The sequence below is a fragment of the Xylanibacillus composti genome (assembly GCF_018403685.1).
Taxonomy (GTDB): domain Bacteria; phylum Bacillota; class Bacilli; order Paenibacillales; family K13; genus Xylanibacillus; species Xylanibacillus composti.
Map to the genome: position 1 here is coordinate 57,672 of NZ_BOVK01000016.1, position 56,653 is coordinate 114,324.

At 53.4% G+C, this 56,653-nt stretch carries 59 protein-coding genes (2 of these 59 only partly in view); 1 reads left to right on the plus strand and 58 read right to left on the minus strand.

The window, feature by feature from the left end; all coding sequences use genetic code 11:
- The 38 genes from XYCOK13_RS07190 to XYCOK13_RS07375 form a co-directional block, all read right to left on the minus strand.
- Window positions 1-1,215, minus strand: partial view of a chemotaxis protein CheA gene (locus tag XYCOK13_RS07190; RefSeq protein WP_213411216.1) — the 5' portion only. Its footprint begins 831 nt before the window's first position; only the first 1,215 of its 2,046 coding nucleotides appear in the window; the start codon lies at window positions 1,213-1,215; its stop codon lies beyond the left edge, outside the window.
- Between the two features lie 54 nt (window positions 1,216-1,269).
- Window positions 1,270-2,352, minus strand: coding sequence for a protein-glutamate methylesterase/protein-glutamine glutaminase (locus tag XYCOK13_RS07195; protein ID WP_213411218.1), 1,083 nt, complete (start codon window positions 2,350-2,352; stop codon window positions 1,270-1,272).
- Window positions 2,353-2,410: 58 nt separating this feature from the next.
- Window positions 2,411-3,286: a MinD/ParA family protein gene (locus XYCOK13_RS07200; RefSeq protein ID WP_213411220.1), complete on the minus strand. Its 876-nt coding sequence runs from the start codon at window positions 3,284-3,286 to the stop codon at window positions 2,411-2,413.
- Entirely contained in the window at window positions 3,279-4,589 is a 1,311-nt protein-coding gene (flhF, locus tag XYCOK13_RS07205; RefSeq protein ID WP_213411222.1) for a flagellar biosynthesis GTPase FlhF, read from the minus strand. The genes XYCOK13_RS07200 and flhF overlap by 8 nt, the downstream gene beginning before the upstream one ends.
- Window positions 4,586-6,619 carry a flagellar biosynthesis protein FlhA gene (gene flhA, locus XYCOK13_RS07210; RefSeq protein WP_213411224.1) on the minus strand — a complete coding sequence of 678 codons (2,034 nt, stop codon included), beginning with the start codon at window positions 6,617-6,619 and terminating at the stop codon, window positions 4,586-4,588. The genes flhF and flhA overlap by 4 nt, the downstream gene beginning before the upstream one ends.
- Window positions 6,620-6,648: 29 nt before the next feature.
- Entirely contained in the window at window positions 6,649-7,740 is a 1,092-nt protein-coding gene (gene flhB / locus XYCOK13_RS07215; protein ID WP_213411226.1) for a flagellar biosynthesis protein FlhB, read from the minus strand.
- A 22-nt stretch (window positions 7,741-7,762) separates the two neighbouring features.
- Window positions 7,763-8,569 carry a flagellar biosynthetic protein FliR gene (fliR, locus tag XYCOK13_RS07220; RefSeq protein WP_244865052.1) on the minus strand — a complete coding sequence of 269 codons (807 nt, stop codon included), beginning with the start codon at window positions 8,567-8,569 and terminating at the stop codon, window positions 7,763-7,765.
- A 12-nt stretch (window positions 8,570-8,581) separates the two neighbouring features.
- The gene (gene fliQ / locus XYCOK13_RS07225; RefSeq protein ID WP_213411228.1) at window positions 8,582-8,851 is read right to left on the minus strand and encodes a flagellar biosynthesis protein FliQ; all 270 of its coding nucleotides are present in this window, start codon (window positions 8,849-8,851) and stop codon (window positions 8,582-8,584) included.
- A gap of 14 nt (window positions 8,852-8,865) precedes the next feature.
- The gene (fliP, locus tag XYCOK13_RS07230) at window positions 8,866-9,537 is read right to left on the minus strand and encodes a flagellar type III secretion system pore protein FliP (protein ID WP_213411230.1); all 672 of its coding nucleotides are present in this window, start codon (window positions 9,535-9,537) and stop codon (window positions 8,866-8,868) included.
- A complete protein-coding gene (locus XYCOK13_RS07235; RefSeq protein WP_213411232.1) occupies window positions 9,530-10,015 on the minus strand; it encodes a flagellar biosynthetic protein FliO in 486 nt (161 codons plus the stop codon). The genes fliP and XYCOK13_RS07235 overlap by 8 nt, the downstream gene beginning before the upstream one ends.
- A 34-nt stretch (window positions 10,016-10,049) precedes the next feature.
- Window positions 10,050-10,412 (minus strand): response regulator, encoded by a 363-nt coding sequence (locus XYCOK13_RS07240; RefSeq protein ID WP_213411234.1) that lies wholly within the window; start codon window positions 10,410-10,412, stop codon window positions 10,050-10,052.
- Between the two features lie 27 nt (window positions 10,413-10,439).
- Complete coding sequence (gene fliY / locus XYCOK13_RS07245) at window positions 10,440-11,660, minus strand: flagellar motor switch phosphatase FliY (protein WP_213411236.1); 1,221 nt, start codon at window positions 11,658-11,660, stop codon at window positions 10,440-10,442.
- Entirely contained in the window at window positions 11,650-12,648 is a 999-nt protein-coding gene (fliM, locus tag XYCOK13_RS07250; RefSeq protein WP_213411238.1) for a flagellar motor switch protein FliM, read from the minus strand. The genes fliY and fliM overlap by 11 nt, the downstream gene beginning before the upstream one ends.
- A gap of 40 nt (window positions 12,649-12,688) precedes the next feature.
- The gene (locus XYCOK13_RS07255; protein ID WP_213411240.1) at window positions 12,689-13,168 is read right to left on the minus strand and encodes a flagellar basal body-associated FliL family protein; all 480 of its coding nucleotides are present in this window, start codon (window positions 13,166-13,168) and stop codon (window positions 12,689-12,691) included.
- Complete coding sequence (locus tag XYCOK13_RS07260; protein WP_213411242.1) at window positions 13,161-13,388, minus strand: flagellar FlbD family protein; 228 nt, start codon at window positions 13,386-13,388, stop codon at window positions 13,161-13,163. Before XYCOK13_RS07260 ends, XYCOK13_RS07255 begins: the two co-directional genes overlap by 8 nt.
- Window positions 13,389-13,459: 71 nt before the next feature.
- A complete protein-coding gene (gene flgG / locus XYCOK13_RS07265) occupies window positions 13,460-14,281 on the minus strand; it encodes a flagellar basal body rod protein FlgG (RefSeq protein WP_213411244.1) in 822 nt (273 codons plus the stop codon).
- A gap of 111 nt (window positions 14,282-14,392) precedes the next feature.
- On the minus strand, window positions 14,393-14,791 hold the full coding sequence (locus XYCOK13_RS07270; protein ID WP_213411246.1) for a TIGR02530 family flagellar biosynthesis protein: 399 nt from the start codon (window positions 14,789-14,791) through the stop codon (window positions 14,393-14,395).
- Window positions 14,788-15,420: a flagellar hook capping FlgD N-terminal domain-containing protein gene (locus tag XYCOK13_RS07275; protein WP_213411248.1), complete on the minus strand. Its 633-nt coding sequence runs from the start codon at window positions 15,418-15,420 to the stop codon at window positions 14,788-14,790. The genes XYCOK13_RS07270 and XYCOK13_RS07275 overlap by 4 nt, the downstream gene beginning before the upstream one ends.
- A 31-nt stretch (window positions 15,421-15,451) precedes the next feature.
- Window positions 15,452-16,912 (minus strand): flagellar hook-length control protein FliK, encoded by a 1,461-nt coding sequence (locus XYCOK13_RS07280; protein WP_213411250.1) that lies wholly within the window; start codon window positions 16,910-16,912, stop codon window positions 15,452-15,454.
- 34 nt (window positions 16,913-16,946) lie between these two features.
- Window positions 16,947-17,852 carry a MotE family protein gene (locus XYCOK13_RS07285; RefSeq protein WP_213411253.1) on the minus strand — a complete coding sequence of 302 codons (906 nt, stop codon included), beginning with the start codon at window positions 17,850-17,852 and terminating at the stop codon, window positions 16,947-16,949.
- Between the two features lie 43 nt (window positions 17,853-17,895).
- Window positions 17,896-18,339, minus strand: a complete 444-nt coding sequence (gene fliJ, locus XYCOK13_RS07290; protein ID WP_213411255.1) for a flagellar export protein FliJ — start codon at window positions 18,337-18,339, stop codon at window positions 17,896-17,898.
- Window positions 18,340-18,349: 10 nt separating this feature from the next.
- Window positions 18,350-19,663 carry a flagellar protein export ATPase FliI gene (fliI, locus tag XYCOK13_RS07295; RefSeq protein WP_373314353.1) on the minus strand — a complete coding sequence of 438 codons (1,314 nt, stop codon included), beginning with the start codon at window positions 19,661-19,663 and terminating at the stop codon, window positions 18,350-18,352.
- Complete coding sequence (locus XYCOK13_RS07300; RefSeq protein ID WP_213411259.1) at window positions 19,656-20,504, minus strand: FliH/SctL family protein; 849 nt, start codon at window positions 20,502-20,504, stop codon at window positions 19,656-19,658. Before XYCOK13_RS07300 ends, fliI begins: the two co-directional genes overlap by 8 nt.
- A complete protein-coding gene (gene fliG, locus XYCOK13_RS07305) occupies window positions 20,497-21,510 on the minus strand; it encodes a flagellar motor switch protein FliG (protein ID WP_213411261.1) in 1,014 nt (337 codons plus the stop codon). The genes XYCOK13_RS07300 and fliG overlap by 8 nt, the downstream gene beginning before the upstream one ends.
- 14 nt (window positions 21,511-21,524) lie before the next feature.
- The gene (fliF, locus tag XYCOK13_RS07310; RefSeq protein ID WP_213411262.1) at window positions 21,525-23,129 is read right to left on the minus strand and encodes a flagellar basal-body MS-ring/collar protein FliF; all 1,605 of its coding nucleotides are present in this window, start codon (window positions 23,127-23,129) and stop codon (window positions 21,525-21,527) included.
- A 43-nt stretch (window positions 23,130-23,172) separates the two neighbouring features.
- Window positions 23,173-23,478, minus strand: coding sequence for a flagellar hook-basal body complex protein FliE (gene fliE / locus XYCOK13_RS07315; protein ID WP_213411264.1), 306 nt, complete (start codon window positions 23,476-23,478; stop codon window positions 23,173-23,175).
- 97 nt (window positions 23,479-23,575) lie between these two features.
- On the minus strand, window positions 23,576-24,025 hold the full coding sequence (flgC, locus tag XYCOK13_RS07320) for a flagellar basal body rod protein FlgC (protein ID WP_213411265.1): 450 nt from the start codon (window positions 24,023-24,025) through the stop codon (window positions 23,576-23,578).
- Window positions 24,026-24,031: 6 nt separating this feature from the next.
- The gene (gene flgB / locus XYCOK13_RS07325) at window positions 24,032-24,442 is read right to left on the minus strand and encodes a flagellar basal body rod protein FlgB (protein ID WP_213411267.1); all 411 of its coding nucleotides are present in this window, start codon (window positions 24,440-24,442) and stop codon (window positions 24,032-24,034) included.
- 272 nt (window positions 24,443-24,714) lie between these two features.
- On the minus strand, window positions 24,715-25,500 hold the full coding sequence (gene codY, locus XYCOK13_RS07330; RefSeq protein WP_213411268.1) for a GTP-sensing pleiotropic transcriptional regulator CodY: 786 nt from the start codon (window positions 25,498-25,500) through the stop codon (window positions 24,715-24,717).
- 21 nt (window positions 25,501-25,521) lie between these two features.
- Complete coding sequence (gene hslU / locus XYCOK13_RS07335; RefSeq protein ID WP_213411270.1) at window positions 25,522-26,925, minus strand: ATP-dependent protease ATPase subunit HslU; 1,404 nt, start codon at window positions 26,923-26,925, stop codon at window positions 25,522-25,524.
- A gap of 36 nt (window positions 26,926-26,961) precedes the next feature.
- A complete protein-coding gene (gene hslV / locus XYCOK13_RS07340; RefSeq protein ID WP_213411272.1) occupies window positions 26,962-27,504 on the minus strand; it encodes an ATP-dependent protease subunit HslV in 543 nt (180 codons plus the stop codon).
- Window positions 27,505-27,517: 13 nt separating this feature from the next.
- Entirely contained in the window at window positions 27,518-28,411 is an 894-nt protein-coding gene (xerC, locus tag XYCOK13_RS07345) for a tyrosine recombinase XerC (protein ID WP_213411273.1), read from the minus strand.
- A gap of 19 nt (window positions 28,412-28,430) precedes the next feature.
- Entirely contained in the window at window positions 28,431-29,744 is a 1,314-nt protein-coding gene (gene trmFO / locus XYCOK13_RS07350; RefSeq protein WP_213411275.1) for an FADH(2)-oxidizing methylenetetrahydrofolate--tRNA-(uracil(54)-C(5))-methyltransferase TrmFO, read from the minus strand.
- A 26-nt stretch (window positions 29,745-29,770) separates the two neighbouring features.
- A complete protein-coding gene (topA, locus tag XYCOK13_RS07355) occupies window positions 29,771-31,861 on the minus strand; it encodes a type I DNA topoisomerase (protein WP_213411277.1) in 2,091 nt (696 codons plus the stop codon).
- 44 nt (window positions 31,862-31,905) lie between these two features.
- The gene (dprA, locus tag XYCOK13_RS07360) at window positions 31,906-33,069 is read right to left on the minus strand and encodes a DNA-processing protein DprA (protein ID WP_213411280.1); all 1,164 of its coding nucleotides are present in this window, start codon (window positions 33,067-33,069) and stop codon (window positions 31,906-31,908) included.
- Between the two features lie 109 nt (window positions 33,070-33,178).
- Window positions 33,179-34,108 (minus strand): succinate--CoA ligase subunit alpha, encoded by a 930-nt coding sequence (sucD, locus tag XYCOK13_RS07365; RefSeq protein ID WP_213411283.1) that lies wholly within the window; start codon window positions 34,106-34,108, stop codon window positions 33,179-33,181.
- A 37-nt stretch (window positions 34,109-34,145) separates the two neighbouring features.
- Entirely contained in the window at window positions 34,146-35,306 is a 1,161-nt protein-coding gene (sucC, locus tag XYCOK13_RS07370; RefSeq protein ID WP_213411285.1) for an ADP-forming succinate--CoA ligase subunit beta, read from the minus strand.
- A 323-nt stretch (window positions 35,307-35,629) separates the two neighbouring features.
- Window positions 35,630-35,890, minus strand: a complete 261-nt coding sequence (locus tag XYCOK13_RS07375; protein ID WP_213411287.1) for a hypothetical protein — start codon at window positions 35,888-35,890, stop codon at window positions 35,630-35,632.
- A gap of 566 nt (window positions 35,891-36,456) precedes the next feature.
- Here XYCOK13_RS07375 and XYCOK13_RS07380 point away from each other — a divergent pair.
- Window positions 36,457-37,989, plus strand: a complete 1,533-nt coding sequence (locus tag XYCOK13_RS07380; RefSeq protein ID WP_213411288.1) for a YifB family Mg chelatase-like AAA ATPase — start codon at window positions 36,457-36,459, stop codon at window positions 37,987-37,989.
- Window positions 37,990-38,057: 68 nt separating this feature from the next.
- On the opposite strand, the gene XYCOK13_RS07385 is transcribed toward XYCOK13_RS07380, so the two are convergent.
- From XYCOK13_RS07385 to fabG, 20 genes are all read right to left on the minus strand, one after another.
- Window positions 38,058-38,681, minus strand: a complete 624-nt coding sequence (locus XYCOK13_RS07385; protein WP_213411289.1) for a TVP38/TMEM64 family protein — start codon at window positions 38,679-38,681, stop codon at window positions 38,058-38,060.
- 140 nt (window positions 38,682-38,821) lie between these two features.
- The gene (locus XYCOK13_RS07390) at window positions 38,822-39,187 is read right to left on the minus strand and encodes a YraN family protein (RefSeq protein WP_244865053.1); all 366 of its coding nucleotides are present in this window, start codon (window positions 39,185-39,187) and stop codon (window positions 38,822-38,824) included.
- Window positions 39,184-39,507: an EscU/YscU/HrcU family type III secretion system export apparatus switch protein gene (locus XYCOK13_RS07395; protein ID WP_213411290.1), complete on the minus strand. Its 324-nt coding sequence runs from the start codon at window positions 39,505-39,507 to the stop codon at window positions 39,184-39,186. The genes XYCOK13_RS07390 and XYCOK13_RS07395 overlap by 4 nt, the downstream gene beginning before the upstream one ends.
- Entirely contained in the window at window positions 39,504-41,390 is a 1,887-nt protein-coding gene (locus XYCOK13_RS07400) for a TP0910 N-terminal domain-containing protein (protein ID WP_213411291.1), read from the minus strand. The genes XYCOK13_RS07395 and XYCOK13_RS07400 overlap by 4 nt, the downstream gene beginning before the upstream one ends.
- A 338-nt stretch (window positions 41,391-41,728) precedes the next feature.
- Complete coding sequence (gene rnhB, locus XYCOK13_RS07405) at window positions 41,729-42,337, minus strand: ribonuclease HII (RefSeq protein WP_213411292.1); 609 nt, start codon at window positions 42,335-42,337, stop codon at window positions 41,729-41,731.
- 50 nt (window positions 42,338-42,387) lie between these two features.
- Entirely contained in the window at window positions 42,388-43,254 is an 867-nt protein-coding gene (gene ylqF / locus XYCOK13_RS07410; protein ID WP_213411293.1) for a ribosome biogenesis GTPase YlqF, read from the minus strand.
- Window positions 43,251-43,886, minus strand: a complete 636-nt coding sequence (gene lepB / locus XYCOK13_RS07415; protein ID WP_213411294.1) for a signal peptidase I — start codon at window positions 43,884-43,886, stop codon at window positions 43,251-43,253. The genes ylqF and lepB overlap by 4 nt, the downstream gene beginning before the upstream one ends.
- 62 nt (window positions 43,887-43,948) lie before the next feature.
- The gene (rplS, locus tag XYCOK13_RS07420; RefSeq protein WP_213411295.1) at window positions 43,949-44,296 is read right to left on the minus strand and encodes a 50S ribosomal protein L19; all 348 of its coding nucleotides are present in this window, start codon (window positions 44,294-44,296) and stop codon (window positions 43,949-43,951) included.
- Between the two features lie 153 nt (window positions 44,297-44,449).
- Window positions 44,450-45,241, minus strand: a complete 792-nt coding sequence (gene trmD / locus XYCOK13_RS07425; protein ID WP_213411296.1) for a tRNA (guanosine(37)-N1)-methyltransferase TrmD — start codon at window positions 45,239-45,241, stop codon at window positions 44,450-44,452.
- Window position 45,242: 1 nt separating this feature from the next.
- Complete coding sequence (rimM, locus tag XYCOK13_RS07430; protein WP_213411297.1) at window positions 45,243-45,764, minus strand: ribosome maturation factor RimM; 522 nt, start codon at window positions 45,762-45,764, stop codon at window positions 45,243-45,245.
- 84 nt (window positions 45,765-45,848) lie between these two features.
- Complete coding sequence (locus tag XYCOK13_RS07435) at window positions 45,849-46,079, minus strand: KH domain-containing protein (protein WP_213411298.1); 231 nt, start codon at window positions 46,077-46,079, stop codon at window positions 45,849-45,851.
- Between the two features lie 21 nt (window positions 46,080-46,100).
- On the minus strand, window positions 46,101-46,373 hold the full coding sequence (gene rpsP / locus XYCOK13_RS07440) for a 30S ribosomal protein S16 (RefSeq protein WP_213411299.1): 273 nt from the start codon (window positions 46,371-46,373) through the stop codon (window positions 46,101-46,103).
- Between the two features lie 54 nt (window positions 46,374-46,427).
- Window positions 46,428-47,780: a signal recognition particle protein gene (gene ffh, locus XYCOK13_RS07445; protein WP_213411301.1), complete on the minus strand. Its 1,353-nt coding sequence runs from the start codon at window positions 47,778-47,780 to the stop codon at window positions 46,428-46,430.
- The gene (gene ylxM, locus XYCOK13_RS07450; protein WP_213411302.1) at window positions 47,770-48,189 is read right to left on the minus strand and encodes a YlxM family DNA-binding protein; all 420 of its coding nucleotides are present in this window, start codon (window positions 48,187-48,189) and stop codon (window positions 47,770-47,772) included. The genes ffh and ylxM overlap by 11 nt, the downstream gene beginning before the upstream one ends.
- Before the next feature lie 540 nt (window positions 48,190-48,729).
- Window positions 48,730-49,746, minus strand: a complete 1,017-nt coding sequence (gene ftsY, locus XYCOK13_RS07455) for a signal recognition particle-docking protein FtsY (protein WP_213411303.1) — start codon at window positions 49,744-49,746, stop codon at window positions 48,730-48,732.
- 52 nt (window positions 49,747-49,798) lie between these two features.
- A complete protein-coding gene (gene smc, locus XYCOK13_RS07460) occupies window positions 49,799-53,368 on the minus strand; it encodes a chromosome segregation protein SMC (RefSeq protein ID WP_213411304.1) in 3,570 nt (1,189 codons plus the stop codon).
- Between the two features lie 194 nt (window positions 53,369-53,562).
- Window positions 53,563-54,240: a ribonuclease III gene (rnc, locus tag XYCOK13_RS07465; RefSeq protein WP_213411360.1), complete on the minus strand. Its 678-nt coding sequence runs from the start codon at window positions 54,238-54,240 to the stop codon at window positions 53,563-53,565.
- A gap of 56 nt (window positions 54,241-54,296) precedes the next feature.
- Entirely contained in the window at window positions 54,297-55,532 is a 1,236-nt protein-coding gene (fabF, locus tag XYCOK13_RS07470; RefSeq protein ID WP_213411306.1) for a beta-ketoacyl-ACP synthase II, read from the minus strand.
- Window positions 55,533-55,677: 145 nt separating this feature from the next.
- On the minus strand, window positions 55,678-55,911 hold the full coding sequence (acpP, locus tag XYCOK13_RS07475) for an acyl carrier protein (RefSeq protein ID WP_213411307.1): 234 nt from the start codon (window positions 55,909-55,911) through the stop codon (window positions 55,678-55,680).
- Window positions 55,912-56,024: 113 nt separating this feature from the next.
- Window positions 56,025-56,653, minus strand: partial view of a 3-oxoacyl-[acyl-carrier-protein] reductase gene (gene fabG / locus XYCOK13_RS07480; protein WP_213411308.1) — the 3' portion only. Its footprint extends 115 nt past the window's final position; the window shows 629 of its 744 coding nt (coding positions 116-744); the start codon falls outside the window, past its right edge; its stop codon occupies window positions 56,025-56,027.

Below are 56,653 nucleotides of genomic sequence, written 5' to 3' on the forward strand. Positions count from 1 at the left end.
CTCGTCAATAACGGTGCGATCCAGCTCTGTATCCGCGCCGGTTATTTCCAGCTCCACTTTTTTCTCCAATGTTTTGGAAATATCCCGAATCATCCGCGGGAAGCGGTTAAATACGGACTCTACCGGAACCATGCGCAGCTTAAGCACGATATTCTGCAAATCGGAGCTGACCCGTGCCATGTGCTCCACCGTTTCCGTCAATTCATTTCTGCGGATCTCCTCCGCGAGCGATTCCAGGCGAACGCGATCAATCAACAGTTCGCTGAACAAATTCATCAATACATCAAGCCGCTCAATATCGACACGAATCGTACGATTGGCCACTTTCGCAGCTGGAGCGCCTTGCGCCTGTCGCCCTGCCTTGCTCTCGGCCGCGGATGAATCCCCGGCTGCCGCTTGCACAGATTTCTGTTCCTCTTCCCTTTGCTGCTTGCTTTGCTGCAACTGCTTCAAGCTCTCGGCAGTCAATTGGGTCGCCTGTACGCTCTCAATCTCGGAGACATTGCCGACCAATCCGGTCAGCGCTTCCTGATCCAGTCCTGTAATATAGTAGACGGAAAAGCTCCGGTCAAATTTCTCATTCTCGATATCTTGTACGCTAGGGGACGACTTGATGACCTCGCCGTTCTGCTCCAGCGCTTCAAATACCATGTAGGCCCGGGCTGCCTTTAGCACGCAGTCTTCGCGAATCCCTACCTGTATGGAATAAGCCAGCATCCCCTGCTCCATCGACTGCTCCAGTATGGAAATCTGAAATTCATCGAGATCAAAGCTGGACGCTTCCTCGCTCTTCACCGGTGCGGCCGACGCCTGCGGACCGCTTTGCGACTTGTAGTCGCCAGACACGATGCTCTGCAGGTTTCTCACCAGGTCAGAAACGTCGGATTTGCCGCTTCCTCCTTCGATGATGTCGTACACCATCGCTTCCAGACTGTCCAAACCTTTGAACAGCACGTCAAAGATGAACTCGTCCATGGTCAGCTTGTGGTTTCGCAGCAGATCCAGCACATTCTCCATCTCATGCGTCAGGTGGGCCAAGTCCTCGAACCCCATCGTAGCCGACATGCCTTTGAGCGTATGCGCCGACCGAAAAATATGCTGAACGATCGATATGTCGTCCGGCGCATTTTCCAGGGCAAGCAGGTTGTCGTTCATCGCTTGAAGATGATCCTTGGACTCGTCAATAAACATGCTTAAATATTGATTTACTTCCACGATCCTGCACCTCCTAGTCTGAATACAAGCAAGGCTTGTTTGCAAACATGTTGTCTATTGGGTAATGCGTACCAGCTTCGATGCAATGTCATGCAACGGAAGCACGCAGGTAGCCGCATTCAGTTCAACAGCAGATCGAGGCATGCCATAGATCACGCTTGTTTCCTCTGATTCGGCAATTGTCGTAGCCGCACCTGCGTCCAATAAGGCCTTCATGCCTCTCGCCCCGTCGCTTCCCATTCCCGTCAGAAGAACGGCATGCAGCGTAAGCTGACGCAGAGGAAGCAGTGATTCGTAAAGGGCATCAACGGACGGGCGATGCCCGGATCGCGGAGAGTCCTTGTTAAGCCTGATCGTATAACGGTTATCGCCCTTTTCCCGAACCCCCATATGCCAGCCTCCCGGTGCGATATAGGCCATTCCGGCTGATAATGGCATGCCCTCCTCGGCTTCCACAACCGTTATCCTGCACACCGCATTCAAGCGCTGTGCCAGCGATTGGGTAAATTTGGGCGGCATATGTTGAACGATCAGGATCGGTGCCGGAAAATTCTCGGGTATGCCAGTCAAGAGCTGCTGCAGGGCACGCGGGCCGCCTGTCGAAGTCCCAATCGCTACAAGATGCGAGAATGACATGCGCAGACCCGGCTTGCGTCCTGCCGGCTCCTGCTGCGGCAAGCTTGAGGGCGGCTTGGACGGCTTGGGCAGCTTGGACGGCTTGGCGAGACGCTTCACCTGCGTTGTCGCCGCCGCTATTACTTTCTCATGAAGCAATTCCCGCACCTTGTGCAGATCGAGCGAAATGGATCCGGAAGGCTTCTGAATAAAATCGACTGCCCCAATCTGCAGCGCCTCGATCGTTTCCTTTGCCCCCGCATCAGTCAAGCTGCTTAACATGACAACCGGTGTCGGCATTTCATTCATGATGGCCTTCAACGCCTCAAGCCCGTTCATCTCTGGCATTTCCACATCCAACGTAATGACATCCGGCTTCAGGGCCATCGTCTTCTCGATAGCCTCCTTGCCGTTTCGGGCCGTAGCCTGAACGGTCAACCGGGGATGCTCATTTAGCAAATCCGATATCATCTTCCGCATAAAAGCCGAATCATCCACGACCAATACCTGAAGCTTTTCCATCGGCATCCTCCTCTTGAACAAAGTAGTAACGTTCATGGTGCAGGGAGTAATGTAACTGTTATTTCACCAACCGGAACATTCGACTGAGGAAGCCCTTCACCCCTTGTCCTTCGGCTACGGCTTTTCGGCTGCGAAGCTCCTCCTGCAAATAGCGGCTGACCAAAGCATCGATGCTGCGCGAAGCGGAGCAATTCGGATACGCAATCGTAAAGGGAATCTGGCGTTTCACCGATTTGGACACAAGCGCGTCATCCGTCACATAGCCCAACGTGGAGATGGGCAAATTCAGAAACTTCTGCGAGACAAGCGTGATTTTTTCAGCAGTTTGCTTCCCTTCCCTCTCATCCCCGGAGCGGTTCACCACCAGCTTGAAATCAATGCGATGGTTCATATTGGTAACCATCTTGATGATGGCATAGGCATCCGTTATCGAGGTCGGCTCCGGAGTGGTAACAACGATCGTTTCCTGCGCTGCCAATATGAAGGCCATTGTTTCTTTCGTCAACCCGGCTCCGGTGTCGAACAATATGTAATCCACCTGGCCGTTCAACTGCTCTACTTCCTTGGAGAAGTATTGAACCTCATCGTCCGACAAGCGAATCAAATCATTAAATCCCGAGCCGCCTGCTATAAATTGAAGGCCATGATAGCCATTGTAAATAATTTCACTTATAGTCTTTTCTCTCTTGAGCAGATGGTACAAATTGTACTTGGGGGTCACGCCCATCAACACATCAATGTTCGCCAGTCCAATATCTGCATCGAATACAAGCACCTTGTAACCGCGCTTTTGCAGACCGATCGCGAAGTTCAATGTGAAGTTGGACTTGCCTACGCCCCCTTTGCCGCTCGTGACCGTGATGACTCGTGTCTCGCGCACGCCTGCTTCACGCGTCTGTACCAAGTCCCTTAATCCCTGAGCTTGATCATTCATGGCTGCCAGCTCCCAATACGAGGTCTACGATCTGCGAAGGGTTGAATGGAATAATATCATCCGGCACGTTTTGTCCATTGGTCATATAGGACAGCGATACCGGATAAGTGCGAAGCAAGTTGAAGACCGAGCCGTATGTATCGGTCTCGTCCATCTTCGTCAACAGCAGACGATCAATATGAAATTTTGCGAAATTGTCAGCGATCGCCTTCATATCCTTGAACTTGGTCGTCAGGCTCATAACCAAATACGTTTCGGAAGGACGATGCGCATTGAGCAGGCTGTTCAGCTCAGAGACAAACAGCTCATTGCGGTAGTTTCTCCCGGCCGTATCCATGAAGATGACATCGCACTCTCTCAGCTGCTCGAAGGCCTTGCGCACTTCGAGCGGCGAGAAGACAACCTCGAGAGGAACGTTCAGAATCGTGGCGTAAGTCTTCAACTGTTCGACTGCCGCAATTCGATACGTGTCCGCAGTGATAAAGCCGACGCGTCGCTGGAGCTTAAGTGACTGCTCGGCTGCGAGCTTGGCGATCGAAGTCGTCTTGCCTACTCCGGTCGGGCCTACAAATTGCACAACCTTCGTATCGCTTTGAATACCCTTGACGTCCGCTTGCTCCAAAAAATTCAACAAATACGCGCGCGTCCAAGACCTTGCCTGCTCCTCACTCGATTCCAAGCCGTTCTCCTGCAGATGAACACGGTATTCGTCGCACATCGTCTGAATCCACTGCCCATCGAATTCCTGCTCCTCCAGCCGTTCACGCACCGCATCCCAGCCTGCCAATACAGGCTCGCCGCTTCGATTCATATCCCGGCTCAGCTGGGCGAGCAAGCCTTTCATGACCTGCATTTCCTCCAGCAGAGAATCGGTTGTCGTCTCATTCCTCGCTGCGGCAGGACGCACCGCTTGATCGGCCGCGCTCAACTGCGGAGCGGATGCTCTTCCGAACTGCGCCGGCTCCTGCCGGGGCTCCAACGTAGCAACCGCCGCCTGGGCGATTGGGGGATGCTGCACTGGGTCGGCCTCGTGCTGCATTACCAGACTGTGTTCCTTATATGGGTTGTGCTTGGGCACTGCAGCCCTGACTCCCTGTGAATGGGAAGAGGCCTTCCGCTCCGGCTGTTTCTTGGACTCGTCCACCGCGGCAATCACTTCAATCTTCCGCTTGGCGAACAACCCGAGAAAACCGCCGGAACGAATTTCCTTCGTATTGAGGATGACCGCTTCCTTCCCGAGCTCGCTGCGAATTTGGCCAAGCGCATCCGGCATCGTATCCACGACATAACGTTTGACCCTCATACATTAACCACCCCGACGCTTTGAATTTCAATACTGGGTTCCAGCTCGTTATAGGACAAGACGGGCACATCCTGGAAGACGCGCTCTGTCAGCTGCCGCAAATACATCCGGATTGTAGGGGACACCAAGATAATTGGCTGTTCGCCCATCTGCATCAGCTTGTTGATCTGCTCATTCATCCGCGAGTAAATTTGCTGCGACATGGTCGGGTCCATGGCCAGGTACGAGCCCTGATCGGTTTGCTGCACCGACTCCGCAATGCGCTTCTCCAGCGAAGGACCTACCGTAATGACTTTCAATGAACTTTGCATGCCCGAGAACTGCTGAGTGATCTGGCGGGACAGCGCTTGACGCACATATTCTGTCAATACGTCGGGGTCTTTCGTATAACTGGAATAATCGGCCATGGTTTCAAATATCGTGACCAAATCGCGGATCGAAATTTTTTCCTTAAGCAGCTTCATGAGCACTTTTTGCACTTCGCCAAGCGACAGCTGATTCGGAATCAGCTCGTTGACCAAAGCCGGGTAGCTTTCCTTCAAATTGTCGACCAGCGCTTGCGTTTCCTGGCGTCCCAGCAGTTCATGAGCGTGACGTTTGATAATCTCTGTCAAATGGGTGGCTACGACAGACGGCGGATCAACAATCGTATATCCCGCTAGCTCCGCCCGCTCCTTGTTCGACTCATCCACCCACATGGCAGGCAAGCCGAAGGCGGGCTCTGTCGTTTCAATGCCGGTTACAGAATCGTCGTCGACTCCCGAACTCATGGCCAAGTAGTGATTCAGTAATAATTCGCCGCGCGCAACGGTATTTCCTTTAATTTTGATCACATACTCGTTGGGCCGCAATTGAATATTATCGCGAATGCGGATAACCGGGACGACAATCCCCAGCTCTAATGCGCATTGACGGCGGATCATAATGATCCGGTCCAGCAAATCCCCGCCCTGCTGCGTATCCGCCAAGGGAATCAGGCCGTATCCGAATTCAAATTCAATAGGATCGACCTTGAGCAATCCGACTACGCTTTCCGGGCTTCGGACTTCCTCGATTTCCTGTTCCTCCTCCATCGTCTCGTCCTCGAACTGCTTTTGCGCAAGTGTCTTTTGCAGGCGATAAGCAGCGTACGCCAGCACTCCGGCAATAATCAACGTTGTAAAGAAATCGATAGGGGTAAACAAGCCGAGCCCGGCAATAGTAGCCGCAACAATATACAGCAGCTTTGGATTAACAAAAATTTGAGAGCTCAGATCGTGTGCAAGGTTTCCTTCTGAAGCCGCTCTCGTCACAATTAGACCGGCAGCTGAGGAAATGAGCAAAGCCGGAATTTGGCTCACCAAGCCATCGCCAATGGTCAGAATGGAATACCTGCTCAGCGACTCGCCGAAGGACATGCCATGTACGACCATGCCGACGACGAATCCGCCCAACAAGTTAATAATCAGCATGATGATCGCGGCTATGGCATCGCCCTTTACGAATTTGCTGGCACCGTCCATTGCGCCGTAGAAATCCGCTTCCCGCTCAATCTTTTCCCGGCGTTCCTTGGCTTGCTGTTCATTGATCAAGCCTGCGTTCAAGTCTGCGTCAATGCTCATTTGCTTGCCCGGCATGGCATCCAGCGTAAATCTTGCCGCGACCTCTGCAACCCGCTCCGAGCCCTTCGTAATGACGATAAACTGCACAATTACTAGAATGAGAAACACGATAAAACCGATTACGATTTCCCCGCCGGCCACGAATGTGCCGAACGTCTCAATAACTGTGCCGGCTTCAGCGTGCGCCAATATATTTCGGGTTGACGAAACGTTAAGCGCCAACCTGAACAGTGTTGTGATCAGCAGCAGCGCGGGAAAAATCGAGAACTGCAGTGCGTCCGTCATATTCATCGCAACGAGAATAATGATCAGAGCAAGCGAAATGTTGATGATGAGCAAAATGTCCAGAAGCAGAATCGGCACCGGAACCACCATCATCATGACGATCCCAATAATGCCTACCAACACTAACAGATCTCTAACTTTCACCGATTCGCCCCTCCCTGCTTCCCATCGACTTATGCATTTCCTTTCACCTTGTATACGTAGGCCAGCACTTCCGCTACCGCCTGGAACAGATCGTCCGGTATCGGCTCGCCGATCTCCACCTGAGCGTACAGCGCGCGTGCAAGCGGCTTGTTTTCCATTGTTATGACGCCGCTTCTTTGTGCGGCTTCTTTAATCTTCAAAGCTACGTAATCTTGTCCCTTTGCCACGACAAAAGGAGCCTCCATCTTTTCCCTGTCGTATTTCAGCGCAACCGCGTAATGCGTCGGGTTCGTGATAACTACATCCGCATTCGGTACTTCCTGCATCATCCTCTGCATGGCCATGCGACGCTGCTTTTCCCGAATCTTGCTTTTGATTAGCGGATCGCCTTCCATCTTTTTGAACTCGTCCTTGATATCCTGCTTCGACATGCGAAGCGATTTTTCGTGCTCGTATTTTTGATACATGTAATCGAAGATCGAAAGTACGACTAGCAGCAGAGCTATCTGCAGCCCGATCAACAATGTGATTCTGGCCGCATACGCAAACGTGCTTTCGAGCGGCATGGAGCTTAAAGAAAGCAATGTACTGCGTTCCAGCCAAAGTGTAAATGAAACGACGACTCCAATGACGATCAGCTTCAGCACGGATTTGGCGAACTCCACCAATGCCCGTATGGCGAAGATCTTTTTGGCTCCCTCAATCGGGTTCAGCTTGTTCAGCTTCATCTTCAAGGGCTCGCCCGACACAAGAAAACCAAACTGAATATAATTGCCGAGAAAAGCGGTCACTACTGCGATAATCATAATCGGCAACAAGATGATCGTGCCTTGAAAAGCAAGCTGACTGAACAGTATGCTGACATTGGATGTCGTAATCTCGAGCTGCATATAATCGGTATAGGCTACAGTAAAAAAATTGTTCATGCGGCCTTGAAAAAAACCGGAAAACATCATGAAGGCCAAAAAAACAAACAGCATGATAAAGGCCGAAGGAATCTCGTTGCTCTTCGCGACCTGTCCTTTTTTCCGGGCATCCAGTTTTTTCTTAGGTGTCGCTTTTTCGGTTTTCTCCCCGGCGAACAGCTGCAAATCCAGCTTCAGCCTTCTATGTTCTACCACGGATAGCCCCCCGCATGCGAAATTAGCCCGTCCCCTGTTGGAACATCAGCATCATTTCATCCAAGTGCCTGAACAGAATGGCAAACAAATCTTGAAACAAAAAGCCCATTCCCGGCACCATCACAAATAACAGAAACAACCCGACCATGATTTTCACAGGCAACCCTATTACAAAAATGTTAAATTGCGGCGAAGTTCTCGCCAGCATTCCCAGCGCTACATCGACTAGAAACAGCGAAACGATCATCGGCGCCACCAGCTGAAAGGCCAGGTAAAAGGCTGAAACAAACGCCTGCACCAGGAAGGTGCTCAGATTGCCATTTGCGATCGTCAGAAATAACGAATCGGACAGGATCGGAAGAAAGTTGTAGCTCTCCATGATTCCCTTCAGCAAGTAATGATGGCCGTTCAATGCAAGAAACAGCAGCATCGCGATAAAAAACTTGAAGTTGCCGAGTATCGGGCTCTGAGCGCCTGTCATCGGGTCCATGACGTTCGCGATTCCGAGACCCATCTGCGTATCGACCAACGAGCCTGCGATTTGGACGACAGTAAAAAACAAATAAGCGGTAAATCCATATAACAAGCCGATAAGGACTTCCTTGACTACAAGCAGCATATAAGCTGCATCGAATGGAGGCGACGATTCAAACGGCATCGCCATAAAGGTGATCAAGGATACGAAGAACGCCAGCCCAATCTTGAAAGGAGCCGGCACCCCCTGCATCGAAAACACGGGAGACGTGACAAAAAAAGCCGTGATTCGACAGAGTACTAGCAAAAAAATAGGAAGAATCTGCAGAACCTGCTCCATCAATCCCAGTTGCATTCTCCAACCAACCTAACCTATGAATCTATACAGATTAACGAATAAATTCTCTGTAAAATCCACTATAGTAGAGACCATCCAAGGTCCAAATATAAAGACGGATACCAGTACAGCCAGGATTTTCGGAATAAACGCCAAGGTTTGCTCCTGAATTTGAGTCGTCGCCTGGAAGATACTCACTAACAGGCCGACAATGAGCGCTACCAGCATAAGCGGCACGCTCAACTTGAGAATGACATACACCGTTTCGCCAGCCAAATGAATGACTTCATCCGTACTCATCGATTATCCCTCCGTCACGTCTGAAAACTAAGCAACAGCGACTTCACAACCAGATGCCAGCCATCTACCAGAATGAACAGCAGGATCTTGAACGGCAGCGAAATCATCACCGGAGGCAGCATCATCATCCCCATGGACATCAGGACGCTGGCAATAACCATGTCAATGACCAGGAACGGAATAAAAATGACAAATCCCATCGTGAACGCTGTTTTCAATTCGCTGATTGCGAATGCCGGTATTAGCGCAGTCAACGGGATATCTTGAATATTGGCCGGCCTGTCTGCCCGACTGTAATCCAAAAACAGCTCCAGATCCTTAGGCCGGGTTTGCTTCGCCATGAAATCCTTCAACGGTATGACCGCTCGATCCAAAGCTTCCTGCTGGGTAATCTCTCCTCGGACCATCGGCTGAAAAGACGTTTCATTTATTTGTCCGAATGTAGGAGCCATCACGAAGAAGGTAAGGAACATGGCCAAGCCGATGATGACCTGGTTTGGAGGCATCGCCTGCGTAGCCAACGCCGTCCGCACAAACCCAAGGACAATGACAATCCTCGTGAAGCTGGTCATCAGCACTAATATCGCGGGCGCCAGGCTGAGTACGGTAATCAACAGGATAATCGTGACCGTGCTTGACGGTTCAACGCCCGGTATGTCAGGGAGCACGGCTAATCCCTTAATCATTGCGCCTATCCTCCTGCAGCAATTGCTCGATTCGGCGATTGCGGTCCGACACTTGGCTCATCTGCTTCGCAAACAGCTCCTCGAAGGAAGCGTTCGGGGAAGATGGGCTGCCGTGCTGTTCCCCGCTTGTTGGGGAAGACCGACGCCGCAACAGATTCGACAACTGAAAGGGCTGCCGTTCTTTCTCATACATCAGCCTCGCTTTAATTGCCGCGATTTCTTCCACACTATCAATCTTCTGCATCAACCGGATATCTTCTCCGACGCCAATGAGATAGAGGGAGTGGCCGACTTCAATTAGTTGCACAGATTTTCCGGGCGCGACTGTAATGACTGCCAGCAAATCCATGCCTTGCGTCGATTGCCACGCCCTGTTCTTCTGCGATAAAAATTTGATCAGCACCACAATGCAACCGATGATGACCAACAAGACAAACAGCACCCAAACGAAATTGACGAAATAAGAAAAGGAACTCATGTTGACCGTTCCTTTCGAATCACAAACCCTTCCATTATCCCATCGTCTTCTTGATAGCCTCGATGACACGGTCGGCTTGGAACGGCTTTACAATAAAATCTTTTGCTCCAGCCTGAATCGCATCAATGACCATCGCTTGCTGCCCCATCGCCGAGCACATGATAACTTTCGCGTTGCTGTCAATCTTCTTGATTTCTTTCAACGCCGTAATCCCGTCCATCTCTGGCATCGTTATGTCCATCGTTACGAGATCGGGCTTCAATTCTTTGAACTTCTCAATCGCTACTGCTCCGTCGCTGGCTTCGCCTACAACTTCATATCCATTCTTGGTCAAAATATCTTTAATCATCATACGCATGAACGCTGCATCGTCAACAACCAGAATTTTGTTCGCCATAATCTGTTTATCCTCCTGTGTATGGTGTTATTGTATTTTTTGCATGCGATCCGCTTGGCTGATTATATCTGTTACGCGAACGCCGAAATTCTCATCGATGACAACGACTTCCCCTTTGGCGATAAGCTTGTTGTTCACCAAGATATCAACCGGTTCGCCAGCCAGCTTGTCCAGCTCGATGATCGAGCCTTGCGAAAGCTCCAAAATATCCTTTACTTGCCGTTTCGTTCTCCCCAGCTCGACTGTCACTTTCAGAGGGATGTCGAGCAGCATGTTCAGATTCGGATCCTCCGCGTATACGGAAGGAGTGCCCGAGAAATTCGCATATTGCACCGGCTGCACATTCACATTGCGGCCTTGCTGCATATTTCCGTATCCGGCAGGCGGGTATGGGGCTGGCTGCCCTGCTTGAGGCATGGCCGGCTGCTCATACGGCTGCTGATAAGGCGGCTGCGGCGGCGCTGCTGGCGGCGGTGTTTGCTGCATCGGCGCTTCTGCAACAGTCGGCGTTGCCTGGCCTGCTGAAGATTCAACCGCAGGTTCCTCCGTCGCCGGATCGCCTCCCCCCATAAGCAACTGGATCATTTCCTTGGCAAAGGAAACGGGAAGCAGCTGCATGATGTTGGAATCTATCAAATCGCCAATGATTAAGCGAAACGATACTTTAATATAAACGTCTTCATGCGGAATCGTTTCCGCATCGGACGGGTCTGCGAAATTCAACACATCAATCCCGGGAGGCGAAATATTAACGAATCGGTTGAATATCGTGGACATGGATGTGGCCGACGACCCCATCATCTGATTCATCGCTTCCTGGACTGCGCTGACATGAATTTCATTCAGCTCGCCCTCTGTATTCGTTCCGTCTCCCCCCAGCATCAGGTCGGCAATCACCTTGGCATCCTCCGTACGAATGACAAGCAGATTGATCCCTTCAAAGCCGTCTACATAATTCACGTGAACGGCTACGTGCGGCTGCGGAAATTCGTTCTCAAGCTCGGAATGGGCCACGACGGACACTCTGGGCGTCGTGATGTCAACCTTCTTGCCCAGCAGCGTGGAGAGCGCAGTAGCAGCGCTTCCGAACGTGATATTGCCAATCTCCCCTAACGCATCCTGCTCCAGACTGTCCAAATAGTCGTTGACGTCCGGCTGGCCGGCTTCTGTTGCAGGCGCGCTCTCATCCGAAGACTGCTTCAGCAGCGCGTCAATCTCTTCTTGCGATAAATAATCCTTACTCGTCATATTCGTCCTCCCCTTCCGCGATCACATCCACAATCTTGACAGCCATTTTGTTATTGACTTCACCGGGAGCGCCGATGAACTTCAGCTTCTCCCCGATTCTGATGTCAAGTCCGTCCCCCACCGGCTTGTTCAGCTTGATGACATCTCCGGCAGACAAGTTCAAAAACTCGTGAACGGATATTGTGGAGTTGCCCAGCTCCGCAATAATCGGAAGTTTAGCTTTTTGCACCCGCTTTTCCAGCGCCTCCACTTCCTCGGGGGCACGGCTTTTCTTCTGGGAAACGAACCAGTGGTGAACCGACAGCTTGGACATGATCGGCTCAATGACCACATGCGGAATACATAAATTGATCATCCCTGTCGTATCCCCGATTTTCGTGCTGAGCGAAATAAGCGCAATCGTTTCGTTCGGCGAGACAATCTGCATAAATTGCGGATTCGTCTCAAGCGCCTCCATACGCGGCGCGATATCCAGCACCGTCTTCCAAGCTTCTTGCAGGGTGCCGAACGCTCGATTGAAGATGCGCTCCAGCACGATCGTCTCGATCTCTGTCAATGCACCGACTTTGTTGGGGGTGGTACCCGTGCCGCCAAGCAGCCTATCCAGCATGGCAAAGGCAATGTTCGGATGAACCTCCAGCACCATGCGCCCTTCCAGCGGCTCTGCCTCAAAGATGTTCAAAATCGTCATTTTGGGAATGGAGCGAATAAACTCATCATAGGGCAATTGCTCCACTTGAACAACATGAATTTGCACAAAGGTTCTCAACTGTGCGCTGAAGAAGGTCGTCAAGTAGCGGGCAAAATTTTCGTGAATCCGCGTAAGGCTGCGGATATGATCTTTCGAAAACCGTACAGCCCGTTTGAAATCATAGACACGGATTTTCTTTTCCGTCTCTTCCTTCTTCAGCTCCTCTGCATCCATCTCGCCAGATGACAGTGCTGTCAACAGGGCATCAATTTCATTTTGAGACAACACATCAACCATGATCCCTCACCCCCTATACGCCGTAAAATCAATGTATGAATTAAGACTGTTGCACAATAATGTCTGTGATTTCGATTTGCAAGACTTTGCCTTCCAGGAGCAAAGCGTTCAGTTGATTCATCATTTTCGTGACCAGAGCGTCCTGTCCCTGGCTTCCCTGAATTTCTTCAGGCATGGTATCCCTCAGGATTCGAATAGCCGTAGCTTTTACCGAAGGTTCGAGCAGTTCGAATTCTTGCTTTGCTTTTTCATTGTCGAGTTGAAAGGCAAAGCTCAATTTAATGACATAATCCAGATCCGCCAAATTCGTCACCACGTTATCGAGCGGAACCGTTAATTCCATTCGCTTGTCTGCCGGGATTTGCGGCGCTTCCTCTCCTTCGAGCGTCTGCTCGATCTGGTTGCCCGCACCGGCCGGTGAGTCATCAATGACAAAATACCATAGTACAAAAGCAGCGCCTGTAATCAAGGTGATGACAACAAGGATCATGATTATCCAGGGCAGCATCTTCTTAAACATGATGATCCACTCCCTCCCCGGTTTTCACCATCGCTTGAATCGGCCCGATCGCGCGCATATAATCCTGGATCAACTGCACCACTTCATCGACCTGCTCCAGAACATTAAACTTGTTACCGCTGACCAAGGTAATCAATGTATCCGGCGTCGCTTCTATAGTCTCGATCATCAACGCGTTGACGGTAATGCGTGAATGATTCAAACGGGTCACCGTTATCATAGTTTCCTCCATATTGGCGGAATCCGGGATGAAGAACAGGGCTGCTCCTCATCCCGTTTCCTTAGTTACGTCTATCGCTTCAAGTTGACAACTTCTTGCAGCACTTCATCGGATGTGGTAATGATGCGGGAGTTCGCCTGGAATCCGCGCTGCGCCACAATCATTTCGGTAAATTCGTTAGTCAGGTCCACGTTGGACATTTCGAGCTGACCGGAAATGATCGAGCCAGAGCCTGTTTCCGGGTCGTTGGCTTCGCCGATCAGGTCGATGATAGCCTCCAAGTCAGCGTTAGTCGTACCGCGATACAAGTTGCCGCCAACCTTCTCCAGCCCGGATGGATTCGTGACCACCACTACCCCGATGCGAATGTCCGTGCCTTCTGCATTGCCGTCTTCATCCACAGCAATGATTTCGCCGTCTTGCGAGATAGAGAAGGAAGTAACCCCCTCCTCAAGCGTAATGATGCCGCCATCCGAATCCAGGACAAACATGCCATCGGCATTGACCAGGTTGCGGTTCGCATCCAAGGTGAAATTACCGGCACGGGTCAAGTAAGCGACTTCGCCGTCTGCGTTCGGCGATACCGCAAAGAAGCCGTCGCCGTCAATGCGCAAGTCTGTCGGCACATTCGTCGTCATGGCGCTTCCGGGCGTATGAATCGTATCGATGGAAGCGATTGTGACGCCAAGACCAATCTGCTTGGCGTTGACGCCGCCGTTTTCATCTGTAGGAGCGGTCACGCCGGAAATATTCTGGCTCAGAATGTCCTTGAACATCACGCGGCCTGCCTTGAAGCCAACCGTATTCACGTTGGCGATATTGTTGCCGATGACATCCAGCTTCGTCTGAAATCCGCGCATTCCTGAAATGCCTGAGTACAATGATCTTAACATGCGGGTTCCTCCTGTTCATTTCGTCTTCTATTTGACGAATTCCTTCTTTTTGTGTCGAATGACTGCTTCTGTCGTTCCGCAAGTCCTAGGCCTCCTGCAAGGTCCAGCCTGTTAATCGACAACTACTGCGCTATCAATCTGAGTAAAGACGTTATCTTTCATCGCCGACCCCGTTAATGCCGTGATGACGGTACGGCTTTTGATATTGACGATAAATGCCATGTCCTTCATGAACAGCAGCGAGTCCTTGGCACCCTTCTGTTCAGCCTTGTCTACCGCATGGCTCAGCTTGACGAGCTGATCATGCTGCAAGCGAATGCCTCGCTGCTGAAGCCGCTGCTCCGCATGATTGCTGAACGTCAGCAAGCGGGAATCGAGGATTTGACTGAACGATGCAGTCGTATGGCTGTTCGAAACCGCTGCCTGCTTGCCTGCTTTCTGCGGCTGGGCGTTCGGTTGAACTGGCGCTATGCGACCTGCTACATACGGTTGGTAATGGACGGGCTTCATGCTGCTCCACCTTCAGCCGAAGGATCGCCTTCCTGCTCTGTGCCATCATCCTCGCCATCCGCCGGGTCGTCTGGATTCGACTGAGGATCGTCCGCATCCCCAATTGGTTCATCTGAACCGTCGCCTGGTTCCTCTACATCCTCGACCGGATCTCCGGAACCTTCATCCGGATCAGGCACTTCATCCGCCGGATCAGTAGGAGACGGTTGCTCCGGTATCGTCACACGAATAATTTCATCAATCGGGATGGCATGTTCGCCGATCTTCGCATATTGTATGCCATTGCTGAAAAGAATGGAGTCTACGACACCATACATTTCCACTATGGAATTGCCGCTCAGCCCTAGCCAGGACACTTCCTTGCCGATCAGATCAGAGGATATGCCCAGCGATTGCCGCAATGCTCCCATTTCCTTGGACATATTCATCAATTGTTCCACGGAACTGAATTGGGCCATCTGAGCGATAAACTCTCTGTCCTGCAGCGGTTGGCTAGGATCCTGATTTTGCAGCTGGGTAATTAATATTTTCAAAAATTCGTCCTTCCCAAGGACATCGTTAGACTTCCTCTCCTCGGTGGACAGCGGCATATTCTGTTTGCTGTACACCGGCCAAATCGGACTCTTCATGTGTTCGTCACCTCCCGGACCAAAGCTTGTGCTAGGCAGTCACTTCGAACGAAGTTCCGTTTCGAAGCCACGATGTTTGCGCAGTCTCTTCCAGTGCTGCGTCGAAACTGTCGTCCCAACTGTCATATCCGCCTGAGTTGCCTTGTTGTGGACGATGGAATCGCTGTTGCGAATCACGCTCCCGCTGGTCCTGGAAAAATGCCGACGTTGAAGTTTGCTGGGTTACTTCCAGCTTCTCCACCTGAATGCCTTGGTTTTGCAGAGAGGCGCGAAGCTGAGAAAGCTGACTGTCCAGCAGTTCTCTTCCTGCCATAGTTTCAGCGACGAAATGCGCGGTCAATTGACCATTCATCATTGTCAGCTTGATGGTCACCTGTCCCAGATGCTCCGGCATCAGTGTGATTCGAGCTTCGCTGAAGCCTTCGCCCTTCTGGAATGAGAGCTGTTTGACAACAAGAGCGTTCATGTCCTTGACAAGCTGATTCGCATGTGCAACAGGTGCGGAAGGTTTGGCCGGTTCTGCAGGCAGCGCAGGCTTCACGTCTTGCGCAGCTGAAGTCGTCGGTGCCGCCTCATCTGCTGTCAATGAATGAATCGGACCCGAATCCCCGGTTGCCGCGCCGTTCAGTTGAACGCCAGCCTGAGTCAGTTGATGCCGGTTCCACACGGAAGGCCACTGCAAGTCTGCAACCGATACGCGCGCCGGTACATTCGCCTGTTCGTTGTTCGAGCTGACAGAGGCGATATGTACGGGTGCCGAAGCGGTTGCCTTGGCCTGCGGTTGTTGGTCTGCACTGTTGCGCAGCGTCAATTCTTCCCCGCTAACACTTCCTGTCGAGTGAAAGGCAGCAAGCTTGTTCGCAGCCTGGTGAAGCTCCGGAAATGCTTTTGCCGCATGCTCCAGAACAGGCAGGATCAACTTATCGAAGGCCGTTCTCAAATTTTGCAGCTGCTGATTGTCCGAATGAGTCGCTGAAGCGCGGTCCAGCCACTGCGCCAGAGCCAGCAGCTTGCTCAGACTGTCGTTGCCCTCTGCCTTGGCAAAGTCAAATGCCGTCCGCTCTCCACCACCCCTGCCATTTTCAGTCAGCGATTGCTGAAGCGCGGATACTTGCGCCAGCCAGTCGGCTATCACCGGCAAGCCCATCAGTGCGGCAATTGGATCTTCGCCAGTCTCGGCCGAATACCGGGCCAGCAGCTCCTCAAGCTGGGCAAGCGCATCTTCAACTTCGGAGGCTGTCAGCGCCCATTCTCCTTCCAGCTGCTTGTCTCCGACAAGCACGCCCGCTGCAAGCATGGCGAGCAATCCGCTGCCGGATGAAGTACTCCCCGTCGTCTGACCGCTCTGCCCACCCATGATAGCTCCGAGCAATGCAGAAAATCCTCCGCCAGCCGCTTTTCCTTCAGATGCAGGCGAATGTGTCCCGCCTGCCACGCCAGCCGCAGCAGTTGTACCGCTGGAGACCATTGCTCCTTGAATAAATAGATTCATCTTTGTTTTCACCTCCTTTCCAGGATATACCCGTTTATTCCGATGACAGCTTCCCTGAAATTCGGGCTGCGTCAGATTCAGATAGACCGCTCATCTGGGCAAGTACGGCGGAGCGCGGCTGCAGCTCCATTTTCTTCAGCACGGACACCACCCTGCCCTCATTGGTCTTGGCCATTTCAAGCAGCAGCTGTGCCGCACTCCTTGCATCCATAGCCGCGAACGTTCGGCCCAGCTCCTCCAGCGTGAAGGCTTCTGACTCTTGCGGTTCCTGCGTCTCCAAGCGCTCCTGCAGGGCTGAGATTCGAATATCCTCTACCGTTTGAATATCCTTCAATGCCACGGATGTGGTCGCCGCCGTCTGTGGATTCATCTTTTCCAATATGGCGACCTGAGCGCTTGTCTTCATCTTGGACAGCAACAGCACCCGTTCGCTCAATGTCATATTTTCCATGATCGGTGCAGCTTTACTAGCCGACATATCGGAATAGATTTTGGCGACTTGGGCAATCTGTGCTTCATACTCTTCCTCCGTTATGCTGGCGCGCTCATCCCTATCTTGCATGGTCTGGATTTGCTCCCGAAGCTGCCGGATCTCTTCCTCCCGCTGTTTCAGCTGTTCTTCTCCAGCCTCTTTCTCCAGCGTCAAAGACTCAATTTGCTGCCTTAGCTCCTGCAGATCCTCCGCTTTCGGCGCAGGCTGTGCAGCGCTGTCCGCAGCATCGTCAGCGAGCAGGGCATCGTCCGGTTTCGGATCAGGGATGACTCGGTTCAGCAGTGGAATCTGATTGGCCGTTTCTAGGATGGAGCGGGAGACATCAAATCCAAAAAGAGAGAGCAACACAACCGTCAAGATGACAGTAAACAGCACAGGAATGACTATAATCCCAATAATGCGCTCCATCATGCCGTATGAAGATTTTTCGATATCTGCTTCTGCCAATTAATCCACCTCCCTTATGCCAGCCGTCTTGTACGAAGAATGGTCATCCATGCGATCCGGCAAATCGCACGACGGCGATTTCATCCAGCTCATTCTGTTCTTTTCTGCCGAGATCGCGTATGTAATGCTGATACGCCTTCTCCTTGCTCATGCTCCACTTTTTCTCGTCCAGCATGCAGCCCTTCAGCTGATCCTGAGAATGCTCCAGCCGCTGCTGCGCTTTATTTACCTGAGCCGTTTGCTCCTCGGCTTTCCTTGCCAGGTGATCCACATATTCCTGAAGCAGCTGCAAACTCTGGATCGAGACGGATGCGGAAGAGCTCTGCTTCATCGTCTCCTGCACTCGCTGCTTCTCGGCCAGAATGCCCTGCAGTCCCTGTTCTTCAGTCTGGAGCTGCCCGACTGCCGCAGCCAGCATCCATTCCGCCTGTTTTTTCTCGTTGTTCTTCAAATCGACTATTTTTTGCAACGGATAGCGGTATAGCATCTTGATTCCATCAACCTCCACCAAACTGCTCTATCAGCTTGTCTACAGAATCTTGCAGCGTCACTTTTTCATTGGTCTTCTGTCGCATGAAGGATTGAATATACGGGTAATAGTCAATCGCCTTGTCAATCTCTATGTTGGAGCCTTGACGATAGGCGCCGATATTGATCAAGTCTTCTGAATCTCGGTAAACCGTGAGCCATCTCTTCAGCTGTTCTGCGGCCTGTTGATGCTCGGGCGGCACAATATCGTTCATAACCCGGCTAATGCTGCCCAGCACATCAATCGCCGGGTACTGCCCTTTGTTCGCCAAGCTGCGGCTTAGGACGATATGACCATCCAGAATCCCCCGAACCATATCGGAGATCGGCTCATTCATGTCATCCCCGTCAACCAGCACCGTATAAAATGCCGTGATCGATCCTGTCGGCGACGTGCCCGCCCTTTCCAGCAGCTTCGGCATATTGGCGAACACGCTTGGCGTGAATCCGCGTGTCGCAGGCGGTTCGCCTACAGCAAGTCCCACTTCGCGCATCGCTGTCGCATACCGTGTAACGGAGTCCATCATCAGCATGACATTCATGCCGTGGTCGCGAAAATACTCAGCGATGGAAGTGGCAATGAGCGCGCCTTTGATACGAATCAGCGCAGGCTGGTCGGATGTCGCCACGACGACGATCGAACGGGCCAGTCCTTCCGGCCCCAAATCCCGCTCGATAAAGTCGAGCACCTCCCGGCCCCGTTCGCCAATCAGCGCTATGACATTCACATCCGCTGACGTGTTGCGCGCGATCATGCCGAGCAGTGTGCTCTTGCCCACACCGGACCCGGCGAAAATGCCCACACGCTGTCCCTTGCCAATGGTGAGCAAGCCGTCAATCGATCGCACGCCAACGCTAATCGGCTCCGTTACCCTTGGGCGCTGCAGCGGATTAGACGGGATGTTGTGCGTCGAGTACCGGGACATTCTCGTGGACAAGCGGCTTCCATCCAGCGGTTGCCCAAGACCGTTCAGCACTTTCCCTAACAGCTCGTGACCCACTTGAACGGTCAAAGGTCTGCCGGTAGTCACCACGTCACAGCCGGGCCCGATCGACTGCGGCTCGCCTAGAGGCATCAACAGCACACGGTTGTTTCTGAAACCAACGACCTCTGCCGCAAGCGGATGCTTGGATTTGAACGGATAGATATGGCAGATGTCTCCAATTCGCGCATCCGGCCCTTCCGATTCAATCGTCAACCCGATCACCTGCATGACTTTGCCGTTGGTGCGAATCGGATCCAGGTGCCGCAGTTCTTCCAAATACTTCTGCAAATCAGGCATCGATGCCATCGCCGCTCATCTCCCCGCCTGCTGATGCCAGCTGCACCAACGCGTGCTTGACTTCACTTAACTGCGTGTCAATACGGGCATCGAGACTGCCCATCGCGGTGCGCACGACACAGCCATGCTCCGGTACAGTTGCATCAGGCAGCACTTCCAATTCTGCTTGAGAGTCGATGCACAAGGTCAGTTCATCCTTGTACCCATGGATAAAAGCAAATTGGGAAGGAGCAACACATAGCGAGACGATCCCCTTGTCCTTGCGCCTAGCAAGCACCTTGCGAATCATCTCAATGGTCCACTCCGGAGTCAGCGTCAGCTGCCGGCCTATAATCTTCTCGGCAATAGAGCTGCTGAGCTCAATCAGGAACGGCTCTGCTTCTTGAATAATTTCCTGCTTCATGCGTACGGCCGCTTCCAATATAGCCGCCGCTTCCTCGATGCGCTCCCTATTTTGCTCCAGCACTCGCTGCTCGGCTTCCAGCTTGCCTTGCTCGTACCCTTCTGCATAACCTTGTTCGCGCGCGGAAGCAGTTGCCGACTCATCTTCCGCTCGCTTCGCCTCCCACCAAGCAGCGATTTCCTGCTTGGCGGCCTGGCGAAGCTCCTCGGCCTCTTGTCTGGCCTGCTGAATCGTGTCTTCCGCCAGCGCTTCCGCGTCTTGCATCACTTGGTTGCGCCAAGCTTCTGTTTTGCGCTGTTCTTCCTGCGAAAGCTCAGGCTCGTCCTCTGCCTGCGCTCCGGTTTTGGCGGGGCGCTGGACAATAGCAGGCGCTATCGATTCAATCATTTTCTTGTCGTCTACAGGTATATAATGAAAGGATTTGATCAAATTAGACAATGATATCATCTCCTCCACCGCGAGCTATAATAATCTCACCGGTTTCTTCCAGACGACGAATAATCGATACAATGCGCGTTTGCGCCTCTTCCACATCACGCAGCCGAACCGGCCCCATAAACTCCATCTCTTCCTTGAAGGTATCGGCCATCCGCTTGGACATGTTCTTAAAGATGACATCGCGCACTTCCTCGCTAGCCACCTTAAGCGCAAGCTGCAGATCGGCATTTTCAATATCGCGGATAATCCGCTGAATCGAACGATTGTCGATCGAGACAATATCCTCGAAGACGAACATTCTCTTCTTGATTTCCTCTGCAAGCTCTGGGTCCTGAATCTCCAGCGCATCGAGGATCGTTCTCTCCGTTCCGCGGTCTACCCCATTCAAGATTTGAACGATGGACTCGATACCGCCCGCATTCGTGTAGTCTTGCGTTACGGTCGAGGACAGCTTCTGCTCCAGCACCCGCTCCACTTGACTGATCACTTCAGGCGAGGTGCTGTCCATCATCGCGATCCGCTTGGCAACATCAGCCTGCTTCTCCTGGGGCAGCGACGACAAGATTGTCGATGACTGTTCGGGAGACAAATAAGACAGCACTAATGCAATCGTCTGCGAATTCTCATTCTGGATAAAATTCAATATTTGTGCGGGATCGGCTTTCCGTGCAAAGTCGAACGGCCTCACCTGCAGCGTCGCAGTAAGTCGGTTCAGAATATCAATCGCTTTCTGGGAACCAAGCGCCTTTTCCAATATGTCCTTGGCGTAAGTGATCCCGCCTTGCGAAATATATTCCTGGGCAACGCATATTTCGTGAAACTCATTCAGCACGGCTTCCTTCTCTTCACTGCTGACCTTGCGCACATTGGCAATTTCCAACGTTAACTGCTCGATTTCTTCGTCGCGAAGATGCTTGAAGATATTCGCAGAAACTTCCGGTCCCAGCGAAATGAGCAGGAGAGCCGCTTTTTGCCTGCCGCTCAATCCTTGCTGCATATTTGCCATACCTCCAGACACCCCTATTCCTCAGCCAGCCATGTACGCAACAGGTTGACGAACTCTTCCGGCTTCTTCTTGGCCAGAGACTCCAGCTGTTTTTTGACCTGATTTTCGTTCCGTACCGATTCCAGGTCTATTGTAGGCTGCTCAATCGCTGCCGCTACATCTTCCTCAAACTCTTCCTCTACCTCTGCCGCTCTCCTGCGTCGCATCACGAAGAACGCAAGCGCAGCAATGGCCGCCAGTACAGCAGCACCGATGCCGTAGAACAGCGCGTTGCTTCCGCCGCCGCTTGAATCGCTTGCATAGCCGTTGACGCCGCGGAGATTTTGAGTGATGACGGATACCTTGCCTTGCAGCTCCTCAGTAGTGAAGGAGCGACCGCTGTCGGCCAAGGAAGTATTGACGATGCCTACAAGCATTTGCTCGATTTCATCCTTCACTTCCTGCGACAACGAATCGGGATTTTGCGGATCTGGCGGTTCTATGCCAGCGAAAATAGTCAAGTCCGTCACCACATACGGGCTTGAAATGATCGATTGCGTAATCTCGTTGATCTCATAATTAATCGTAGAGCTTATTTCTTCAGAACTGGATTCTCCTTGTCCCATGTTGCCCTGATACCCCGGGACATCGGGCGCTCCCGTTCCAGGCACGCCGCCCTCGTTCGCGCCGGTATTCGTGTAGTTCTTCTGGATTTCTTGAACACTGCGGGCAATGCCCGTCTGATCTTCGGTATTGACTGGCTGGAACAGCCGTTCTTCCCGGGCTCGCTGATCAAAATTGAGACTGGAAACTACACTGACGACAACCTTTTCCGAACCCAGAATCGTGCCCAAAAAGCTTTCAATGTTTCGTCTGATATCCTCTTCATATTCCTTCTTGATTTGCATTTGCTGAAGCACTACATTCGCGGTATTGCCGATGCCTCCGTTGAGTTTGGAGGATGGAAGCAGCTCGCCCTTCTGATCCGTAATCGTGATATTCTCGATCGGCAGCAATTCGCTTCCTACGCTAAGTCGGACGATATTGTACAGAGAGTCAATATACTCCTGGCTTGCGCGATAGCCGGGACGAAAATTGATCGATACGGAAGCGGAGGCTTTGTCCTCTCGATTATCGCTAATAAACACGCTTGACTCCGGCATCGCCAGCAATACCTTGGAGCTTACTACTCCCTCTTTCGTATTAATCTGCTTTTGGATTTCACCTGCGAGGGCATCGTCCTTCAGCACGGCAAACTGATTGTCAGTCATGCCGAAGCTGGATATGTTGTCTTTGAATATGCCGAAGCCCTGTGAGCCGTTCTGCACCAAATCCTGTGAAGCCGCCTCCACCTTCACTCTCGTCACTTCTGTGGTAGGCACCGCGATGCTGCTGCCGTCCGGTCCGAACTTGTACGGAATACCCGTTGACTCCAAATAGTCCTTGACTGCGGCCATGTCCGTAGCGTCCAGATCACGGAAAGCCCAAGAATACTCCGTCTTGGAGAAATTGAATATGACCAGAGCAATAACAAGCACGGTCAGAACTACAATTGAAACAGAAAGTACTTTCTGTTTGATGTCCATTCGATTCCAGAATTGTTTGGTTTTATCCCTATAGCGGCTCAAAGCTTCGTTCACTGTTTCACCTCATCCAACTACCTGGCTATATGCCGACGCAACATCAAATTTGCATACGCATGATTTCTTGATACGCTTCTACAGCTTTGTTACGCACTTGCACGGTAAGCTCCAAACCAAGAAGCGCTTTTTCATTGGCAATGGTCAGCTTATGTACATCATCCAAATTCCCCACCATGAACTGGTTGCCCAATTGCTCGACTACGCCGTGCTGGGCTTGCAGCTTGCCCATGGCATCGTCTAGAAACGATGCGAAGCTTTCTCCGAAAGCAACGGCTCCAGCGGACTTCTCTTTATTCACTGCAGCCAGCACTTTTTCTGCGCCAGCAGCATTGACTGGATTGATCATATTCCCCCTCCTTCGCCGTTAAAAAAATTTCTTTAAAACTTTTTTCTTCTTTCGACCGTCATAAATATAGATTCGATTACGAAACTATCTGTAAAGGCTATTTCCCGATTTCCAGAGCTTTCATGAACATGCTTTTCGACGCATTCAGCGCCGTTACATTCGCTTCATAGCTGCGGGTTGCCGATATCATGTCCACCATTTCCTTCATGATATCCACGTTTGGCAAGCGCACATAACCGTTTGCATCCGCATCTGGGTGAGCAGGATTGTATACTTGTTTGAACGGGGATGGATCCTCGATCACCCTGCTTACTTTCACCCCGCTGCCCGTATGCCGGTTCATTTCTTGCTGAAGAATGGTGTCGAAGGACTGGTTTCTTGTCGGTTCCATGACTACCAGCTTACGCTGATACGGGACCCACTGCCCATTGACATATTCCCCGCGTGTCGTTTCGGCGTTCGCGATATTCGAAGATATGACATCCATCCGAAATCGCTGCGCAGTTAGTGCAGAAGAGCTGATATCAAATGCATTCGTCAATTTCATAGCGGATTACCGACCTCCTATCGAAGTTCTGATGCTGCGCAGTTCATGACTGATTTGCTGCACGAGCATATTGTAATTCAGCTGATTTTTGGCAAGCATGGACATTTCAGCATCGATATCCACATTGTTTTTGTTATTGTTCATAACGGACAAGTGGTCCGTTTGAATAACAGGGCCGCTGTTTCCCGCAATTGTACTGCCGAAGCTGAAATGCTTCTCATGCGTCCGTCTGCCTGCCAGACTGGACGAACTGCGATTCAGCTCCTCTTGCAGAAATTCCTCGAACCTGACTGTCGAACGCTTGAATCCCGGCGTATCCACATTCGCAATATTATGGGTGATGACATTTTGGCGAAGCGAAGCCGCGTCCAAGGAGCGTTCCAAGCGGTTGATCAGGCTGCTGTTCAGAAAATCCATCTTTCGCCCCCCTTTTTGCACCGACAAATATAGACATTCAGACTAGGTACATATTCAACATAGGACGCATAATTCCTCCCTGCAAACAGAAAAACCATAAAAAAACGATTCTATTCGACAGCTTCCAACAAGAAAATTTCCTTCTTGTTTCTCATAATGGGGGAAAAGCAAAAAGGAGACAATAAGAAAAAAGTCCTGTCTTTTCACGCGAAAAGCAGGACTTTTTAGGAGTTCCATAGTCTTGAATATCTAAATTTATCAACCGCAGTTCATTAGGCCTTAGCCCTGGCGATCTCGTCAGTCAAATATTCGTTCAACACTTTGATATAGGTCCCTTTCATGCCAAGCGACCTTGTTTCGATCACGCCCGCGCTTTCCAGCTTGCGCAGCGCGTTGACAATGACCGAACGGGTGATGCCGGCCCGGTCTGCGATCTTGCTGGCAACCAGCAGCCCATCAGGACCTTCCAGCTCGCCGAAGATATGCTCGACAGCTTCCAGTTCGCTGAAGGACAACGATTCTACAGCAACATGAACAACCGCCTTGTTCCGGGCATCCTGCTCCATTCGTTCTGTACGCTCGCGCAGGATTTCCATCGCAATGATTGTAGAGCCGTATTCCGCCAATATCAGATCATCATCCACAAACGCTTCATTGAAACGTACGAGCAGCAGCGTCCCTTGGCGGGAGCCTGCCCCCATAACCGGAACGACCGTCATCATTTTATCTTCAAAAACACGGGTCAATTCTTGTCGCCACTGTTCTCCGCCTGCTTCCGGATCCATCCCGGAATTCGTAGTTGTCTCCCGAATCGCCAGCAATTTTTCATTCAGCTCTGGAATCAGCTGCCGGTCCTCTACGATCATTTGTCGCACAGGCTCGGATATGATTGGCGTAATCACAGAGTACCCTAGAATTTTCCCCTTCCGGCTAACGACATACACATTTGCTCGTATCGTATCCTTCAGTACTTCCGCCACTTCCATAAAGTTCACAGCTTGTCCAGCCGCTTTTTGCAGCATTCGGTTTAATCGTCGTGTCTTACTCAGCAGACTCATCTTAAAGCCCCCACTAGTTTTTTACAAGATATATTGACTTAAATCTCGGTTTCGTGCTATGTCACCCAGCTTCTCCCGAACATACTCCGGCGTAATGACAATGGATTCCATTGTAATATCGGGTGCTTCAAAGGACAGATCCTCCAACAGCTTCTCCAATATCGTATGCAATCTTCTGGCACCGATGTTGTCTGTGTTCTGATTCACCTCCGCTGCTATACGGGCCAGCTCCGCTATCGCTTCGTCCGAAAATTCTACGGTGATGCCTTCTGTTGCCAGCAGCGCCGTATACTGCTTCGTCATCGCGTTTTGCGGCTCCTTAAGAATGCGTACAAAATCTTCTTGCGTCAAGCTGTTCAATTCGACCCGTATCGGGAATCTTCCCTGCAGCTCCGGAATCAAGTCAGACGGCTTGGCTATATGGAAAGCTCCCGCTGCTATGAAGAGCATATAGTCGGTTTTGACCGGACCATACTTCGTCATAATGGTCGAGCCCTCTACGATCGGAAGAATATCCCTTTGTACGCCTTCGCGAGAGACGTCCGGACCGCTGCCGCGATCCTTGCTTGCGATTTTGTCGATTTCGTCGAGAAAAATGATGCCGCTCTGCTCTGCGCGTTCAATCGATTCCTGGTACACTTCGTCCATGTCAATCAGCTTGTTCGCTTCTTCCTGCATCAGCACCTTGCGCGCTTCCTTAATCGGCAGCTTGCGCTTCTTCGTCTTTTTCGGCATCATATTGCCGAAAATTTCCTGCATATTAATGCCCATCTGTTCATTGCCTTGTCCCGTGAACATTTCCAGCATGGAAGGAGAGTTGTCTTCCACTTGAATTTCAATAATTTGATCCTCCAGCTCTCCTCGCCTCAATCGCTCACGCAGCTGTGCCCGTCTGGCCTGCAGATCTTGATTCGCGTGCTGCTGATCATCGTCTGCATCCTCCTGCGCGCCTGCGCCGCCAAAAATCATCTCCAGCGGATTTTTGCCTGCGCGATGGCGATTGGGGGACGGGGCCAGAATCGAAATGATGCGTTCATTCGCTTGCTGCTCCGCTTTTTCCTTGACGGTTTCGGTCTTTTCAGATTTCACCATGCGGATGGCAGTTTCCACCAAATCCCGTATCATGGATTCCACATCCCGGCCTACATAGCCTACCTCTGTGAACTTGGTTGCCTCCAGCTTGACGAAGGGCGCTCCAGTCAGCTTCGCCAGCCTGCGGGCAATTTCAGTCTTGCCGACGCCTGTGGGGCCGATCATCAAGATGTTCTTGGGCACGATTTCGTCACGAATGCTTTCGTCCAGCTGGCTTCTCCGGTAGCGATTGCGCAGCGCGACGGCTACCGATTTCTTCGCTTCTTTCTGTCCGACAATGTACTTATCCAATTCGGCTACAATTTGCCTTGGCGTCATTGCCTTTTGATTCATGCGTCCACCCCTCCCGTTTGATCAACAGTCCGCTTTTTATATTTCTTCTGTTACTATATTATGGTTGGTAAATACACAAATATCCGCAGCCATTTGCAAAGCTGCCTTGGATATTTCAGCGGCACCCATATGCGGCGCATACTGTTTGAGGGCACGGCCTGCTGCAAGCGCGAAGCTGCCACCCGATCCAATCGCAACGATGCCGTCATCCGGTTCGATGATTTCGCCGTTGCCAGAGATCAAGAGCAGCGACTGCTCATCCATGACAACCATCATCGCTTCCAGTCTGCGCAGCACGCGGTCAGAACGCCAATCCTTGGCAAGCTCGACAGCAGCGCGCTGCAGATTGCCGCCGTGCTCCTCCAGCTTGGCCTCAAATTTCTCGAACAGGGTTATGGCATCTGCTACAGAACCAGCAAAGCCAGCTATCACATTCCCCCTGTACAGCCTTCTTACTTTTTTCGCATGCTGCTTCATGACCATCTGATTTCCGAAGGTCACTTGACCGTCACCGGATACGGCTCCCTTGCCATTGTGCCGGATCGCAAATATCGTTGTTGCATGAAAGCTTGCGTTCATCCCTTCAACCTCCTTAGGCTCTCGGATGAGCCCGATTATAAACGGACTGCAAGTGATCCTTGGTTACATGGGTGTAAATTTGCGTTGTTGATATGTTGGCATGCCCGAGCAGTTCCTGCACAGTTCGCAAATCCGCACCCGCCTCCAGCATATGTGTGGCGAACGAGTGCCTGAACGTGTGCGGGGAAATCCGTCTTCCCTGCGCGCTGCGCTCTACAAGACTGTTCAATACCCTGCGTACGCTGCGCTCGGTCAAGCGCGTCCCCCGATGGTTCAAGAACAAGGCGAAGCCGCTGCCTTCGCGTGCCAATGCGGGCCTGGCATCTCGCAAGTAGCGCTTGAGCGCATGCAGGGCGTATTCACCCAGCGGAACGTAGCGTTCCTTCGCGCCTTTGCCATACACTAGCGCAGTCCCGATGCCAAGATCGACATGCTGGAGATCAAGTCCGGCCAGTTCACTGACCCGCATTCCTCCGGCATACAGCATCTCAACAATAGCCCGGTCCCGCAATCCCAGCGGCCCGTCGCGATCCGCCGCCTCCAATATCGCCTGCATCTCCTCTACATAGAGGAAGGAAGGAAGTTTCTTCTCAAGCTTGGGTGTGCGAATATGGTGAAACGGGCTTGCCTCCAATTCGCCTTCCCGCATAAGATACTGGTAGAAGGAACGGAGGGCTGACAGCTTGCGAGCGATGCTGGAACGCGCATATTCTCTGGCATGCAGCGCGGCCAAATACATGCGCACATCTGAATAGTTAACCTCGACGAAACGTTCGATACGCTGCTCTTTAAGGAACGCGCAATAATCGCGCAAATCGGCTGCATAATGCTCCAGTGTGTATGCAGACGCATTTTTCTCAACTTCAAGATAATGCAGAAAGCTGTCGAGCAGCCGATTATCCTTCATGCCGTTCCCCCCTAACAGGTTATACGCTTTGCTTGCGATAAGGTTCCAATGCCTGCAAGGCGCGATTCGCCAAGGCCTCATTCTTCTCCTGCTTCTTTCGAATCCGCACGGCAAGCGGCGGCAGCAGGCCAAAATTCGCATTCATCGGCTGGAAATGACGGAATTCCGCAGTAGTGATATAATGCGCCAAGCTGCCAATGACCGTTTCCTTCGGCATAACGAGCAACGGTTGCTCTTTTGCGGCCAGTGCCGCATTCATCCCGGCGACGAGCCCGGACGCTGCCGATTCCACATACCCTTCCACGCCGGTCATCTGGCCGGCAAAGAACAGCCGGTTCTCGCTCTTTAGCTGATAAGTCGCTTCAAGCAGCTTGGGCGAGTTGATAAACGTGTTGCGATGCATGACGCCAAATCGTACGAACTCCGCTTCTTCCAGACCGGGAATGAGAGAAAATACTCTTTTCTGCTCTCCCCACTTCAGATGCGTCTGAAATCCTACCATATTATATAGGGTTCCTGCAGAATTGTCCTGCCTCAGCTGCACGACAGCATGCGGCAGCTCCCCGGTATGCGGATTGACGAGACCGACAGGCTTCATCGGGCCGAACAGCACCGTTTGCTTGCCGCGCTTGGCCATTACTTCGATCGGCATGCAGCCTTCGAAGTATACTTCTTTCTCGAAGTCCTTCAGCGGCACGGCTTCAGCTTGAATCAGCTCCTCGTAGAACCGGCTGAATTCCTCCTCCGTCATCGGGCAGTTCAAGTACGCCGCTTCGCCTTTATCGTAGCGGGAAGCGAGATACACCTTGCTCATATCGATAGAATCCTTCTCGATGATTGGCGCAGCGGCATCATAAAAGTAAAAATAAGATTCGCCGGTCAACGCCTGCAGCCGCTCGGACAGGGCAGGCGAGGTAAGCGGTCCGGTAGCGATTACGACAATGCCTTCGGGAATCTCCGTCAATTCCTCATTTCGAAATTCGATCAATGGATGGTTCTTCAGTGTGCGCGTCACTTCGTCGGAGAACCCTTCCCGATCGACTGCCAGCGCGCCGCCAGCCGGAACGGCATGGAGGTCGGCCGCTTTTAGAATCAGCGAATCCAGGCGGCGCATTTCCTCCTTGAGCACGCCTACCGCATTGGTTAAGCCATTCGCCCGCAACGAATTGCTGCAGACCAATTCGGCAAATCGTTCCGTATGATGCGCGGGGGTTTTGCGAACCGGTCTCATCTCATACAGTGTGACCGGTACGCCTGCCGAGGCGATCTGCCACGCCGCCTCGCTTCCTGCGAGTCCGGCGCCAATCACCGTTACACCTTGTGCAGCGCTCATCCTAGCGTCCTCCTTCTCTGTTGCGCTCACGCTTCTTCTTGTTCTTCCTTCGCCACCTTGTGCGAACAAGCTACACATTGGTGGGACAACCCCGCTTTCGAGCGTTTTTCCACCATCATGCCGGAACACTCCGGACAAGGTTCCGCCACCGGCTTATCCCATGACACGAATTCGCATTCCGGGTACTGGTCGCAGCCGTAGAACAGGCGGCCCTTCTTGCTCCGGCGCTCCACAATCTTGCCTTTGCCGCAAGTCGGACATGCCACGCCGGTATCCTTCACGATGGGCTTCGTATTTCTGCAGTCCGGGAAACCGGAGCATGCCAGGAACTTGCCGAACCGCCCCATCTTGTAAACAAAGTGTCGGCCGCATTTCTCGCAAATCTCATCGGAAACCTCGTCCTCAATCTCGATTTCCTCCATCTCTTCTTCGGCTACGTCCAGCCGCTGCTTGAAGGTGGCGTAAAATTCCTTGAGGATCTTCACCCAATCCTCGCTGCCTTCTTCCACATGGTCCAACTCGTCTTCCATATTTGCCGTAAATTCCACGTTCAGTATTTCCGGGAAGTATTCCTCCATCAGCTGTATGACAAGCTCGCCAAGCTCCGTTGGAACGAACTTCTTGTCCTCCAGCGCAACATAGCCGCGCTTCTGTATCGTCTCCAGCGTCGGAGCATACGTGCTTGGCCGGCCAATTCCCTGCTCCTCCAAAGCCCGGACGAGACGTGCTTCCGTGTAGCGAGGAGGAGGCTGCGTGAAATGCTGCTTCGGCTCTGTCTGCTCCAGAACCGGCTGATCCTGAGGCTTCAGCGGCGGCAGGAATTTTTCTTCATCCTTCGTACCGTCGTCATTGCCTTCCACGTAGACCTTCATAAATCCGTGGAACTTGATCTTCGAGCCGTTCGCCTTAAACAAGACATCGCCGACCTTCAAATCGACGCTCATCGTATCCAGTACGGCGGAGGCCATCTGACTGGCGATGAATCGTTCCCATATCAATTTATACAGCCGGAACTGGTCGCGGGACAAATAGGACTTCACCGACTCCGGATCGCGCATGGCGGAGGTAGGGCGCACCGCCTCGTGCGCGTCCTGCGCATTGGAGCCCTTCTTCACATAGTTTCGGGGCTCTTCGGGCACGTAAGCATCGCCGAACTTGTCCTTGATGTATTCCCGCGCCTCCTCTTGAGCTACAGGCGATATCCGCGTGGAGTCGGTACGCATATATGTAATGAGACCGACAGAGCCTTCCTTCCCAAGATCGATGCCTTCATAAAGCTGCTGGGCAACAGACATCGTTCGGGCAGCTCTGAAATTCAGCTTTCGCGCGGCTTCCTGTTGCAATGAGCTGGTAATGAAGGGCGGAGCCGGGTGGCGCAGCCGTTCCTTCTCTTTCACATCGCTGACTACAAACGGCTTGCCCTCTATGGCGGCCAGCACCTGCTTAACCTCCGCCTCGTTGGACAGCTCCTTCTTCTCCCCGCCGATGCCATGGAACTTCGCCTCGAATGTATTCCCATCGATCGAAAGCCGAACGGTAATACTCCAATATTCCACTGGTTCGAAGGCCTTGATTTCATTTTCCCGATCAATGATGATCTTGACGGCGACAGACTGGACGCGGCCAGCCGACAAGCCTTTCTTCACTTTCTTCCACAGCAGCGGGCTAATCTTGTAACCGACCAGCCTGTCCAAAATGCGTCTTGCCTGCTGCGCATTGACCAAATCCATATTGATCGGCCGCGGATTCTTGAAGGCGTCTTTCACCGCTTGCTTCGTAATCTCATTAAAGACTACGCGGCACACATCCGTCTCGTCAATGTCTAAATAATGGGCCAAGTGCCAGGCAATGGCTTCCCCTTCACGATCCGGGTCAGCTGCAAGATAGATGCGCTTGACTTTCTTCTTGGCATCCTTCAATTCCTTGAGCACATTGCCTTTGCCGCGTATCGTTATATATTTCGGTTCAAAGTCCTTTTCGACCTCTACGCCAATCTGACTTTTCGGGAGATCACGGACATGGCCCATGGAGGCCTTTACTATAAATTGTTTGCCTAAGTATTTGCTGATGGTTTTGGCTTTCGCCGGTGATTCTACGATGACCAGGTTATCGGCCATAGGCGGTTTCCCCCCTTATGCGAGTCTATTTCGCGATTACCGGGCTAATACGTGATGAAGTGGAAATAAGATCCGGATTTTTGTTCAATCTTTTTCTTCATTAGTAAAGATAGCAGAACTGAATGCAAATGTCCAAACGGGAATTTCGTAGCAGCTTCCAACTCATCGATTGAAGCGGGAGCGTTAGCCAGGATATCCAAAATTCGCCGTTCGTCTTCAGACAAGGGCTGGGCATCCTGCAATCCCGGTAAATTCCCCGCAGGAACAGCAGCTTTGCTGCCCGTTCGCTCGTTCATCGCCGCCTTCCAATCCGGTGTCAGCAAATGGCTGATTCCTGCCTCAACCCCGTCTGCGCTCCAAACGGGGGTTACCGAATACTCTCCCCATAATTTCAATACTCCCCTGCTTTTCGGTGATGTAATCGGTCCCGGAACGATGAACACTTCGCGATTGGCGCTCGCGGCCATATCAGCCGTAATTAGCGCGCCACTGCGTTCTGCCGCTTCCACGACTACGGTCCCAAAGCTCAAACCGGCAATAATGCGATTGCGTCTCGGAAATTTGATCGGGTGCAGCGCAGACCCAAGCGGATATTCGCTGAGTATCAAGCCTTTTTCTGCGATTCTCTCGTAAAGCACGCGATTTTCCGGAGGATAAATGCGCTCCGGCCCTGCCCCGAGCACGGCAATCGTTCCTCCGCATCCCGAGAGCGCGCCCGCATGAGCCGCCGCATCAATGCCTCGGGCCATGCCGCTTACTACAGCATACCCTCGTTCCGACAGTTCCTGACCGAGCTGCTGCGCCACATGCTTGCCATACGCCGTCGGCACGCGTGTACCGACAATCGCGATTTGAGGCAGCTGAAGCATCTTCAAGTCTCCCTTGTAATAAAGTATCCAAGGCGGGGAATCCGCATGCTTCAGCAAGCTGGGATAGGTGTCGTCGAATCTGGTTATGATGCCGATATTCGCTTTTTCATACGCTTCCCGCCTCCTCTCAATGAACGAGGCTGTGAGGGTGTCACGCACTTTGCCCGCGATATCCTTTCTAACCCCAGCACGGGCAAGCAGCGCGTCTGACAACCATCCCCCTTTCCCTTCTTCGACATCCATCTCCAGATTATGCGTCGCCTCGACGATGCCCGCAATCGACTTCCATCCAACGCCTTCCATTTCATGCAGCCCGAACAGCAGCCATTTCTTGTCCATATCCTCTCATCCTCTCTCCCAACGGGAAATCAATAAAAAAAACCTTCCACGCCCTATTAAAAGGGTATGGAAGGTTGCTTACCTTCTGTAACAATCGTTCTGTTTTCAATTATTTCGTCTGGCACTTCTCCAGCAAGCCCTGCTCCTCCAGAACGCTTACCAAGGTCGCGCCCATGTCAGAAGGAGTTGGCGCTACGCGGATGCCGCAGCGCTCCATCGTTGCAATCTTCTCGGCCGCCGTGCCTTTGCCGCCGGAGATGATCGCGCCGGCATGGCCCATCCGCTTTCCTGGAGGCGCTGTCTGGCCGCCAATAAAGCCAACAACCGGCTTCTTCATATTCGCTTTGATCCACTCTGCAGCTTCTTCCTCCGCAGTGCCGCCGATTTCCCCGATCATGATGACGGCGTAAGTATCCGGATCTTCATTGAAGCGCTTCAGCACGTCGATGAATTCCATGCCTTTCACTGGATCTCCGCCAATACCCACAGCTGTGGATTGCCCGATGTTGCGAGTGGTCAGCTGATGCACCGCTTCATAAGTAAGCGTGCCGCTGCGGGATACGACGCCGACATGTCCCGGCGTATGAATGTATCCCGGCATGATGCCGATTTTGCATTCGCCCGGCGTGATAACGCCCGGACAGTTCGGTCCCACCAGCACAGTGCTCTTGCCTTCCATGTAGCGCTTCACCTTGACCATGTCAAGAACCGGAATGCCTTCTGTAATACAAATGACCAGGTCCAGATTGGCGTCTACCGCTTCCATGATGGAATCCGCTGCGAAAGCCGGCGGTACATAAATGACGGAAACGGTGGCGCCTGTTTCCTTCACTGCATCCTGAACGGTGTTGAATACCGGAAGCGAAACCTTGCTGCCATTCTCCAATTCAAATTCCACCTGGGTGCCGCCTTTGCCCGGCGTTACGCCGCCTACCATCTGGGTACCGTAATCCAGTGCGCCTTTCGTATGGAACATCCCGGTTGCGCCTGTAATCCCTTGTGTGATCACTTTGGTGTTTTTATCGATCAATATACTCATGGCTAATGCCTTACCTCCCATTCCGAAAGTAGTAGGATTATTTTACGAGGGAAACAATCTTCTGCGCGCCGTCGGACATCGAATCCGCAGACACGATATTCAGGCCGGATTCATTCAGAATCTTCTTGCCGAGCTCAACATTGGTGCCTTCAAGACGAACGACAAGCGGTTTGTCCAGCGATACCTGCTTCGCTGCTTCCACAACCCCGTTTGCAATGACGTCACAGCGCATAATGCCGCCGAAAATATTGACGAAGATGCCCTTCACCTTCGCATCGGACAAGATGATTTTGAACGCTTCGGTTACTTTCTCTGTCGTTGCGCCGCCGCCAACGTCCAGGAAGTTGGCCGGATCGCCGCCGAAATGCTTGATAATATCCATTGTCGCCATGGCAAGTCCGGCGCCGTTAACCATGCAGCCGATATTGCCGTCAAGCGCGATGTAGCTCAGGTCGAACTTGGATGCTTCGATTTCCTTCTCATCTTCCTCGTCAAGGTCTCTGAGCTCCACAATATCCTTGTGGCGATAGAGGGCGTTCGAATCAAAGTTCAGCTTGGCGTCGAGCGCCATCACGTCTCCATCGCCAGTGACTACAAGCGGATTGATCTCGGCGATAGAGCAGTCTTTGTCCACAAACGCGGCATACAGCGCCATCATAAACTTAACGGCCTTGCGTACCAGCTCGCTCGGAATGTTGATCGCATAAGCAAGTCGGGTTGCCTGGAACGGCAGCAGACCGACTGCCGGATCAATCACTTCCTTGAAAATTTTCTCCGGCGTCTTTTCCGCCACTTCCTCAATTTCAGTGCCGCCTTCTTCCGATGCCATCATGACGACGCGACCGGTTGCGCGGTCCACTACGATGCCTACATAATACTCTTTCTTAATATCGCAGCCTTGTTCAATCAACAGGCGTTTGATCTCCTTGCCCTCGGGACCGGTCTGGTGCGTCACCAGCACCTTGCCCAGCAACTCTTCCGCATATGTACGCACTTCATCCAGATTTTTGGCGATCTTGACGCCGCCCGCTTTCCCGCGTCCACCTGCATGGATTTGCGCTTTCACAACCGTTACGGCTGTGCCGATCTCTTTCGCTGCTGCAACAGCTTCATCCGGCGTGAACGCCACTTTGCCGACAGGAACGGAGACGCCGTACTGCCTGAGAACCTCTTTGCCTTGATACTCATGGATGTTCATTCAGATATCCTCCTATCTTTTGGATCGGGCCACTTGGATGCAGCCTTTGTATATAAGTGAAAACAAACCATTCCAAACCTTATTTATTGTATCACTATTTCGCTGAACTTTCCTTATAATTTGTTGCAAAACCGACATTTTTTTTGAACAACGAGGAATGGCCGTCCCGGCTGTGCTTGCATGCCTGCAGCTCAAGACGACCTGTTTGCCTGCTCATTTTCGCATAGTTGAGACGTGATATTTATGAGAATCTCCCTTGAAGCTGATGTAACCGATGCCCGTTTATTCCTCAAGCATATCCGTTTCTTGCGAATAAGGCTCGTTCATGTATATTTCGGCGACGTTTCTGTCATGACCCGCGGCTCTCGTTCTGCCTGCTTGATAAAGCGCATCTCGTTCCCCACAAATCCGCAAACATTGCACTGAATGTCCGGCTCCGGCTGCTCAATCTGTTCAGGCTCATGCTGCTCCTTCACTTCTCCTGTAATGGCATCTTTCATGAAATGCTGCCGGGCGCTGCTAATCATGCTGAATTTGACCCGGTTGGAGCGACAATTCGGACAAAAGTATGGTTTCGTTTGCATCATCCATCACCTCTAACGAACAGTATGCCCGGTCCGCAGGGGATTTATTTGGCGCATCCGGACCTTGGCTTTTTCCCGGCTTGCCAGCCTTCATGGCGCATCTGGACCTTGGCTTTTTCCCGGCTTGCCAGCCTTCATGCCGCATCTGGACCTTAGCTTTTATCGCGGTCGCCAGCACAATGGTAGAAGTATCATAAATTTATAATACTAACTTCACACTATTCACGCATTTTCCGGGGAATCTGATCGATTTATTACTTTTTTACTAGTAACTATGAAGCTGACTACTATAATTAATAGTAAAAAGGTAACAAATAACACGAATGCAGCGAAGTTACATCGAAAAGATTAACTTTACTACTCTAAATGAATGGTAGTAGGTAATAAGTTTCATGCCTTGCAAAGCCGACCCTTGCGCAAGAACGCTCACATCCTGTAAAATGTAAGAAAATACAGTTGGACATAAGGAAGCACCTTTGTCCTGAAGCGACGTGTTCACGTGACGGCCAGCCATTGGCCTGTCCATCGAGGAACACGCGAACTTTAGGAAAGAGGTGCTTTTTTGTATGTTTGCCAAAGTGTACAGCTGCTGCCTGCAAGGAATTGAAGCGATCCCCATCGAGGTCGAAGTGGATATCAGCAATGGGCTTCCTGCCTTTTCCATTGTCGGCCTGCCGGATTCCGCTGTGAGAGAGGCGCTGGAGCGGGTTCGCGCTGCGGTCAAAAATTGCGGTTACCAATTTCCCATGTCGCGGGTCACTGTCAATATGGCCCCTGCTGATGTGCGCAAGGAAGGAACCGGTTTCGATCTGGCCATTGCCGCAGGCTTGCTTATAGCCAGCGGACAGCTGCCGCCAATTGAAGGCAAGACCATGATCGTCGGCGAGCTGTCCCTGGATGGACTTGTCCGCCCCGTTCCCGGCATCTTGTCCGTCGCGGATGACGCAGGACGACTAGGGTTCGAGCAGCTCATTCTTCCCGCGGCGAATCTGCATGAAGCGATCGGATGGAGCAAGCTGTCCTTGCAGCCGCTGTCCCATTTGAAGCAATGGCCCGGTACGTCCGCACCACTCGAGCCAACAAGCCATCAAGCGGCGCAGCTGCGATTCAGCCGGTCACAAGCTTCCCCTGTCGACTATGCAGACATACGGGGACAAAAACGCGCCAAACGGGCTATGGCCATCGCTGCCGCCGGGATGCACAACTCGCTCCTTATCGGGCCTCCTGGAACCGGCAAGACGATGCTTGCTACCAGGCTTCCCGGCATCCTGCCGCCATTCGACACGCTTGAATCGCTGGAGACGACCAAAATATACAGCGTCGCCAACCTCCTGCACCAGCGAGGCAACCGATTAAGCGACCGCCCCTTCCGATCCCCCCACCATACGATATCAGCAGCGGGCATGATCGGCGGAGGCTCCCCGCCGAAGCCGGGAGAGGTGAGCCTCGCACACGGCGGTATCCTGTTCCTCGATGAACTGCCGGAGTTTCCGCGCACTGTTCTCGAGCTGCTTAGACAGCCGCTTGAGGACAATCAAGTTACCATCAGCCGAGCGCGGGCGACGTACACGTATCCGTCCCGCTTTCTGCTTGTTGCCGCCATGAATCCGTGCCCGTGCGGATACGCCGGAACGGAGAGCAAAACACGTACGTGCCGCTGTACCGTCAACCGGCTTGAACAGTACAGAGGAAAGCTGTCCGGCCCGCTGTTGGATCGCATCGATCTGCATGTAGAAGTGCCCCGCCTGAAACCGGATGAAATAAAGGATGCTGCCGCTCCGCTTTCCAATGCAGACCTGTTGGCCTGGATTGAGACAGCGCACCAAACCCAGCGCGCACGCGGCCAAAATCCTGCCGAACAGTGGAACAGCCGCTTGCAGGGCCGAAACTTTGCCGCAGCGTGCGCCTTGCCCCATGAAGCTGAGGAGCTGCTGCAAGCCGCATATGAGTCCTTGGGCCTAAGCATGAGGGCGCATAGCCGGATCATTCGCATAGCCCGCACGATTGCGGATATGGAGGGGAGCGAGTCGATTCAGTTCGACCATTTCGCCGAAGCGCTGCAATACCGCTGCCTGGACCGGGACTTGCTGCCCACATAAGCTTCGGATCGTTATCCGCAAGCTTTCGGCATTGCACCGGATGTATGCACGAGAACCGATTTTTCTGATTAGTTTCGCCTAAGTGGCCGCATCAGGCGAAAGCCGATGAGCAGTACAGCCAGGATGCCCATATAGATGATTCCTGTCCACACGGCGCGCGCAGGACTCGTCATATAGTGGTCGCCCATCGCCGCAAAGACAACCATAACCGGAATTTTGCCAAGCAATGTAGCCACAGCAAATGTGCGCAGGGAAACGTGACTGACCGCACAAATTATATGAACAGCCACTGCTGGTATGACAGGAATGATGCGTGCCGTTAAAATGGTCAGAAAAGCGTGTTGTTCGAGCAGCGACATCCAACGTTCCGCTTTCCCGTACTTCGCCAGCCATGCCCGGCTCTGCTCCTGGAAGCCGCCGCGCACAATGAAAAAAAACAGAACCGCTGCGGCTGTGGAACAAAGCACGTTCATCAATCCACCGAGCAGCGCACCGTACTGCGCCCCCAATAACGCGGCGATCACACCGAAGGGGATGACTGGAACGAAGGCAAAAAGAAAGGCAACGCCCGCCATTTCCAGCAGACTGGCTTCATTCGTTTCGATTGCATGTACAATCGTATCCTGATACACCAAAGCCGCCGCTGCACAACCCGCGTATACAATCAGTGACAACCAGCTGCTTTTTTTCATGCTTCCTCTCCCCTTGGTTATAATGAAAAAAACGACCGGCAACCGGTTCATGTCCGCAAGCGGACAGCTTGAGTCGTTGTCCCCGTTCGGAAGTATGCCTGTTGAGGAGGCGCTGGTTCTCTATATGTCCTCTTAATTATTCAAAAAGCATGCTCAATATGCTGGATGCTCCATTCGCTGCCGTTCCACATGAGAGCCAGCACATCGAACTGAACCTGTTCTTCTTGTCTGCGGGATTGCTGCAAGTAGATCTGGGCAAGCTGCCGCAGCTTCCATTGCTTGCGGACATCTACGGATTCGGCAGCCGTTCCCTTCCGATCCGATTGACGAGTGCGCACCTCGACAAATATGAGTCGCGCACCCTTTTCTGCGATGATGTCCAGCTCGCCGCTGCGGCAGCGCCAATTTTGCTCGAGCAAGCGATACCCGCGAGCGGCAAGAAAAGCTGCTGCGCTCCTTTCGCCCGCATCCCCCAGCGCTTTTTTCCCCAGACGACGACTGTTCACAGCATGCTCCCCCCTTCCTCTCTTCGCTTAAGCTCCTGATCAGACTGATAGACGAAGGTGAGCACCTCTGCTACTAACTGGTACAGCTCCGGCGGGATGGCTTGATCCAGATCGAGCTTCGACAGCACCTCGACGAGTGAGGCATCCTCGTGCATCGGAATTTGGTGTTCCTTGGCTTTTTCGATTATTTGATCAGCTACCAAGCCCTTGCCCTTGGCGGCTACAGTCGGAGCATCCTGGTTGGCCGGATCGTACTTCAGAGCTACCGCCTTGCGCATGCCTTTTGCCGGAGAGGACTTGGCTTGGCCTCTATTGTTCATACCCGATAGTCAACTCCCTTGTACGGCTTGTTCCGCTCCAGCAGCTGCTGGGCTTGATCATGCTCGAGGGCTGTAGAATCGGTTCCGGATCCCCCTTGGGCGTTCGGATAAGGAGACTGGCTGAAGGAGAGGAGCTGAAAGCCCGCCCCCGCTAACGCCGCTGCTAATACTTCCCTGCCTCGTTCGGCCAATTCGGACAGCGCGGGGTGATCGTTGAACAAGCCTACGTTCACCCGTTTGTCTGTCACTTGCACGTCAACTAGCGTTGGGCCGAGGGCGGCCATGCGCAAGTCAAACCAGAGCCGGCAGTTGTCGGCGTCGATGCCGCCCTTGCGCGATTTGCGCGATTGAATATGGATCGCTGCTGTTTGCTGGCCGTCCTTATCGTGGAAAGGAACGAACAAGGTCACATGTGCAAAGCTGCCGCTTCGGTCTGGCGTAAGCAGCAGCTGCTGTCCTGTTACCTGCTGCAGCAGCTGCTGGACCGGTTCCCGCAGCGTTAGCGGGAGATCATCGGCAGCGCTCAGCAGAAGCAGGACAGATTTCAAGGAGGCCAGTTCGTTAGCCCTTCCTCCATCCGCTCCCTCAGGCAGCAGCATCTGCGCAGCTTGCATATCCGGCCCGTTCTGCGCAGCAGTCTGAATCAAGCGCAACGCTTGATTCTCATGGTCAAAGCCGAACAGCTTCAGCATGCGGGGCAGCCAGCTCTGATCGGCTGCGGGAGCCTGTGCGGGCGCCGTTGCAGCAGACTGAATCGGCTGCGGGCGCTCCGCATTCGCGGCGCTGTCCATCGCCGGCGTTGTCGTTCTCGCCGCACCTTCCAGCACGGCTGACCTTGCAGCCGCCGCCTGCTGCTCCGGCGCAGCCGCAGGGGAGGCCCCCGCCGCTACTCTCGCTGCGCTCTCTGCCCCTGCCTGGCCAGCGGCCGCACGCCAAGCAGCCTGCTCGGCGGCCTGGCCGCCTGTCGGCAGCTGCGGCGACGCGTTGCCGCCGGACCCTGCGGGGCCTGGTGCGGCGGCAGGCAGCGGAGCCGAAGCCGCCGCATGTCTGCCCGCAGCTGCTTGGACACCAACCCCCTCGGCAGGCTGCGGCTGCACGATGCCGCCCGTGCCCGCTGCTATCGTAGCGGCGGGAGAACCGGCAGTCTGCTGCACAGCTGCTGCGCTTCCTGTTGGCGCTTGCAGCGGCGCCTGGCGGCCTCCCGTAAAGGCTGCTGCAGATTGAAGCAAAGTCTGCAGTCGGCCCGAAAGCTCCTGTAGCAGCGCGCTGGTCTGCTGCGACATGCCAGCCTGCGGCTTCGCGAGTTCCAGTCGGACAGCCTCTGCTAGCCCGGCGAGCGTCTGTCCGACAGGAGGGCCGAACACCGCGCGCGATAAGGCAGCAAGCGGCTGCGGTTCAAGCGGCAGCCCTTTCGCCAGTGCCAACGCGCCGGTCTGCAGCCACTCCGTGCGCGATGCTTGCGCAGGAGCCGCATCCAGCAAACCGCGCATCGCCTGCATCGTCTCCTTCGTTACATCCAAGCCTGCCTGCCGCAAGGCAAATGCCATCTCGCGCAATGCATCGTTCGGCTTCATACCGAGTTTCGCCAGCATATCGTCCAGCGAAGCTGCGCCGCTCCCTTGCAAAGCCGTCAGCAGCTTGAGCGCCAGCGCCCCGTCTTTCGACTCGGCCAGCACCTGCAGCAGGGCAGTCTGCCCTTTCTCCAATGCTGCTGCCAGGCGCGCCTTCACCTGCACGCCTTCGATTTGCACAAGCGCATCCTGATTCGACAGCCATTGCATAACCATGCCGCGCACGACTTGTCCCGCTTTCAATTCCAATGCCTTCCCCTCGGCCGGCCTAGTCTCGCCCATTACCGACCGCATCAATTGGCTGATTTGCATAGCCGTCCCACCTTGCCTTTTGTTACTCCTATTATCGGCCTTTCAACGCAAAATCTTTAGGAACATATCCCCGCAGAACCCCTCAAAAACGACTCGGACGCCTGCATCGTTCCCGTTGCTATCCCTAAAATCGGAGCACCGCTGTACAATGCCACCGGCCTCATCCTTTTCCCCGAGAGTTCCCCTGTGTCTATGATCCGAATCGCAGCAGTTACGACTCGGTTTGAACAGCCGCTTGCCCGATAGAATGGAGGCTGCTCCGAAGCGTTTGTTCGCGGTATCCTCCAGACGAAAAAAAGAGACTCGTCCGCTCGTCCGTAACGGAAGACTCTCTCCTTCTAGAACAATTGCTGCTGTTCGTTCAGAATCCCTTTCAGAAAGCTTCGGCGATGCATGGGGCTCGCACCGTATCGAAGCAGGGCTTCCCTATGTCTCTTAGTGGCGTATCCTTTATGTAAGGCCAGCTCGTATTCCGGGTACTGCTCATCCCACTTCAGGCACATGCGGTCGCGCGTCACCTTCGCGACAATGGAAGCCGCCGCAATCGACTGACTAAGCGCGTCTCCCTTGATAATGGCAAGCTGGGGAATATCGACGTCCACCTTCTCGGCATCCACAAGCAGCGCATGCGGCCTGCAAGCTAGCTGTTCAACCGCTTGCTTCATGGCCAGACGGGCCGCCTGCTTGATATTGATTTTGTCAATAGTAGCTGCATTCACGCAGCCTATCCCGATGGCAACAGCTTGCTCCGTAATCTGATCGTAGAGCGATTCCCGCTTCTTCTCGCTAAGCTTCTTCGAATCGTTAATCTCTTCACATACCCAGCCTTTCGGCAAGATGACGGCAGCTGCAACGACATCGCCAAACAAACAACCGCGCCCGACTTCGTCGACACCAGCCACCCATTCGCCGCAACGCTCCCAATACTCCTTCTCGTAAGCCAACACGCGTCTTTCTCCCCCCCCGACATGCTGCAAGCAGTCATAGTGACAAGCATCTAAGGCGTTTCGAAACTAATGCGGCCCAAACGACCCGATCGCAAATCCCGAAGCAGCGCCTGCGAGGCTTTCTCGAGATTCACCATCCCCCCCGCTTGCAAGCAGCCGCGCCGCCTGCCTACCGCTTCCATGACAGCTACGACCTGGTCAGGCTCTTCCAGCTGCTCCACTGTCGGAAGCTCATCCAAATCATAGCGTTCCTTCAACATGTCCGGGTAGTGCTCAAGCAAATACTTGGTCGTGTGAAACGCAATATCCTCAACGTTCAGGATTTCATCCTTGATTGCGCCCGTTGCCGCAAGTCGAATGCCCACCTGCTCATCCTCGAATTTCGGCCAAAGAATGCCCGGGGTGTCCAGCAGCTCCATTTCTGTGCCTACTTTGATCCAGGCCTGCGCCTTGGTGACGCCGGGCCGATCGCCTGTAGCTGCAATGCTGCGGCCAGCCATCCGGTTGATCAGCGTGGATTTGCCTACATTCGGAATCCCCACAATGAGCGCGCGCATCGCTCTCGGATTGATTCCTTTGCGCAGCTGCGCTTCTCGCTTCTCCTTCAGCCGCTCCTTGCTCTTCGGCACGATTTGAGCCACTTCCTTGCCGCTGGAGGCATCGATCGGAAGCGCAGACAAGCCGTCTTGCGCGAAAGCCTCCACCCACCGGGCTGTCACCTCCGGATCGGCCAGATCGGCTTTATTCAACAGCACTAAACGAGGCTTGTTCTTCAGGATCTGGTCAATCATCGGGTTGCGGCTTGCCAGCGGAATTCTGGCATCCAACAGCTCAATAACCAAATCGATAAGCTTCAGCTTCTCTTCAATTTGTCGTCTGGCTTTGGCCATATGGCCGGGAAACCACTGTACACTCACGGCTCCACCTCGTAGTCTGGATGTGATAAGATTTCCATTTGGGTCAACGGCCAGAACACGAGATCGGCTCTGCCCACGATTTGATCGTACGCAATAAAACCTACGTCTCCGAATCGGCTGTCCTTGCTGTTCGGCCGATTGTCCCCGAGCACAAATACCGTGCCCTCCGGCACCTCGGTAGGAGAGAAGTCTGCCAACCGGTTATACCGCATGCCATTGGCTTTAGCTTTGGCGATTTCCTCTTCAATATACGGCTCATCTAGCAATTGTCCATTTATGTAGATGCGATCGCCGTCCACCTGAACCGTCTCGCCTGGCAAGGCAATGATGCGCTTGATAAAATCTTTATGCTCGGGAGCATGAAAGACGATCACTTCGCCGCGTCTCGGTTCCCGGATATCGTAGATGATTTTGTTGACGATCAACCGTTCCTTGTCGTAAAAATTCGGCTCCATGGACGGGCCGGAAACTACGGTTGGCGTAAACAGGAAATGACGAACCAAAAATACGATGGCGAAGGCAATCAGCAAAGCTTTGATCCATTCCCACCACTCGTTCTTGCTGGAAGAAGCTTGCTGCTGATCCGCTTGCCCTATATTGTCCTGACCGGATTGCTGCTCCGTCTGTTCCATCGTTCATTCCACCTCGCCTATTTAAAACGAAAGAGGCTTGATCGCAAGCCCCTTTAGCGTTATTATCGGATTTCTTGAATTCTTGCAGCTTTTCCGCGCAGGCTGCGCAGGTAGTACAATTTCGCACGGCGAACCTTACCGCGGCGCATCACTTCGATCTTGTCGATCTTCGGCGAATGAACAGGGAATGTTCTCTCAACGCCTACACCGTAAGACACTTTCCGTACTGTAAAAGTCTCGCTGATTCCGCCCCCGCGACGCTTGATTACAACGCCTTCGAAGACCTGAATCCGTTCGCGGCTGCCCTCGACAACCTTTACGTGCACGCGCAATGTATCGCCGGGACGAAATGCCGGAAGATCCTTGCGAAGCTGCTCTTCCGTAATCGCTTTTAGCAGAGCTTGATTCATAGTCAGTGCCCCTCCTTCCACACAGGTGTTCATACCGTCTATACTGAAGCCGATGCTTCAGCGGATACGTGCAGCGGACCACCAGATTAAAAAAACACAACAAAAATATTGTAACACAGGCAAGGACGATTGGCAAGAACATAACGTTTGCTCTTACACTTCCTCTGCGCGCTCCCTTTCAAACTCGCCGAGCCATTTGCGTTCTTCCAGTGTCAATGATTGTTCATCAATCAGATCCGGCCGCCGCTGCCAGGTTCGATAGAGAGATTGGCGCCTTCTCCAGCGTTCTATATTCTCGTGATGGCCGGACAGCAAGACGTCCGGCACCTTCCAACCCCTAAATTCAGGCGGTCTTGTATAGTGCGGATATTCCAGCAAACCCGTACTGTAGGAATCCGTCACGGCCGACCGTTCATTGCCAAGAACACCCGGAAGCAAGCGGACCACACTGTCGATGACCGCCATTGCGGGAATTTCCCCGCCGGTCAGCACATAATCGCCGATGGAGATTTCGTCGGTCACCAGGTTCTCGCGAATGCGTTCGTCATAGCCTTCATAGTGACCGCAGATAAAAATCAAGTGTTCTGCCTGAGCAAGCTCTTCCGCTTTAGCCTGTGAATAGCGCTCCCCTTGCGGACACATTAGGATGACGCGCGGTCGAGAGCCCGCTGTTTGCGGCTCTTCACCGGATGCTTCTGGCTGAGGGGCCTCGCGGTTCGGCAGCAAGCTCTCGACCGCCGCGAAGATCGGCTCCGGCTTCAAAACCATGCCCCCGCCGCCGCCGTATGGGTAATCGTCGACGATCTGGTGCTTATTCGCGGAAAAATCCCGGAAATTCACAGCATGCATGGCGACAAGTCCGCGTTCATGCGCCTTGCCGAGAATACTGGTATGAAAAAAGGGGGCGAACAGCTCGGGAAACAACGTCAACACGTCAATGCGCATGTCAGAGCAGTCCCTCCATCAGATGAACGGTAACCCGCTTCGCCTCAACATCCACCGCGAGCACGCATTCGTCAATGACCGGCAGCAGCAAATCCGGTCCCTTAGGCCTCTTGACCACCCAGACGTCATTGGCGCCCGGCGTCAAAACTTCCTTCACGACGCCAATTTCCTCGCCGTCTTCGGTAACAACGGAGCAGCCGACAATCTCATAGTAGTAATACTCGCCCTCTTCGAGCTCCAGCAGCTGATCTTCCGTCACTTTCAATTGCCCGCCCTTATACTTTTCCACTTGATTGATGTTGTCGAATTCCTCAAGCCGCACCAGCAAAAATGTTTTGTGGTCACGCGCTGTCTTCACGGTTACCGGAAAGGCTCCCTCGCCCAGCGCTTCCGGCGGAACCAGCATCAGCTTGCTTCCGCTGGCGAACCGGACATCCGGGAAGTCCGTCTGCGGAACCACCTTGATTTCTCCCCGTATCCCGTGAGTATTGACGATTTTGCCAACAGCGAACAATTTTTCCATATCTACAGGAGCCTCGCTTTATTGCAAAAATTAGCGCAAAAGGGTCAGGAGATTCGCTCCCAACCCTTCTGTCTGGTGCGTCTATCAGGATAGAATCTCCACATTGACGCGTTTGTTTTCCTTGACTGCCGCGGATGATACAACGGTTCGAAGCGCTTTGGCAATACGGCCTTGCTTGCCGATAACCTTGCCAATATCTGACGGGTGCACGGACAGTTCATACGTCACGGCTGAATCGCCTTCGACCGCACGAACGGACACCTCGTCAGGGTGATCCACAAGCGCTTTGGCGATGACCAGAATTAATTGCTCCATGGTTATCCCTCCGCAAACCGATTATTTCTGCAGCTTCGACTCGTGGAATTTTTGCATAATGCCCGCCTTGCTGAACAGCGAACGAACGGTATCGGACGCTTGCGCGCCATTTTTCAGCCACTTCAACGCTTTTTCCTCGTCGATATTCGTCTGCGCCGGCTTCGCCAGCGGATTGTACGTGCCGATCTCTTCAATAAAACGACCGTCTCTAGGAGAACGGGAGTCGGAAACAACCACGCGATAGAATGGAGCTTTGTGAGCGCCCATACGCTTCAAGCGAATACGTGTTGCCATGCCAAATCACCTCCTTGTTGGAATCAACTGCTATTGAACGATGAGGCCGCAGGGTCAGAAAGGAAATTTGAAGCCTTTCGGCATCTTGCCCTTCTTCTTGGCCCCGCCCATCATCGAGGAAAACTGCTTCATCATCTTGCGCATATCTTCGAACTGCTTGATCAGCTTGTTCACATCCTGAATCGATGTGCCGCTGCCGGCCGCGATACGCTTGCGCCGACTGGCATTCAATATTTCAGGACGCTGCTTCTCTTCGCGGGTCATGGACCGAATAATTGCCTCGACCCGGCCCATTTGCTTCTCGTCGACCTTGAGATCCTTCATGCCCTTTACCTTGCCCATGCCGGGCAGCATGTCAAGAATCTGATCGAGCGGTCCCATCTTGCGCACCTGTTCCATCTGCTCGAGGAAATCCTCGAAGGTGAACTCCGCCCGGCGCATCTTGCGCTCGAGCTCAGCGGCCTTCTCCGAATCGATGCTGCTCTGCGCCTTTTCGATCAGACTGAGCATATCGCCCATCCCCAAGATGCGCGACGCCATGCGTTCCGGATGGAACGGCTCCAGGGAGTCAATCTTCTCGCCCATCGCGGCGAATTTGATCGGACAGCCAGTGACGGCCTTGACACTCAGTGCAGCGCCGCCGCGCGTATCCCCGTCGAGCTTCGTCAGGACGACGCCCGTCAGGCTCAGCTGCTGATGGAAGCTCTCGGCAACATTCACCGCATCCTGGCCAGTCATCGAATCGACAACAAGCAGCACCTCATCCGGATTGACGGCGGCATGCACCTGGCGCAATTCATCCATGAGCGCTTCATCGATGTGCAAACGGCCTGCGGTATCGATGATCACGTAATCCAGATGCTCTTCCTTCGCATGCTCAAGCGCCTGCTTGGCAATATCGACCGGATTTGCCTTGTCGCCGAGCGCGAACACGGGAACCTTGATCTGTTCGCCGAGCACCTGCAGCTGCTTGATTGCCGCCGGGCGATAAATGTCCGCCGCTACCAGCAATGGCTTGTGGTTCTGCTTCTGGAGCAGCTTGGCCAGCTTGCCGGAAGTCGTAGTCTTGCCCGCCCCCTGCAAGCCCGCCATCATGATGACCGTCGGCGGCTTGTTCGCCTTGGCCAGCTTGCTCTGTGTGCCGCCCATCAGCTCGGTCAGTTCTTTGTTCACAATGTCGATAACAGCCATGCCCGGAGTGAAGCTCTTCGCCAGCTCCTGACCAACCGCCTTCTCCTTGACCTTGGAGACGAACTCCTTCACAACCTTAAAGTTGACGTCCGCTTCAAGAAGAGCAAGGCGTACTTCGCGCATTGCTTCGTTTACATCATCCTCGGTTACCTTGCCCTTGCCCTTCAGCTTGCCGAACACATTCTGAAGGCGGCTGGACAGTCCTTCAAACGCCATGCGAATCGCCTCCTTCGCTCGAATCGTCATCCATCCCGATCAGTTCCTCGGCAATCTGCCGCAGCCTGAGCAGGGACGCGCGGCCGGGATCCGTCTCGGGGAGCGCCTCCAACGCATCGGACAGCCGATCCAGATGCTCGATCGTTTCCTCCATCAGCAAGGCGCGCCGTTCGTGCCTCGCTACCAGTCCGAGCTTCCCTTCGTAATCTTCCAGCGTAGTCTCCGCCCGCTTGATATGTTCATAAACCGCCTGGCGGCTAATCGCGAACAAATTCGCAATTTCGCCCAGAGAGTAATCTTCATGGAAGTAATACTGCATAAACATCTGCTGCTTGTCTGTCAGCAGCATCCGGTAAAAGTCATACAACAGATTGATGCGGTTCGTCTTCTCCAGCGCATTTCGATCCATCCTGCCGGACCTCCGTTTCCCGCAGCTGCCTCGTTCCTGGCATTCTATTCTCGTACTTTCGTCAAGGCGAACACCTTAACAGCAGCAACATGCCTTATCGTACACGATTCCGGCGCCATTGTCAAGGCAAAAGCCTTGTCATGTCTGACGGAAATTTCCCCAAGCTTTCGCAGCATGAATGTCCCAGACAAATCGCAGCCTTCCTTGCGCGAAGTTCTCACCCGCAACACGCGCGCAAGATCGCACTCATTCGCCACTCGCAAGATACTTGTTCGCGCTTGCGCGGATGTGAACGGCAGCGGAACTGCGAGACGCTATTTAGCTGTTTTGGGCGAAAATAAAAATCTAACGGAACTGGTGGACCTTATCCGACGAAACAACTGCAACATATCGCAGTTTCGAAGGAAATAAGGTCCCTGGATTCCGTTAGAATACGATCAACGCAATATACTGACGGGCTGCGCCTTTCAGTTAGCGCCGCTCCGGTTAAAGCGAAAGACGCAAAGCAAGCCATCGCTTCCTTGTGCCAGACAAAGCTGATTAAGCGTCTGCCTTCTCTTGATCCTCCTCCGCTTCCCGGTCGCGAATCAACCCCGCGAACAAGGCATGCACAAACTGCTCAGAATCGAATTCCTGCAGGTCGTCCATCTTTTCGCCAAGCCCCACGAATTTCACGGGAATGTCCATTTCTTGACGAATGGCAATGACGATGCCGCCCTTCGCTGTACCGTCCAGCTTGGTCAGCACAAGTCCGGTTACGCCAGTCTTCTCCCCGAACAGTTTCGCCTGGCTGAGCGCGTTCTGGCCTGTCGTGGCGTCCAGCACGAGCAGCACTTCGTGCGGCGCTCCCGGTATTTCCCGGCCGATGACCCGATAGATCTTATTGAGTTCTTCCATCAGATTGACTTTGTTCTGCAGCCGTCCAGCCGTATCGCAAAGCAGCACGTCCACGCCGCGCGTCTTGGCAGCCTGCACCGCATCGAACATCACGGCGGCCGGATCTGCGCCTGCCTGATGCTTAATCACGTCAACGCCAACCCGCTCGCCCCACACTTCCAGCTGCTCGATGGCGCCGGCCCGGAACGTGTCGCCTGCAGCCAACAGCACATTCTTGCCCTCCTGCTTGAAACGATGGGCCAGCTTGCCGATCGTCGTCGTCTTCCCGACTCCGTTGACGCCTACGAACAGCACGACCGCCAGTCCGCTGTCCGGCAAACGCAGCGAATTGTCATTGCCCTCATCGCCGGACAGCATTTCGACCAGCTTCTCAGACAGGACCGGCTGCAGATCGGCAGGGTCCTCCAGCTTGCGTGCCCGTACTTCCTTGCGCAAATCGTCAATGAGGGTCATGACTGTGTTCACGCCAACATCGGAGGAAATGAGTATTTCCTCCAACTCTTCATAAAATTCCTCATCGATTTTTTTCCGGCGTGTAATCAAATCCTCAACCTTCTCCACGAACGCGGTCCGGGTTTTGGTAAGGCCTTCCTTAAATTTAGAGGTAACTTCTTCTGTTTTTAACGAAATGCGTTCCTTCAGTTTCTTAAAAAAGCTCAAGTCCTTCCTTCCTCCTATCTGATTTCCAGACTTCCTTCCTGACTACAGAGCGTTATGCCGATGCCTGCTCCTCATCATCCAGCCGCACAGAAACAAGCTTCGATACGCCGCTTTCTTCCATGGCCACGCCGTACAGCACGTCCGCCTCTTCCATCGTCCCTTTGCGGTGGGTTACGACAATAAACTGCGTGCTCTCTGAGAACTCCCGCAAATATTCGGCAAACCGGCTCACGTTCGCTTCATCCAGTGCCGCCTCCACCTCGTCCAGCACGCAGAAGGGAACAGGCTTGACGTTCAAGATCGCGAACAACAGAGCCATCGCCGTAAGCGCACGCTCTCCGCCGGACAGTAGCTGCAGGTTTTGCAGCTTTTTGCCAGGCGGCTGGGCGACGATGTCCACCCCTGTCTCCAGCAGATTGTTCATATCCGTCAAGATCAAATCAGCTCGCCCGCCACCGAACAGCTTGGCGAAGACGACGGAAAAATGCTCGCGAATTTGCTGGAAGGTTTCCAAGAACCGCTTGGACATTTCGTCCTCCAGCTCCTTGATTACCTTATAGAGCGCTTGCTTGGCGCTCACCAGATCGTCCCGCTGCGCGCTCAGGAACTCATAACGCTCCTTCACCCGCTGGTATTCATCAATTGCGCCCAGGTTCACATCGCCAAGCATGGTAATCTGACGCTTCAGCTCACGCACTTCGTTCTGGGTGCCCAGAACATCCTCGGGAACCGGGTAGCGTGATTTCGCCAGCTCGTAGCTGAGCTCGTAATCCTCTGCCAGCTTCTTCAGCAAGTTCTCAAGCTCGACGTCCAGCCGGTTCACCCGAACTTCCGTATGATGCAGCTGTTCTTGCACCTGCTTCAGCTGCACCCGCTGTTCCTTCGTCTCGCTTTCCTCTTCCTCCAGCTTGCGCAGCCGCTCGATCCGCTCCAGCCGTTTGGCTTCAATATCTGCTGTCAGGTTCGCTTTGCGGATACGCAGCTCATTCAGCAGCTCGGTGACCCGCACGAACTCCTCATGCTGCGTCAGCTGTTCCTGAGCGATGCGCTCCGCTTGCTCGCGGTTTTGCCGTACAGCCTCCTCGACTTCCTCCAGCTCCGCATTCAATCTGCGCGCCCGATCCTCGAGACCTCGCTTTTCCTCTGTCGCCGATGCCGCTTCCACCCGGAGAGAGGTCAGCTTCTCCTGCAGCTCCTCCTTGGCGCTCAAGCTGGCTTTGCGCAACCGCTCGGCCTCCTCAATTTTGCGCTGCAGCTCCTCTTCCGCCTCGCTTGATCGCGTCAGAGATTCCTGCAGCTCTGCGCATTTCTGCTTCAACAGCTCGGCCTCTTCCATTTGCTGCTTGTCCTCATCAGCGGCAATCCCCAGCTGATTGTTCAGCGTGTCCAGCGCTTGAGCCAGCTGCGTCCAAGCGCCCTTCATTTGCTGCTCTTGGATACGGATTTGCTCGCCTCGGCTGCGCAGCTGCTCCAACTGCTCGGCCTGCTCCTCCATTTGCTGCTTGAAGCCGTTCCACTTATCTCGAAGCTGAACAAGCTGCTGGTCGGCGCTGCCGATTTCCTTTTCAATATTCTCAAGCTGCCGTTGGCGACTAAGCAGACCGGTATTGCGCTTGTTCTGGCTGCCCCCGGTCATCGAACCTCCGGCGTTCACCACATCGCCTTCCAGAGTGACGACCCGATAGCGGTATTGGCAGCGGGCGGCAATGCGGTTCGCCTGCTCCAAGCTCTGCGCTATGATGACATTGCCCAGCAAGCTGCGCATAATCTTGTCATATTCCGGATCGGTCTGAATCAGGTCAGCGGCAATGCCGATGTAGCCCTCGACCTGCTCGGCTTGTCTGCGGTCGGCGTCCTGGACAGCCCTTCCCTTGATGACATCGAGCGGCAGGAAGGTCGCTCTGCCCAGCTGTCTGCGCTTCAAATACTGAATCGCTTCCCGGCTTGCCGCCTCGTTCTCCATTACAATGTGCTGCAACGCGCCGCCCAGCGCGGTTTCAATTGCAATCTCCACCTCGGCGGGCACTTTCATCAATTCGGCGACTGCGCCGTGAATGCCGGGAAGAACAGCTTTCTTCCTGGCCTTCAGGATTTCCCGCACACCGTGGGCGAAGCCGTCATAGTCATCCTGAAGCTCCTTCAGCGTGTCGCGGCGGGATATGAGCGAATCGCGCTTCTGCTCCCACTTGCGCACCGTCAGGCCAAGCTCGTTATACAACCCCTGTGTAGAGCGGATGTGTTCCTGCTGTTCACTATGCTGCCGCTTTACGCTTTCCAGCTCCTGCAGCAGCTTCTGCATCTTCTCTTCCCATTCCTGCTGCTGGTCGCGGCAGCTGGCAATGCGCTTCTCCAGCTCTGTCTTCTCCTCGGCTAGCCGCTGACGGCGACGGGCCGACTGCTCTAACTGCTGCTCGGTATAGCGAAGCTCATTGCGATAGCCTGCCGTCTCATTCAGCAGATCCAGCAGCTCCGCCTTCAAGCGTTCCTCCGCTTCCGTAGCAGCATTGCCGGTTACGCCAGCGAGCCTGGCTTCCTCCTCGCGGGCAGCTTGCTCGAGCGCAGTCAGCCTCTGGCGCGCGTCTTCCAGCTTCGCCAGCACGTCGCGCTGCTCGGCTGCAACGTTGTCCTTGCGCCGCTCCAGCTGCGCAGCAGTTTGGGCATGGCGCTCCGCCTCCGATTCCAGATGCCTTTTTCTTTCCTTCAGCACTTCTGTTTGTCCTTCGGCCTTCTCCGTTTCTTCACTCACATGCAGCAGCTCATTCTGCAGCTGCTCCAGCCTCTCTTCCAATCTCCGCGTGTCCAATCGGAAGCTTTCCAAGTGGGCGTCATGACCGCTTACGACAGCGGTCAGTCCGGCTTCCTCATCTTGAAGCTGCTTCAGGCGCTCGCCCGCTTCACTCCACGATTGGTGAATTTGTTCGATCTGATGCACGTAGAGGGAAATTTCCTTTTGCTTCAGCTCTTCCTTCAAAGCTCTGAATCGAAGCGCTTTCTCCGACTGCTCGCGCAAAGGCTCAACCTGATCATCCAATTCCGAGACGAGGTCGTGCAGTCTGAGCAAATTTTGTTCGGTGTCGTCAAGCTTTTTCTGTGCTTCTTTCTTCCTGCTCTTATATTTCACGATCCCGGATGCTTCCTCAAAGATGCCCCGGCGATCCTCGGAACGGGTGCTCAAAATCTCTTCAATACGGCCCTGGCCGATGATCGAATAGGCTTCCTTGCCAATCCCCGTGTCCATGAATAATTCTGTTATATCGCGCAGGCGGCACGCCTGTTTGTTGATGAAGTACTCACTCTCTCCACTGCGGTGGATGCGGCGCGTCACCGTCACTTCATTATAATCGAGCTGCAAGGACTGGTCGCTGTTGTCCAGCGTTAATGACACTTCGCCATAATTGACCGCTTTGCGCGTGTCGCTGCCGGCAAAGATAATATCCTGCATATTCCCGCCGCGCAAGCTTTTTGCGCTCTGCTCGCCCAGCACCCAGCGGATGGAATCGGAAATGTTGCTCTTGCCGCTGCCATTCGGCCCAACGACAGCCGTGATGCCGGGAACGAATTCAAGTTCCGTTCTGTCGGCGAATGATTTGAATCCGTATAACTCTAGCCGTTTCAGAAACAATCGTCTCACCTCTAGCCTATTGTATCACACCCGCCCAAGAATGAAAGGAGGAATGCAGGTGACGAGCAGCCGGCGTCCACACTGCGCAAATGCAAGCCAAACAAGCTTTTGGGCCCGCATTTCTTGCCGCAAACAAAAGAGCAGCCCGACCGCAGGAACCCTGCGGCAGAGAACTGCTCGATGTCTTGCATTGGCTATGATTGCCAGGTCTGCAGTGCCTGCGCGGCTGCGCGCTGCTCCGCTTCCTTCTTCGATCGGCCGCTTCCCGTCCCAAGCTGGGAGCCGTTCAGCCATACCTCGGCGACGAATTCCCGGTCGTGAGCCGGCCCTTTCTCTTCCACAATCCGATACTCGGGCGCGCCGCCTCCGCCGTGCTGAACTTTCTCTTGCAGCTGCGTCTTGTAATCCTGAACCGGCAAGTCCGAGGCTTCCGGAATATGCGGGAACACGTGCTGTTTCAAAAAGGCGCGGACCTGATTCAAACCGCTGTCCAAGAACAAAGCCCCGATAAACGCCTCGAACACATCGGCCAGCAACGCCGGACGCGTTCGTCCGCCGCTCATCTCCTCACCCCGGCCGAGCAACACATACTTGCCGAATTGCAGCCGTTCTGCGAACTGGACCAAGGATGCCTCGCAGACTATGGACGCACGGAATTTGGTCAGTGCGCCTTCAGACCAGTGGCTGTAAAGATGATACAAATACTCGGAGATAGTCAGCTCCAGCACAGCATCGCCTAGGAATTCCAGCCTCTCGTTATCTGTAGTGCTTTTGAGCCGCTGCTCGTTGACATATGACGAATGGGTAAATGCTTGCCTCAGCAGCTCGTGATTGGCGAATCGCAAGCCCAGCTGCCGCTGAAGATCCGTCATATTTCCCGGTTTCGCTTTCACCTTTGCCCTCCCCGTCCGGTCATGTCCCTCGGTTTTTATTCAAACTTCTTCAACATTATCGTTGCGTTGTGACCGCCGAAGCCGAATGAATTCGACATGGCGATGCGAACGTCTGCCTTGCGCGCTTCATTCGGCACAACATCGAGGTCACACTCCGGATCCTGCTGATCCACATTAATGGTCGGGGCAATCACGCCATGGTGCAGCGTAAGAGCGGAAATGACTGCCTCCACGCCGCCGGCCGCGCCAAGCAAGTGTCCTGTCATCGATTTCGTCGAGCTGACAGCAATCTTGTAGGCATGGTCCCCCAATGCTTTTTTCAGTGCGATTGTCTCGGATTTGTCCCCAACCGGTGTAGACGTGCCATGCGCATTGACGTAATCAATGGCGGTCGGCTCCACGCCTGCATCGCGAATCGCTTTGGTCATGCATCGCGCGGCACCGTCCGGATCCGGGTCAGTCATATGGTAAGCGTCGCCGCTCATGCCGTAGCCAATCACTTCGGCGTAGATCCGGGCGCCCCTCTTCTGAGCATGTTCCAGCGATTCTAGTACGAGTATGCCCGACCCTTCACCCATCACAAACCCGTCTCTATCGAGATCGAACGGCCGGCTTGCTTTTTCCGGCTCATCGTTGCGAGTCGACATCGCCCGCAAGGCGCAAAATCCGCCCATACCGGTCGGAGTAATAGTCGCTTCGGCGCCTCCGCAAATCATCACATCTGCATCTCCGCGCTGAATCAATTTATACGAATCGCCAATGGAATGGGTTCCGGTCGCACAAGCGGTTACCGCCGTGCTGTTCGGGCCTTTGGCTCCTGTTTTCATTGAGATTTGTCCGCTCGCCATGTTGGCAATCATCATCGGGATGAAGAATGGGCTAATGCGCTTCGGCCCCTTTTCCAGCAAAATCCGATGCTGTTCCTCCCATGTGGCAAGCCCGCCAATGCCGCTTCCGACGTAGACGCCCACCCGCTCGGCATCCGTCTGTTCGCGAACATTCAAATTTGCGTCCTTCAGCGCCATATCGCTGGCAGCCAGCGCCAACTGAACGAAACGGTCCATTTTTCGCGCTTCCCGCTTATCCATGTAATCCTCTGGGTTAAAGTCATGGATCGCAGCAGCGATCTTGGTCGGATAATCGCTCGTATCGAAGGACTCGATGCGGCTGACTCCTGACTTCCCTTCTATCAGATGCTTCCAAAAAGTATCGATATCTTTTCCTAACGAGGTGATTACGCCCATCCCCGTCACTACGACTCTCTGCATCATGCGTATCACTCCAATGCCGCATTGTATCAATCATCTATCGTTGCATATCTATAAAAATCATCTGTATAAGCCCAAGGCGAGCGGAACCGGCAACATACATAAAATGAGGAACAGTCCCGTTATACAGATAACGGGACTATGAAACTTAGGTATGGGATTGTATGTAATTCACAACTTCGCCAACCGTCGTTATTTTTTCTGCATCCTCATCGGAGATTTCCATATCAAATTCATCTTCAAGCTCCATGACGAGCTCAACAACGTCCAGCGAATCTGCGCCAAGATCGTCCTTGAAGGAAGCTTCCAGCGTTACTTCGGACTCTTCCACGCCAAGGCGGTCTACGACGATCCGCTTCACGCGCTCCAGTACATCTGCCATTTCCGGTTCACCTCCTCCATGGTATTATACGAAAAACTTTCTCAAATTACCATACTTCCTTGGACAAGGATTTTGTCAGTCTCAGAAGCATGTTGGCCAAGCCATTTCAAGCTTTACGGCATGACCATGCCGCCATCCACGTGAATCGTTTGCCCCGTCATATACGAAGCTCCCTCTCCAGCAAGGAAGGCAACAACCCGGGCAATATCCTCCGGCTTGCCCAGCTTGGCGAGCGGAATTTGCGCGAGCATGGCCGACTTCATCTCGTCTGTCAGCTTGTCGGTCATATCCGTCTCGATAAAGCCCGGCGCTACGCAATTGACCGTGATTCCCCTGGACGCAAGTTCACGCGCTGCCGATTTGGTCAGGCCGATGACGCCGGCTTTGGCCGCCACATAATTCGCTTGTCCCGCATTGCCCAGCACGCCGACAACGGAAGAAATATTGATGATGGTGCCGGAGCGCTGCTTCATCATCGGCCGGGTTACAGCCTTCAGGCAGTTGTATACCCCTTTCAGATTCGTTTCGATCACCTGATCGAACTCCTCTTCCTTCATCCGCATAAGCAGGTTATCGCGAGTAATCCCCGCATTGTTCACAAGAATATCCAGCTTGCCGAACGAATCCAAGGCGGTTTTCACCAGCTCTTCGGCTTCAGCGGATTTGCCGACGTCAGCCTTAGCCAGCACAGCCTTGCGGCCAAGTGCTTCCACAGCTTTCGCCGTCTCGGCAGCCGCCGCTT

What these genes read in the sequence shown, in the direction of transcription:
- XYCOK13_RS07195 (WP_213411218.1), bottom strand. Translation starts at nt 2,352, where the DNA reads ATGGAAAAGCTTCAGGTATTGGTCGTGGATGATTCGGCTTTTATGCGG.
- XYCOK13_RS07200 (WP_213411220.1), bottom strand. Translation starts at nt 3,286, where the DNA reads ATGAATGATCAAGCTCAGGGATTAAGGGACTTGGTACAGACGCGTGAA.
- flhF (WP_213411222.1), bottom strand. Translation starts at nt 4,589, where the DNA reads ATGAGGGTCAAACGTTATGTCGTGGATACGATGCCGGATGCGCTTGGC.
- fliR (WP_244865052.1), bottom strand. Translation starts at nt 8,569, where the DNA reads ATGCAACTGGGATTGATGGAGCAGGTTCTGCAGATTCTTCCTATTTTT.
- fliQ (WP_213411228.1), bottom strand. Translation starts at nt 8,851, where the DNA reads ATGAGTACGGATGAAGTCATTCATTTGGCTGGCGAAACGGTGTATGTC.
- fliP (WP_213411230.1), bottom strand. Translation starts at nt 9,537, where the DNA reads ATGATTAAGGGATTAGCCGTGCTCCCTGACATACCGGGCGTTGAACCG.
- XYCOK13_RS07235 (WP_213411232.1), bottom strand. Translation starts at nt 10,015, where the DNA reads ATGAGTTCCTTTTCTTATTTCGTCAATTTCGTTTGGGTGCTGTTTGTC.
- XYCOK13_RS07240 (WP_213411234.1), bottom strand. Translation starts at nt 10,412, where the DNA reads ATGGCGAACAAAATTCTGGTTGTTGACGATGCAGCGTTCATGCGTATG.
- fliY (WP_213411236.1), bottom strand. Translation starts at nt 11,660, where the DNA reads ATGACGAGTAAGGATTATTTATCGCAAGAAGAGATTGACGCGCTGCTG.
- fliM (WP_213411238.1), bottom strand. Translation starts at nt 12,648, where the DNA reads ATGGTTGATGTGTTGTCTCAAAATGAAATTGATGCCCTGTTGACAGCA.
- XYCOK13_RS07255 (WP_213411240.1), bottom strand. Translation starts at nt 13,168, where the DNA reads ATGTTTAAGAAGATGCTGCCCTGGATAATCATGATCCTTGTTGTCATC.
- XYCOK13_RS07260 (WP_213411242.1), bottom strand. Translation starts at nt 13,388, where the DNA reads ATGATAACGGTGACCCGTTTGAATCATTCACGCATTACCGTCAACGCG.
- flgG (WP_213411244.1), bottom strand. Translation starts at nt 14,281, where the DNA reads ATGTTAAGATCATTGTACTCAGGCATTTCAGGAATGCGCGGATTTCAG.
- XYCOK13_RS07270 (WP_213411246.1), bottom strand. Translation starts at nt 14,791, where the DNA reads ATGAAGCCCGTCCATTACCAACCGTATGTAGCAGGTCGCATAGCGCCA.
- XYCOK13_RS07275 (WP_213411248.1), bottom strand. Translation starts at nt 15,420, where the DNA reads ATGAAGAGTCCGATTTGGCCGGTGTACAGCAAACAGAATATGCCGCTG.
- XYCOK13_RS07280 (WP_213411250.1), bottom strand. Translation starts at nt 16,912, where the DNA reads ATGAATCTATTTATTCAAGGAGCAATGGTCTCCAGCGGTACAACTGCT.
- fliJ (WP_213411255.1), bottom strand. Translation starts at nt 18,339, where the DNA reads ATGCTATACCGCTATCCGTTGCAAAAAATAGTCGATTTGAAGAACAAC.
- fliI (WP_373314353.1), bottom strand. Translation starts at nt 19,663, where the DNA reads ATGCCTGATTTGCAGAAGTATTTGGAAGAACTGCGGCACCTGGATCCG.
- fliG (WP_213411261.1), bottom strand. Translation starts at nt 21,510, where the DNA reads ATGGCAAATATGCAGCAAGGATTGAGCGGCAGGCAAAAAGCGGCTCTC.
- fliE (WP_213411264.1), bottom strand. Translation starts at nt 23,478, where the DNA reads ATGATCAATCCAGTCAATGCTGCTGGCGCAGAAAAAGTGCTGGCTGCA.
- flgC (WP_213411265.1), bottom strand. Translation starts at nt 24,025, where the DNA reads ATGAAATTGACGAATGCATTTGATATCAGCTCTTCTGCACTAACTGCG.
- flgB (WP_213411267.1), bottom strand. Translation starts at nt 24,442, where the DNA reads ATGGATTTTCTGAACAGCAGCCTGATCAACCGCTTGGAACGCTCCTTG.
- codY (WP_213411268.1), bottom strand. Translation starts at nt 25,500, where the DNA reads ATGAGTCTGCTGAGTAAGACACGACGATTAAACCGAATGCTGCAAAAA.
- hslU (WP_213411270.1), bottom strand. Translation starts at nt 26,925, where the DNA reads ATGAATCAAAAGGCAATGACGCCAAGGCAAATTGTAGCCGAATTGGAT.
- hslV (WP_213411272.1), bottom strand. Translation starts at nt 27,504, where the DNA reads ATGAACGCAAGCTTTCATGCAACAACGATATTTGCGATCCGGCACAAT.
- xerC (WP_213411273.1), bottom strand. Translation starts at nt 28,411, where the DNA reads ATGAAGGATAATCGGCTGCTCGACAGCTTTCTGCATTATCTTGAAGTT.
- trmFO (WP_213411275.1), bottom strand. Translation starts at nt 29,744, where the DNA reads ATGAGCGCTGCACAAGGTGTAACGGTGATTGGCGCCGGACTCGCAGGA.
- topA (WP_213411277.1), bottom strand. Translation starts at nt 31,861, where the DNA reads ATGGCCGATAACCTGGTCATCGTAGAATCACCGGCGAAAGCCAAAACC.
- dprA (WP_213411280.1), bottom strand. Translation starts at nt 33,069, where the DNA reads ATGGACAAGAAATGGCTGCTGTTCGGGCTGCATGAAATGGAAGGCGTT.
- sucD (WP_213411283.1), bottom strand. Translation starts at nt 34,108, where the DNA reads ATGAGTATATTGATCGATAAAAACACCAAAGTGATCACACAAGGGATT.
- sucC (WP_213411285.1), bottom strand. Translation starts at nt 35,306, where the DNA reads ATGAACATCCATGAGTATCAAGGCAAAGAGGTTCTCAGGCAGTACGGC.
- XYCOK13_RS07375 (WP_213411287.1), bottom strand. Translation starts at nt 35,890, where the DNA reads ATGCAAACGAAACCATACTTTTGTCCGAATTGTCGCTCCAACCGGGTC.
- XYCOK13_RS07380 (WP_213411288.1), top strand. Translation starts at nt 36,457, where the DNA reads ATGTTTGCCAAAGTGTACAGCTGCTGCCTGCAAGGAATTGAAGCGATC.
- XYCOK13_RS07385 (WP_213411289.1), bottom strand. Translation starts at nt 38,681, where the DNA reads ATGAAAAAAAGCAGCTGGTTGTCACTGATTGTATACGCGGGTTGTGCA.
- XYCOK13_RS07395 (WP_213411290.1), bottom strand. Translation starts at nt 39,507, where the DNA reads ATGAACAATAGAGGCCAAGCCAAGTCCTCTCCGGCAAAAGGCATGCGC.
- XYCOK13_RS07400 (WP_213411291.1), bottom strand. Translation starts at nt 41,390, where the DNA reads ATGCAAATCAGCCAATTGATGCGGTCGGTAATGGGCGAGACTAGGCCG.
- lepB (WP_213411294.1), bottom strand. Translation starts at nt 43,886, where the DNA reads ATGGAACAGACGGAGCAGCAATCCGGTCAGGACAATATAGGGCAAGCG.
- rplS (WP_213411295.1), bottom strand. Translation starts at nt 44,296, where the DNA reads ATGAATCAAGCTCTGCTAAAAGCGATTACGGAAGAGCAGCTTCGCAAG.
- trmD (WP_213411296.1), bottom strand. Translation starts at nt 45,241, where the DNA reads ATGCGCATTGACGTGTTGACGTTGTTTCCCGAGCTGTTCGCCCCCTTT.
- rimM (WP_213411297.1), bottom strand. Translation starts at nt 45,764, where the DNA reads ATGGAAAAATTGTTCGCTGTTGGCAAAATCGTCAATACTCACGGGATA.
- XYCOK13_RS07435 (WP_213411298.1), bottom strand. Translation starts at nt 46,079, where the DNA reads ATGGAGCAATTAATTCTGGTCATCGCCAAAGCGCTTGTGGATCACCCT.
- rpsP (WP_213411299.1), bottom strand. Translation starts at nt 46,373, where the DNA reads ATGGCAACACGTATTCGCTTGAAGCGTATGGGCGCTCACAAAGCTCCA.
- ffh (WP_213411301.1), bottom strand. Translation starts at nt 47,780, where the DNA reads ATGGCGTTTGAAGGACTGTCCAGCCGCCTTCAGAATGTGTTCGGCAAG.
- ylxM (WP_213411302.1), bottom strand. Translation starts at nt 48,189, where the DNA reads ATGGATCGAAATGCGCTGGAGAAGACGAACCGCATCAATCTGTTGTAT.
- rnc (WP_213411360.1), bottom strand. Translation starts at nt 54,240, where the DNA reads ATGACGGATCTTCAGCGGCAGCTGGGCTTGCGATTCGCCAATCACGAG.
- fabF (WP_213411306.1), bottom strand. Translation starts at nt 55,532, where the DNA reads ATGATGCAGAGAGTCGTAGTGACGGGGATGGGCGTAATCACCTCGTTA.
- acpP (WP_213411307.1), bottom strand. Translation starts at nt 55,911, where the DNA reads ATGGCAGATGTACTGGAGCGCGTGAAGCGGATCGTCGTAGACCGCCTT.